Genomic DNA, 56,615 nt, shown 5'->3' on the forward strand with positions numbered 1-56,615 from the left:
AAAGTTAGTTTGTCTAGCATCTAAAAATAAAAATTGACGTTTCACGTTGTTTGTTTCGTTCAGTTTTCAAAGAACTACTTGGCCGCTCATTTGCGACTTCCTTATGTTAACATCTTCGTTTTTCGATGTCAACTAAGTTTTTCAATTTCTTTTTTGTCGTTTTCTGCGTTTCCGCATCAGCGACGTTTATTAATTTACCATATACAAACTATTAACGTCAACACTTTTTAATAAAAAGTTCTTTTTCTTACATAACGAATACATTCCTCTGCATTAGCAACTCTCCGAAATAAACAAAAAATGATTTTATATCTTTCTTCCATCGCCTTTTTTACAACTTCATGAATACGCTCATCTTCAAAATCAAATAAAAGTTCCTCTAACTCTCTCTTTAATATGTATTCCATCTCTTTTCTCTCTTCTTTTGTCAACATCAGCCCAAGCAAATGATCACCTCAATAATTCCTTACGTAACAATAAACGTTTCGCTCATTTTCACTTATTACAATCCTATCATTCATTATATCCATTACTTACGATATTAATCCTTTGTTCTCTTTTTTATATTTACAGCATATATGTAACTGAAAAGGATTGGACAAAGGGGCGTAATATTATGTTTTTCTTTTTTATTACGAGTAAGAGAACTTTTAAACACATTAGCTTAATAGTGATACTTTCCTTATTTACAGCATGGCTACTCTTTTTAAAAACATATTCACATGAATCTGCTTTTTCAACTGCTACAGGTCCTAAAGTAATTTACAAAGGAGATACCGCTAAAAAGCAAGTTGCATTTACGTTTGATATTAGTTGGGGAGACAAAAAAGCAATTCCAATCCTTGATACTCTTAAAGAAAGACAAATTAAGAATGCAACCTTCTTCCTTTCTGCTGCATGGGCCGAAAGACACCCCGATATTGTAGAGCGCATCATGAAAGATGGACACGAAATCGGTAGTATGGGTTACAATTACACATCCTATACTTCTCTAGAGACGAATGAAATAAGACGAGACCTTTTACGAGCACAAGATGTTTTTACAAAACTTGGGGTAAAACAAGTCAAGCTGTTACGTCCACCTAGTGGCGAATTTAACAAGGCAACCCTTAAAATTGCAGAATCACTTGGATACACCGTCGTGCATTGGAGTAATAATTCCAACGATTGGAAAAACCCAGGTGTAAATCACATCGTTTCCACCGTCTCTAATAATTTGAAAGGTGGAGATATTGTCTTATTACACGCATCCGATTCTGCCCTTCAAACAAATAGAGCTTTACCGCTGCTTCTGCAAAAATTAAAAAGTGATGGATATGAGCAAATATCCGTATCACAACTTATTTCCAACACAAGTACGAAAAGTGAAGATGTGAAATAGCTTCGTCCCTACTACTCTTCACGTATAAAAAGCTCTACTACCTTTCAAAAAGGTGGTAGAGCTTTTTTAATCACACCATTTCCAATAATATAACTGCTGATATATAAAACCTCTCTCTATTAAGCAGATTTACTCGTTTTTCCGATTAAACGATGTAATACAAGTAATTGATATGCATTACATAACAATAGCGGTATAACCATTAAATATAACCAATCTGTATCATTAATCCGAAGCGCCGGTACCCATTCAAGAATCGTTACAACAACCATAAAGAACAGAGCTGGCACAAATGCTTTTTTATTTGTTTCTTTACTTTTTACATAAGCAACAATTGCTCCAAACACAAATAAAATTCCAGCAACAAGTATGTTATTCCCCAATGAGATTTCCCCATTTGCAATAAGTACAGATCTTAAATACACAAAATCAAATAATACGAATGCAATAAAGAAGAGCTGGACTGCATTCCATAAAGACGATGAGCGAAACATCCCTAGTCCAAAACGATGGATTGTTAAATATGCAAAGAATCCCATTTGACTTATAACGCTAAAAATAAATCCTACACCCATCAACCAGAAAGATACCGCTAAAATCTCCTTAACGTCGAAATTTTGAAAAAATTTATCATACCTGTCCCACTCCAAAACAAAACCAATAATAACTGTGCTAATCCCACCAAGAAACAACGTCGTTAAAAATAGTCGTACCCACTTGCGGCTATTCACAACACATCCCCCATTATCCTTATATTTCTAATTAAATTGTATCAATGACAATTTCAAAAAGCTAGCCATGTTCATGTATAAATTCCTTAAAGATATTTATATTAAAAAGAGAGAACTGTGCTGAAAGGAGTTCCAACTTATGAAACGGATACTATTCATTTTCGTTTCTTCTTTTCTACTTATCGCACTTGTAGCATGCGCACAAGGAAAAGAAACGAAATCCGAACTAGATTACGATCAAACAAAGAAAATGATTGTTGATATTTTAAAAACAGATCAAGGTAAGAAAGCTATTCAAGATGTATTAACTGATGAAAAAATGAAACAAGCACTCATACTAGATGAAACAGTAGTAAAGAAAACGATTGAAGATGCCATGGTATCCGATAAAGGGCAACAATTCTGGGAAAAGCTCTTTAAAGATCCTGAGTTCTCATCAAAGTTTGCTAAAAGTATGGGGAAAGAACAAACCCAATTAATGAAAACCTTATTAAAAGACCCTGAATACCAAGCAGGCGTTATAGAAATTATGAAAAATCCTGAAGTAGAAAAAATGATGTTACAAACAATGAAGAGTAAAGAATACCGTCAATATCTACAACAAGTACTAACAGAAACTGCTGAAAGTCCACTCTTCCAAGCCAAGATGATTGATATCATTAGTAAAGGTGTACAAAAGGCTGAAAAAGGTGGATCTGATAAGAAAGAAGCAGGCGGTGATGGCGGTTCTCAAGGCGAGAAGAAGGAAGAACAGTGAAAATAATAACTATAATAACGAGTGGACAATGTATAAATTGTCCACTCGTTATTACTTTATCTTGCTATTAACAGACAAAATGGCCCTCTAGTTAAGCGAAAGGTTTACTAGTTGTTGCCAGTAACAGATGAACCCCACTGATTAAAGTTTCGCTTTATTTTTGTGTAACAGCTGTTTTATCAATTACTGTTTCAGCTATTTTACTATAAATAATGCCGGTTGTATGTGTATCCTCATATACTGAAGGAGCAAAGTCTTCTTTATTCCAATCGGGTTGTTGCAGTGGAATACGCCCAAGAACATTTGTTTGTAGTTCGGTAGCTAACTTATCTCCCCCGCCTCTTCCAAATACATATTCTTTCTCACCAGTTACCTTACTTTCAAAATATGCCATATTCTCAACAACACCGAGAATACTATGTTCAGTGCGTAATGCCATCGCTCCAGCACGCGCTGCTACAAACGCAGCTGTTGGATGCGGTGTCGTTACAATAATCTCTTTGCAAGATGGCAACATTGAGTGCACATCTAACGCAATATCACCTGTGCCTGGTGGCAAATCTAATACTAAATAATCTAAATCGCCCCATTCTACTTCTGTGAAGAAGTGGTTTAACATTTTCCCAAGCATAGGTCCTCTCCAAATAACTGGTGCATTATCCTCTACAAAGAAGCCCATTGAGATTACCTTTACACCTAAACGTTCTACCGGAATTATCTTATCACCTCTTACGATGGGACGTTTTTCTATCCCCATCATGTCTGGCACACTAAAACCGTAAATGTCCGCATCAATAATACCAACTTTTTTTCCTAAACGAGCTAAAGCAACTGCAAGGTTAACGGAAACGGTTGATTTTCCCACGCCACCTTTTCCACTCGCTACTGCTAAGAATGTCGTTTTTGAATTTGGTGACAATAAAGATTCACTTTGCTCTGCTTCTTGTTCTGGTGCAAACTGAGCTAATTCCTCTTCTGTAAATTCTGCAAAACGAAGTCCAACTGTTGCTGCTCCAAGCTCTTTTAATAACTTTACAATTCCAGACTGCAACTGCATTTGTTCCGCTGTACCAGTTTTTACGATTGCAATTTTGACACTCACATGTTCCTTCTCAGGCTTGACTGTTACCTCTTTAATTGCACTTGTTTCTTTTAATGTTTTATGTAAAAACGGATCTACCATCCCTTCTAACGCTTCAACCACTTGTTCTTTCGTTACCATAATTAGCCCAGCCCCCTGTATGAAAAATAACGTAATGTTAATTGAATTTATCTCTGCTTATTCTTGAAATAAATGCGTTTACATTTCCAGTATAACATATTTTCCGAAAACTTCGTTAACGAGAGAAACTCAAAAAAATCCTCCTTATTCTGGAGGATTTCCTTTTTCCGTGAAATAGCGTAATATACCCCGGTATATTGCAGCCGCTACCTTTTGCTGATATTTCTCCGAATTTAACATATACCTTTCGTTCACATTCGATAAAAAGCCGGCTTCAATTAAAGCACCTGGTGTTTTAGAATACTTTAATAAATACACATGCGAAATTGTCTTAGCAGAACGATTCGTGTTCTCTAAACTTGTTCTCAATTCAGCCTGTATAAATTTTGCAGCACGTTCATTTTCAATTGAAGAGCGGTAATAGAACGTTTGTGCGCCTTTCGATCCACTACTAGTTAAAGCATTTAAATGAATACTTGCAAAAAAGTCTACATCAGGTTTATTGATGATTTCTACACGTTTTTTTAAATCCTCTGCTTTACGTCTACTATATGACTTTGTATCTTTGTTAGCTAAATCATAATCTCCCTCACGCGTTAAAATAACTAGTGCACCTTGTTCTTGTAAATAGTCTTGTACCTTTTTTGTAATTTCAAGCGTAATATCCTTTTCTATAATATCCTTTCCTCCAACAGCCCCTCCATCTGGTCCACCATGACCAGCATCTAATACAATTACTTTCCCTGATAAGGGTAAATTCCAAGCTCGCCACGATTTTGTAATTTGAAATTCTTGTTTGACTAAAAAAAACAATACAACCGCAGCGAGTGCAAAAGAGATAATTCGAATTCTCTTCATACCTTTCCTCCTCCAGCTAGTCCCTCTAATTACTTATATGGGACAAGAGGAAAGTTTATGCTTGTCTTAATGAAGCTTTAATCGATATCTTCTTTCACCTTTTTCATACCCTTCTTGCCACCACAATCCTATAAACTGCTGACAAGATTCAAAAAGTAATTCCTCATCTTTCAACTTTATTTCTCGCATAGTCATACTCGTTAAAAATTGAAATAGCGTTTCAGTTAATTGTTGTTCTTCTTCTAAAGCTCTATATTTCACATCAAAAAACGATTCACCATAATAACCAAATTTACTATATCTCGCTCCTAATAAATAAGATTCTATCCCTAATTCAATACAGTAATCTTCATACTGACGATGAAGCTCTTGCATTTGAAAGGCATCACGAATATTTGAACGTAATGTTTTTAATGATAATTCCCGCAACATCTTCCGCTCGTATTTTAACTGCTTTTCTTTTTGTTTTTCTTGTAAGCTGACAATGACATTCATAGTACTTATAAACCTCCCTAATACGTATTAGTCTAAACTTCTAAAGAAGAAGCATACGCGCGGTGGTAGCACTAAAATATTCCAAGCTATAAAAATTACAAAAGAGGAATGAAACATAAAAAAACCCCAACCAAAATGGTTGGGGTTTGTAGTTCGCAAAAATTAACGTTTTGAGAACTGAGGTGCACGACGTGCGCCTTTAAGACCGTATTTTTTACGCTCTTTCATACGTGCGTCACGAGTTAATAGACCTGCACGTTTTAGTGTTAGACGGTATTCTGGATCAGCTTTTAATAAAGCGCGAGAAATACCGTGACGAATAGCACCAGCTTGACCAGTGTATCCACCACCATTTACGTTTACAAGTACATCGTAGTTACCTAAAGTTTCTGTTGCAACTAGAGGTTGTTTCACTACTTCACGTAATGCAGCAAATGGGATATAGTTTTCAAAATCACGACCGTTAATGATAACGCGTCCTTCGCCTGGAACTAGGCGTACGCGCGCTACTGAACTCTTACGACGTCCAGTGCCATAGTATTGAACCTGTGCCAAAGTAAGCCCTCCTTTAATTAATTATCCGCGAAGTTCGTAAACTTCTGGTTTTTGTGCTTGGTGTGGATGCTCTGCTCCAGCATACACGTTAAGTTTCTTAGAAACTTGACGGCCTAAGCGTCCTTTTGGAAGCATGCCTTTAATTGCAAGCTCTAACATTTGTACAGGGTAGTTTGTACGCATTTCAAGAGCTGTTCTTTGCTTAAGTCCACCTGGGTGGTTAGTGTGACGGTAGTAAATTTTATCGTTTAATTTATTACCTGTTAAATGAATTTTCTCAGCGTTAATAATAATTACATGATCACCCGTGTCAACGTGTGGTGTAAATGTAGGTTTGTTTTTACCACGTAAAATGGATGCTACTTCAGTAGATAGGCGACCTAAAGTTTGACCTTCAGCATCAACCACATACCATTTACGCTCAACTTCGTTAGCTTTTGCCATAAAAGTCGTACGCATGTGTTTCCCTCCTCGTTATCTTTTCCATAGAAAAAATCTATTGTTTATCTTAAACACGATTTCCTTCCGGGGCTAATCGTGGTTTTAGAAACAATACCATATGTTATGATATACTTTTGAGTTTCTAATGTCAAGCAAATGTTACACCAGGATTAGTTGTTATAGTTTACCTCCCATAGGTAAAGCCCATGACCTGGAGCCATCTTTCCAGCAAACTGACGATTTTGTTTCGCTAAAATCTCTGGAATGCTATCAGGATCAAGCTTTCCTTGCCCTACGTTAAGTAACGTACCAACAATAATTCTGACCATATTATATAAAAATCCATTACCTACAAAACGAAAAATTAATTCATCGTCTTGCTCAATTAACTCGATTTCATAAATTGTTCGCACTTTATCTTTTTTGTCAGTTTTTGCCGAACAAAAAGAAGTGAAATCATGCGTTCCAATAAAATACGGAATTGCTTTTCTTATTTTTTTGATTTCGAGCGGATATGGATATTGATATACGTAATTTCTACGGAATACATCCGCAGTCTTTGATAATAATACACGATAACGATATTCTTTTTTCTCAACACCGTAACGTGCATGAAACTCTTCTGTTTTTTTCTCTACTTGCCTAATAACAATATCATCTGGCAACATTGTATTTAAAGCGTTACTCCATTGCCACTCTTCAAGAGACAAAGGAGTATCAAAGTGTATGACTTGTCCTTTTGCATGAACCGTAGAATCTGTTCTACCAGATGCCTGAACACGAACAAGTTCTCCCTTATGCAATTTCTGTAATGCTTTTTCTATCTCCTGTTGAACAGTACGATGCTTCGGCTGAATTTGATAACCACAAAAATGCATGCCATCATATGCAACCGTACATTTTATTCTATCCATTTCTCTATTCTCCATTACGATCGCACCCATGCCAAAATACAAGCTAAACAAAATAAGCTTACAATCGTTACTGTATCGCTTGTTTTCCAGCGTAGTTGCCTAAATTTAGTACGTCCTTCACCACTTTGATATCCACGAGCTTCCATCGCAATAGCTAAGTCCTCTGCACGCTTAAAAGCACTGATAAACAGAGGAACAAGCAGTGAGATAATAGCTTTCATTCTATCTTTTATCGGTCCCCCAGCGAAATCAATACCACGTGATGCTTGTGCTTTCATTATTTTACTCGTTTCATCCATTAATGTCGGAATAAAACGAAGAGAAATTGACATCATTAATGCGATTTCATGAACAGGAACCTTTATACGCTTCAACGGCTTTAATAACGTCTCCAAACCATCTGTAATTTCAATAGGTGTCGTCGTTAACGTTAATAATGTCGTCATTAAAATAATAACGAAGAATCGTACAGAAATGTATATCCCTTGCTCTAATCCTTTTTCATGTATCGAAAACCAACCAAGCTGGAGTAGTACATCCCCCTCTTTATTTGTAAAAATATGCAGGAAAAATGTAAAAAGAAAAATCCATAAAATTGGTTTTAAGCCCGAAAGTACATAACGAATCGGCACTTTTGCAAAAAATAAAGCAATGAGTGCATATAAAAATAAAAATCCATATGAAATCGCATTATTTGCTAAGAAAACAACAAATACATATAAAAAGACAATCAGCAGCTTCGTACGTGGATCAAGTTGATGAATAAGTGAATTCCCTGGGATATATCTCCCAATAATCAACTGCTGCATGATTCATGACCACCTTTTCGTAACACCTGCACAACTTCATGAGTAAGATCCTCTAAAGATAAGGTAGCCTTTGGAATTGAAATACCAAACTTCTCTTCAATTGCACGTTTATACTTTAATGACATAGGAAGATCCACACCAATTTTCTCTAGTTCATCAGCATGTGAAAATACTTCCTCTGCACTTCCTTGCAAAAAGACCGTTCCTTTATGCATAACTACAATCTGCTCCGCATACTGAGCGGCATCCTCCATATTATGCGTTACAAGGATAACTGTAAGCCCCTTCTCCTTATGCAACTTATAAAACATCTGCATAAGTTCGTTCTGCCCTTTTGGATCTAGACCTGCTGTAGGTTCATCTAATACAAGCACTTCAGGTTCCATCGCCAATACACCCGCTATCGCAACACGCCTCATTTGCCCGCCACTTAACTCAAACGGTGAACGTGTTAACAGTTCTGGCTCTAACCCTACAAGTTCAATTGCCTCTCTTGCCTTTTGCTTCGCTTCTTCTACAGATACCCCAAAATTAGTAGGGCCGAAACAAATATCTTTCTCCACAGTCTCTTCAAACAACTGATGTTCTGGGAATTGAAAGACAACCCCTACTTTTTTACGTAGTGGCTTTAGCTTTTTTTCTTTCTTTCCTGCCGAAATCAAATGTTCACCAATTTGAACTGTACCATTTGTCGGCTGCAATAAACCATTTAAATGTTGAATCATCGTCGACTTACCTGAACCAGTATGACCGATAATGGCATAATAACCCCCACTTGGAAACGACACGTCTACATCATAAAGTGCGCGTCTTTCAAATGGAGTTTTATATTGATAACGATGTTCTACTTTTTGGAATGTAATCTCCAAAGTTCGTTCACCAAGCTTTCCATTGTAAGATGCGTATTTTGCAAAAGAATTTCATTTCTTTTTAATAATTCTGCTATTTTCACCGAAAACGGTACATCTAAGCCAATTTCTTGGAGCATATGAGAGGATTTGAAAATTTTTTCTGGAGTCCCTTCCTCTAATATTTCTCCCTTATTTAAAATAATGACACGATCTGACTGTGCCGCTTCTTCTAAATCGTGTGTAATTGATAGCACAGTAATACCTTTTTGATTAACAAGTTGTCTAACCGTTTCTACTACTTCACGTCTTCCTTGAGGATCTAACATTGACGTTGCTTCATCTAATATTAAAATAGATGGCTGAAGTGCTAAAACGCCTGCTATTGCCACTCGCTGCTTTTGCCCACCAGATAAGGAATGAGGCTCATCATTAAGAAAATCTTCCATACGGACAAGTCGTAAGGCCTGTTCTAATCTTTCAATCATTTGTTCTCTGGGCATTCCGATATTCTCTAAGCCAAATACAACATCATCTTGCACTGTTGTTCCAACAAATTGATTATCTGGATTTTGAAATACCATTCCAATTTGTTTTCGAACATCCCATACCGTTTCCTCTGATAAAACCATTGAATCATTTACTGTAATAGTCCCTGCTTCCGGCAAAAACAAACCATTCAATAATTTTGCAAGTGTAGACTTTCCTGAACCGTTTTGTCCAATAATAGATACCCATTCTCCCTCATATAAGGAAAATGAAACATCTTTTAATGCATACGTGGCTGCCCCAGGATATTGAAATGATATATTTCCTATCCGAAGTTTCTCTTTTTTCAATAGAAGGCACCCTTTCCTTCGCCAAGCTCGCCTATTTTTATATTTAAAAAAAAGGGCCATGACCAGTTTCTTGAAAAGAACTGTCCTGCCCTTTTAATTATCATTATACTAACTCGATAATTACCATTGGTGCTGCGTCTCCGCGACGTGGACCAATTTTTGCAATACGAGTGTATCCGCCTTGGCGCTCAGCATAGCGTGGAGCTACATCAGCGAATAATTTTTGAAGTGCATCTTGACCAGTCTCAGCGTTAGCTACTTCATTGCGAATGAAAGCTGCTGCTTGACGACGAGCATGAAGATCTCCGCGTTTACCTAAAGTGATCATTTTTTCCACTACAGAACGAAGTTCTTTTGCACGAGTTTCTGTCGTTTGGATGCGCTCGTTGATAATTAAATCAGTAGCTAAGTCACGTAACATAGCTTTACGTTGCGCACTTGTACGGCCTAATTTTCTGTATGCCATTCGTAGTTCCCTCCTTTGTTCATGGGTTTAAATCCTCAGTCGTCTTTACGTAAACCTAAACCTAATTCCTCAAGTTTATGTTTAACTTCTTCTAAGGATTTACGTCCTAAGTTACGAACTTTCATCATATCTTCTTCTGTTTTGTTCGCAAGCTCTTGTACAGTATTAATTCCTGCACGTTTTAGGCAATTATAAGAACGAACAGAAAGGTCTAGTTCTTCGATAGTCATCTCAAGAACTTTCTCTTTTTGATCTTCTTCCTTCTCGACCATAATCTCAGCATTTTGTGCTTCATCAGTTAAACCAACAAAGATATTTAAATGCTCAGTTAAGATTTTGGCACCTAAAGAGATAGCTTCTTTTGGCCCGATGCTTCCATCCGTCCATACATCAAGCGTAAGCTTATCATAATTAGCCACTTGTCCGACACGTGTCTTTTCCACTTGGTAAGTCACACGTGATACTGGAGTATAAATAGAATCAATAGGAATTACTCCTATTGGTTGATCTTCGCTTTTATTTGCATCAGCTGGCGTATACCCACGGCCACGCTTTGCAGTTAAACGCACGCGGAAATGCGCATCTTTTGCTAACGTTGCAATGTGTAAATCTGGATTTAAGATTTCTACATCACTATCGTGAGTAATATCAGCAGCTGTGACAATACCTTCGCCCTGCACATCAATTTCCAACGTCTTCTCTTCTTCAGAGTAGATTTTAAGAGCTAACTTTTTCAAGTTTAAGATGATCGTCGTAACGTCTTCTACTACGCCCTCAACTGTTGAAAATTCATGTAATACGCCATCGATTTGGATAGCAGTAACAGCGGCACCAGGGAGTGAGGATAAAAGAATACGACGTAAGGAGTTACCCAAAGTAGTACCATATCCACGCTCAAGCGGTTCAATTACGAATTTACCATATTTAGCATCTTCGTTAAGTTCAACCGTTTCGATTTTCGGCTTTTCGATTTCAATCATTAACTAAACCCTCCTTCAAAACGTCGAAACCCCGGTTAAACAAAGGTATAACCCCTGTCTAACCGAAAGTCCCCCTTAGGCAGTTCCCGATTGTGCACAACAAGCGATGTTTCTGTACGAAATTTCTCGATAATGCATCATATCCATTATAGACAAAAGGGAAAATTCTATACAGAAAAATTACACACGACGACGTTTTGGCGGACGACATCCATTATGAGGAACTGGAGTAACATCTCTAATTGCTGTTACTTCTAGACCTGCAGCTTGAAGAGCACGAATTGCAGCTTCACGACCAGCACCAGGACCTTTAACAGTAACCTCTAAAGTTTTTAAACCGTGCTCCATTGCAACTTTAGCAGCAGCTTCAGCAGCCATTTGCGCAGCGAATGGAGTAGATTTACGAGATCCACGGAAACCAAGTGCACCAGCACTAGACCAAGAAAGCGCGTTACCGTGAGTATCTGTAAGTGTTACGATTGTGTTGTTGAAAGTAGAACGAATATGAGCTATACCAGCTTCGATATTCTTTTTCACACGTTTTTTACGAGTGTTTGTTTTACGTGCCATTGTTAGTTCAACCTCCTTTACTTATTATTTCTTTTTATTTGCTACTGTACGACGTGGACCTTTACGTGTACGAGCATTGTTTTTAGAATTTTGACCACGAACTGGTAAACCACGACGGTGACGAAGACCACGGTAAGAACCGATCTCCATTAGACGTTTAATGTTAAGAGATACTTCACGACGAAGGTCTCCCTCAACTTTAATACGATCGATAACATCACGGATACGTCCTAATTCGTCTTCCGTTAAATCACGAACTCGTGTTTCTGAAGAAATACCAGCTTCAGTAAGAATTTTTTCAGCAGTTGTGCGACCAATGCCGAATACGTAAGTTAAAGAAATAACAACGCGTTTGTCTCGAGGAATATCTACACCTGCGATACGTGCCATTCTGAATGCACCTCCTTCTGATTAACCTTGTTTTTGTTTATGTTTAGGGTTTTCACAAATAACCATTACTTTTCCACGTCTACGAATAACTTTACATTTTTCGCAGATTGGTTTAACTGACGGTCTTACTTTCATGTCTCGAACCTCCTTAAAGATTACGGAGTGCTATATTATTTAAAACGGTACGTAATACGACCACGATTTAAATCGTACGGAGATAATTCTACCGTAACTTTGTCTCCTGGTAAAATACGAATGAAGTTCATACGGATTTTACCAGAAACGTGAGCCAATACGACATGCCCATTCTCTAATTCTACTTTGAACATAGCATTTGGCAACGTTTCAAGAACGGTACCTTCGACTTCAATTACATCATCTTTAGCCATTCAATAGTTCTCCCTTCTTCAAATCAGTAACATTTTACACTGCTCTGAAATCCCGGAGAGCCAGCTACTTATAAAGTGGTAAGGATTTCGTATCCTGCTTCTGTAAGAGCAATCGTGTGCTCAAAATGGGCACACCATTTACCATCTACCGTTACCACTGTCCAGTCATCAGATAGTGTTTTTACATATCGTCTTCCTTGATTCACCATCGGCTCAACACAGATGACCATTCCCGGCTTTAATCTAGGGCCTCTATTTGGTGGACCATAGTGCGGGATTTGAGGGTCCTCATGTAAGTCTTGCCCGATTCCGTGACCAACATACTCCCTAACGATCGAGAATCCATTCTCTTCAGCATGGGTTTGAACCGCATGTGAGATATTTGATAATCTCTCGCCTGGTTTTACTTGTTCTAGACCAAGATACAACGATTTTTCTGTGACATCAAGTAGCTTTTGAACAGATTCAGAAATGTTTCCAACTGGATACGTCCATGCAGAATCTCCATGGTACCCATTGTATTTCGCACCAATATCGATACTGATGATATCGCCCTCTTTGAGCTTGCGCTTTCCTGGAATTCCGTGTACAAGCTCTTCATTTACAGAAGCACATATGCTCCCCGGAAATCCGTTGTATCCTTTAAAAGATGGCGTAGCACCATATTTTTGAATCGTCTTTTCCGCTATTTGATCGAGCTCTTTCGTTGTAATTCCTGGAGTAATGTGCTGTTTCAACTCTTGATGAGTTAAAGCAACGATTCTGCCAGCTTCTCGCATGATTTCTATCTCGCGAGGAGTTTTGCAGATGATCATTACGCTAAGCCTCCGATGAGAACATCGATATCAGCAAATACTTTATTGATATCTTGCTCACCATTAATGCTTTTTAAGTAACCAAGCTCGTCGTAGAAATCAAGCAAAGGTTTTGTTTGCTTAATATTCACATCTAAACGATTTGCTACAGTTTCTTCATTGTCATCAGAGCGTTGGTATAATTCGCCACCACATTTATCGCACACATCAGCTGTTGCTGGTGGATTGAATTCTAAGTGGTAAGTCGCACCGCACTCTTTACAAATGCGACGGCCTGTAAGGCGTTTTAATAACAACCCTGAATCCACATTAATGTTTAAAACATAGTCGATTTTTTTGCCAAGATCTTTCATAATCTCTTCAAGAGCTGATGCTTGTGCAACAGTTCGTGGGAAACCGTCTAGTAAGAAACCTCTTACGCAGTCTTCTTGACTTAAACGTTCACGAACAATTCCGATTGTAACTTCATCTGGAACAAGTGCACCTTTATCAATAAAAGATTTTGCTTGTAGACCCATTTCAGTTTCAGCCTTCATAGCTGCACGGAACATATCTCCTGTTGAAATGTGAGGGATGTTATACTTGGCTACAATCTGTTCGGCTTGTGTACCTTTACCAGCACCAGGAAGCCCCATTAAAATTAAGTTCATCCTTGTTCCCCCTCAGTACATGAGCATGTAGGGAAGATGGTTCTTCCCACTTACTCACTGCTTGATAAACCCTTTGTAATGGCGTTTTACCAGTTGGCTTTCTAGCTGCTTCATTGTTTCTAAAGCAACGCCGACAACGATTAACATACTCGTTCCACCAATCTGTGCAGATGGAGGAAGATTTCCCAATTTCGTAAAGATAACTGGTAAGATTGCAATCGCTGCTAGGAAAATTGATCCTACAAAGGTCAAACGATACAAGATTTTTGTTAGATATTGTTCTGTATTCTTACCCGGACGAATACCTGGAACATATCCACCTTGCTTGTTTAGATTCTCTGACATTTGCTCTGGATTAACCTGAACAAACGCATAGAAATATGTGAAGGCTACAATGAGCGCAACATATATGATCATTCCCACTGGGTGAGAATAGTTAAAGTTTGCAATAATCCACTGCGATACATCATGTTTCGGGAAGAACTGTGCAATAGTTGGAGGCGTAATTAAGAATGAAACAGCAAAAATGACTGGAATAACACCCGCACTATTTACCTTAAGCGGTAAATGTGTGTTTTGTGCTCCAGCATGATTCCCATTCCCTCCTGTTACACGCTTCGCGTATTGAATTGGGATCTTTCTAACAGCTTGTTGAATGAAAATAACACCAACAATAACTGCTAGCACAGCTAGTAAAATCAATGCAACTTTAACGATACTCATGAACAATTGATCTCCGATATTTTGAAACTGTTGTTGATACACTTGAGATATAACACTTGGGATCGCTGCAGCAATACCGCCAAAGATAAGGATGGAAATACCATTACCCACACCTTTAGCTGTAATCTGTTCGCCTAACCACATTAAAAATGCAGTACCAGCAGTCAGTACCGTAGCAATGTATAAATAAGTGCTCCAACCAGGATTCAAAATTAATTGCCCACCTACCATACCGTTAAAACCGATTGACATACCAAACCCCTGAATAAACGCAAGAACAATTGTAAAGTAACGCGTGAATTGCGTTAGTTTACGACGGCCCATTTCACCTTGCTTCGACCATTCCGAAAATTTAGGAACAACATCCATCTGCAATAATTGCACGATGATGGATGCTGTAATATACGGCATGATTCCCATCGCAAAGATGGAGAAGTTTTTCAAGGCGCCACCGCCAAATGTATTTAGAATACCTAAAGCATTTAATTGGTCTTGTGCTTTCAGTACGTCTCCATTTGTAAATGGCACTGGGATAAACGTGCCAATCCTGAATACGATTAACATCGCTAAAGTGAATAATATTTTACGTCTTATCTCAGCAACGCGCATAAAGTTGGAGATTGTACGAAACATTAGATCACCTCAACTGATCCGCCAGCTGCTTCAATTGCTTCTTTAGCACTTGAAGAGAACTTGTGCGCTTTAACAGTTAGTTTTTTCTCTACTGCTCCGCTTGCAAGAATTTTAACACCGTCGTTTAACTTGCTGATAACGCCAGTTTCCAGCAATAATTCAGGTGTTACTTCTGTACCATCTTCAAAACGATTTAACGTTGATAAGTTTACAATAGTAAACTCTTTACGGTTAATGTTTGTGAAGCCGCGTTTTGGTAAACGACGGAATAATGGAGTTTGACCACCTTCGAAGCCAAGACGAACACCGCCACCAGAACGTGCGTTTTGTCCTTTATGACCTTTACCAGCAGTTTTACCGTTACCAGAACCGATACCACGACCGACACGGTTACGTACTTTACGAGAACCTTCTGCAGGTTTTAATTCATGAAGTTTCATTCCCAGGCACCTCCTTATATTAATGAGTTATCCTTAAGCTTCTTTTACAGTTAAAAGGTGAGAAACTTTGTTGATCATACCAAGAATAGCAGGAGTTTCTTCCTTAACTACAGTTGAATTCAACTTTTTAAGACCTAAAGCTTCTACCGTCGCACGTTGATCTTGTGGACGACCAATTACACTACGAGTGAGGGTAATTTCTAACTTTTTCGCCATTTGTTTTCCCTCCTTAACCTAGTAGCTCTTCTACAGATTTACCGCGTAATTTTGCAACATCTTCAGCGCGCTTAAGTTCGCTTAATCCGTTCACAGTAGCGCGAATCATGTTGATTGGTGTGTTAGAACCAAGAGATTTCGAAAGAATATCTTGTACACCAGCTAATTCAAGTACCGCACGAACAGGTCCACCAGCAATAACACCAGTACCTTCAGCAGCAGGTTTTAAGAATACTTCACCAGCTCCAAAGTGACCGTTGATTGTGTGTGGAATTGTTGTACCAACTAATGGTACAGCGATTAAGTTTTTCTTAGCGTCTTCGATAGCTTTGCGGATTGCGTCTGGTACCTCTTGTGCTTTACCAGTACCGAATCCAACATGACCGTTTTTATCGCCAACTACAACTAGTGCAGCAAAGCGGAAACGACGACCACCCTTAACAACTTTCGCGACACGATTTATCGTAACTACACGTTCTTCAAGTTCTAATTTACTTGGGTCAATGCGATGCATCAATTTTCCCTCCTTTGACCATTAAAATTGTAATCCAGCCTCACGAGCAGCTTCAGCTAGAGCTTTAACACGGCCATGGTATAAGTAACCACCGCGATCAAATACTACTTCTTTAACGCCTTTCTCTACAGCACGCTTAGCAACTGATTCTCCAACTTTCGTAGCAGCTTCAGTATTGCTAGTACCGTTAAGAGCAAGGTCTTTATCAAGAGTAGATGCACTTACTAACGTTACACCATTCACATCATCAATAACTTGAGCGTAAATATGTTGGTTAGAACGGAACACGTTTAAACGTGGACGCTCTGCAGTACCAGTAAGTTTAGCACGTACACGTGCATGTCTTTTCTTACGAGTCGCATTTTTATCAGCTTTAGTGATCATTTTCTTGTCACTCCTTTCTCTCACCTAACGGGTTTACTTAGCAGTTTTACCTTCTTTACGACGAACAACTTCGCCTTCGTAACGAATACCTTTACCTTTGTAAGGCTCAGGAGCACGTACAGCACGGATGTTAGCAGCAAATTCGCCAACACGTTGCTTGTCGATACCTTTAATTACGATTTTAGTTGGTGCAGGTACTTCAACTTCAAGACCTGCTTCCGGAGTCATTTCTACTGGATGAGAATAACCTACGCTTAAAACAAGTTTATCTCCTTGTTTTTGAGCACGGTAACCAACACCGACTAATTCAAGTCCGCGTGCGAAACCTGCAGTTACACCTTCAACCATGTTTCCGATTAAAGCACGAGTTGTACCGTGTAATGCACGGTGTTCCTTCTGTTCAGATGGACGCTCAACTGTTAGTGTATTTTCTTCAATTTTGATAGACATATCAGCATTGAATTTACGAGTTAATTCACCTTTAGGGCCTTTTACTGTTACAGTATTGTCTTCTGCAATTGTAATAGTAACACCTGCAGGGATTTCAAGAATCTTTTTACCAATACGAGACATGTGGTCACACCTCCGTTCGTTTTAAATATATATTACCAAACGTATGCTACTACTTCTCCACCAGTTTGTAATTGACGAGCGTCTTTGTCTGTCATTACTCCCTTAGATGTAGAAACAAGAGCGATACCTAATCCGTTAAGTACACGTGGTACTTCGTCAGCTTTAGCGTAAACGCGTAAGCCAGGTTTACTGATACGTTTTAATCCAGTGATTACACGTTCATTGTTTGCACCATATTTCAGGAAAATACGAAGGATACCTTGTTTGTTATCCTCGATGTATTCTACATCACGAATGAAACCTTCACGTTTTAAAAGTTCAGCGATCTCTTTTTTGATTTTAGAAGCAGGAACCTCTAATTTCTCATGACGTACCATGTTCGCATTACGGATGCGAGTAAGCATGTCTGCAATTGGATCTGTCATCACCATGTGTTTTACCTCCTTCCCATTTGTGGGTTTTACCAACTAGCTTTTTTAACACCAGGAATTTGACCTTTATATGCAAGTTCACGGAAACAAATACGGCAAAGTTTAAATTTGCGGTATACAGAATGCGGACGACCGCAGCGTTCGCAACGTGTATACTCTTGTACTTTAAACTTAGGAGTACGCTTTTGTTTCGCTATCATAGATTTTTTAGCCACGTTTTCGCCTCCTCTACTTAGCGTTGGCTTCCATTATTTTTGGAATGGCATACCGAATTGTGTTAAAAGTTCACGAGCTTCTTCATCAGTTTTCGCTGTAGTAACGATTACGATGTCCATACCGCGTACTTTGCTTACTTTATCATAATCAATCTCAGGGAAGATAAGTTGCTCTTTAACACCTAATGTGTAGTTCCCACGACCATCGAATGATTTCTTAGAAACACCACGGAAATCACGTACACGTGGTAAAGAAACCGATACTAATTTGTCGAAGAACTCATACATTTGCTCGCCGCGTAAAGTTACTTTCGCACCGATTGGCATACCTTCACGAAGACGGAAACCAGCGATTGATTTTTTAGCACGAGTTACAACAGGTTTTTGACCTGCGATTTGTGTTAATTCTTCTACTGCATTGTCTAAAGCTTTTGAGTTAGATACCGCGTCACCAACACCAGTGTTGATTACGATCTTTTCGATTTTCGGTACTTCCATCACAGATTTATAGTTAAACTTGCTCACTAGAGCAGGAGTAATTTCCTTTTGGAACTTCTCTTTAAGGCGATTCAATGAAGTGACCTCCTTTCTTAAGAAAATTATTTATCTAATAATTCACCAGATTTTTTTGCAATACGAACTTTTTTACCATCTTCTACTTTGAAGCCTACGCGAGTAGGTTCACCTGTTTTCGGATCTAAAATCATAACGTTAGAAACGTGAATAGGTGCTTCTTTAGTAATAATTCCACCTTGTGGATTTAATTGAGATGGCTTAGAGTGTTTTTTAACGATGTTAACACCCTCAACGATAACACGGTTTTGCTTTGGGAAAGCCACAAGGATAACGCCTTGTTTTCCTTTGTCTTTACCAGTGATTACCTGTACTTTATCACCTTTTTTTACATGCATCTTAATTCTGCACCTCCTTAGCAAGGCAATACCTTAAATTATAGAACTTCTGGAGCTAAAGAAACGATCTTCATGAAGTTGCTATCACGTAATTCACGAGCTACTGGTCCGAAGATACGAGTACCACGTGGGCTCTTATCGTCTTTAATGATAACCGCTGCGTTTTCATCAAATTTGATGTAAGAACCGTCCGGACGACGAGCTCCGCTCTTCGTACGTACTACTACTGCTTTAACAACGTCACCTTTTTTAACAACGCCACCTGGTGTTGCTTGTTTTACCGTAGCAACGATAATGTCACCAATGTTAGCATATTTACGACCAGAGCCGCCTAATACTTTAATTGTTAAAAGTTCACGTGCACCAGAGTTGTCAGCAACTTTCAAACGAGATTCTTGTTGGATCATGTTATGAAACCTCCCTTCGGACTAAAAATTCCGATTCGTCTATTTAGATAATAACCGCTTCTTCAACGATTTCAACTAAACGGAAACGCTTAGTAGCAGAAAGCGGGCGAGTTTCCATGATTTTAACGATATCGCCAAGTTTCGCTTGGTTTTGCTCATCATGGGCTTTGTACTTCTTAGAATACTTAACACGTTTTCCGTACAAGGAATGAGTTTTGTAAGTTTCAACTAAAACTGTAATCGTTTTGTCCATTTTGTCAGACACTACACGACCAGTATAAACTTTGCGTTGGTTACGTTCGCTCACTATGCAAACCTCCCCTCAATTTATCGATTAATTCCGATCTCTCTTTCACGAACTACAGTTTTCATACGAGCAATTGCTTTACGCACTTCACGAATGCGAGTTGGATTCTCTAATTGTCCTGTAGCAAGTTGGAAGCGAAGATTAAACAACTCTTCCTTTAAAGCTTTAACTTTTGTTTCGATTTCGGCAGTGGTTAATTCACGAATATCATTAGTTTTCATTAGATTCACCACCATTTTCTTCACGTTTTACGAATTTACATTTCACAGGTAACTTGTGAGCTGCAAGACGTAATGCTTCGCGTGCTACCTCTTCAGATACACCCGCGATTTCGAACATAATTTTCCCAGGTTTTACTACTGCTACCCAGCCTTCTGGTGCCCCTTTACCGGAACCCATACGTACTTCTAGAGGTTTTGCAGTGTAAGGTTTAGAAGGGAAAATTTTAATCCATACTTTACCGCCACGTTTCATGTAACGAGTCATTGCACGACGAGCAGCTTCGATTTGACGGTTTGTAATCCATGAAGCAGCTTGTGCTTGTAAACCGAATTCACCGAAAGCAACTTCAGTTCCACCTTTAGCACGACCACGCATTTTACCACGATGCTCTCTACGATATTTTACGCGTTTTGGCATTAACATATTATTTTCCTCCTTCCTCAGAAGCTTTCTTTTTTGTAGGAAGGACTTCTCCACGGTAGATCCATACTTTTACGCCTAATTTACCGTATGTTGTATCAGCTTCAACTGCTGCATAGTCAATATCAGCGCGAAGTGTATGAAGTGGAACAGTTCCTTCACTGTAAGATTCTGCACGAGCGATATCAGCTCCGCCAAGACGACCAGAAACCTGTGTTTTAATACCTTTAGCACCTGCACGCATAGCACGTTGAATAACTTGCTTTTGTGCACGACGGAATGATACACGGTTTTCTAATTGACGAGCGATGTTTTCGCCTACTAATTTAGCGTTAAGATCAGCTCTCTTAACTTCTAAAATGTTGATGTGTACACGCTTGCCTGTTAATTGGTTAAGAGCTTTACGAAGTGCTTCAACTTCAGTACCACCTTTACCAATTACCATACCAGGTTTTGCAGTGTGAATTGTAACATTTACACGATTTGCTGCACGTTCGATTTCTACTTTAGCAACAGCAGAATCTTTTAAGCGTACATTAATGTACTCACGGATTTTGATGTCTTCATGTAATAATGTAGCGTAATCTTTCTCAGCGAACCAACGAGATTCCCAGTCACGGATAACACCGACACGAAGACCAATTGGATTAACCTTTTGACCCATCGATTATCCCTCCTTCTTTTCTGATACCACAACTGTAATGTGGCTTGTGCGTTTGTTAATTTGGCTTGCACGACCCATTGCACGTGGACGGAAACGTTTCAACGTTGGACCTTCGTCAACGAAGACTTTTTCAACAACTAGGTTGTTAATGTCCATCTCATAATTGTGCTCTGCATTTGCGATTGCAGATTTTAAAACTTTTTCTACAACTGGAGAAGCAGTTTTTGGTGTGTGGTTAAGGATAGCAATCGCTTCACCCACTTGCTTACCTCGGATTAAGTCTACTACTAAACGAACTTTACGAGGAGCAATACGAACTGTTCTCGCTACTGCTTTAGCTTGCATTGAAGTGCCTCCTCTCATTATCTTCTAGTTTTCTTATCGTCAGCAAGGTGACCTTTATACGTACGAGTTGGTGCGAATTCACCTAACTTATGGCCAACCATATCCTCAGTGATGTACACAGGTACGTGTTTACGACCATCATATACAGCGATTGTGTGTCCGATGAACTGAGGGAAGATTGTTGAACGGCGAGACCAAGTTTTAACAACTTGTTTTTGCTCAGATGCAACTAATTTTTCCATTTTGCTCATTAAGTGATCATCGACAAATGGTCCTTTTTTTAAGCTACGAGCCATTTTGGTGCCTCCCTTCGTGATTGGCGTACGGTTCTAGAAATGAACCGTACTACAATCCCATTATTTTTTACGACGACGAACGATGAATTTGTCAGACGCTTTGTTTTTCTTACGAGTCTTGAATCCAAGAGTTGGTTTACCCCATGGAGACATTGGAGACTTACGTCCGATTGGAGAACGTCCTTCACCACCACCGTGTGGGTGATCAACCGGGTTCATTACAGAACCACGAACTGTTGGGCGTTTACCTAACCAGCGAGAGCGACCTGCTTTACCGATTTTGATAAGTTCGTGTTGTTCGTTACCTACTTGACCGATTGAAGCGCGACAAGCAGATAATACAAGACGTACTTCACCAGAAGTTAAACGTACAAGTACGTATTTACCTTCTTTACCAAGTACTTGAGCAGATGTACCAGCAGAACGAACTAATTGTCCGCCACGACCAGGCTTAAGCTCGATGTTATGAACAACAGTACCTACTGGAATGTTGATTAATGGTAATGCGTTACCGATTTTGATGTCAGCTTCTGGGCCAGACATAACTTCCATACCTACTTCTAAAGATTTAGGAGCAAGAATGTAACGTTTTTCACCGTCAACGTAGTTAATTAATGCGATATTCGCAGAGCGGTTTGGATCGTATTCGATCGTAGCAACGCGTCCTGGAATTCCATCTTTGTTACGCTTAAAGTCGATGATACGGTATTGACGCTTATGTCCGCCACCTTGATGACGTACAGTAATTTTACCTTGGTTATTACGACCAGCCTTCTTGCTTAAAGGAGCAAGTAATGACTTTTCGGGTCTGTCAGTCGTGATTTCAGCGAAATCATTCGTAGTCATATTACGACGACCGTTAGTAGTTGGATTATACTTTTTAATTCCCATCTCAATTTCCCTCCTTCTTTAGTAAGAATTAAACGCCTTGGAAGATTTCGATTTCTTTGCTGTCAGCAGTTAGCTTAACGATTGCTTTACGACGACGGCTAGTAAAACCAGCGTGACGACCAACGCGTTTTGCTTTCGGCTTGTAGTTCATGATGTTCACTTTTTCTACTTTAACACCAAAGATCGCTTCAAGAGCATCTTTAACTTCTGTTTTATTAGATTTAACGTCCACATCGAACGTGTATTTTTTTTCAGCCATCATTTCCATAGAACGTTCAGTGATAACTGGGCGCTTAATGATATCACGAGGATCTCTCATTATGCAAGCACCTCCTCTACTTTTTCCACTGCCGCTTTTGTCATGATTAGCTTATCATGATGAAGCACGTCTAAAACGTTTACGCCATCAGCAGTGATTACTGTTACTCCAGGGATATTGCGAGCAGATAACTCTACAGATTCGTTTGCATCAGCAGTTACGATAAGAGCTTTCTTCTCAACAGTTAATCCTTTAAGTACTGCTAGCATGTCTTTTGTTTTTGGTGCATTTAACACTAGGTCTTCAAGAACTACAATGTTGTTCTCAACTACTTTAGTAGCTAATGCAGATTTGATTGCTAAACGACGAACTTTCTTAGGAAGTTTGTACGCATAGCTTCTTGGTGTAGGTCCGAATACCGTACCACCACCACGCCATTGAGGAGAGCGGATAGACCCTTGACGAGCACGTCCAGTTCCTTTTTGACGCCATGGTTTACGACCACCACCGCGAACTTCAGAGCGAGTTTTTACTTTGTGTGTACCTTGACGTAAAGATGCACGTTGCATCATTACAGCTTCGAAAAGTACAGCTTCATTTGGTTCGATACCGAAAATAGCTTCAGCTAATTCGATTTCACCAACCTGTGAACCAGTTTGGTTATATACAGTAACTTTTGGCATTGGAATTCCTCCTTCCTATTGTGAATTATTTGCTAACCTTCACAGCGCCTTGAACAACTACAAGAGATTTCTTAGCACCTGGAACGTTACCTTTTACTAGTAATAAGTTGCGCTCAGTGTCAACTTGAACGATTTCTAAGTTTTGGATAGTAACTTGGTCTCCACCCATACGTCCAGCAAGTTTTTTGCCTTTGAATACACGGTTCGGAGCAACTGGGCCCATTGAACCTGGACGACGGTGATAGCGAGAACCATGAGACATAGGTCCGCGAGATTGTCCGTGGCGTTTGATAACACCTTGGAAACCTTTACCTTTAGAAATTCCTGTTACGTCAACGATTTCACCTGCAGCGAAAACTTCAACTTTTACCTCTTGACCAACCTCTAATCCGTCCACGTCTGCATCGCGGATTTCGCGAATGAAGCGCTTAGGAGTTGTAGATGCTTTAGCAGTGTGGCCTTGTTCAGGTTTGTTAGTTAACTTTTCACGTTTATCTTCAAATCCTAACTGGATTGCATTGTAGCCATCAGTTTCAGTTGTTTTCTTTTGAAGAACAACGTTTGGATTAGCAGCGATAACTGTTACTGGGATTAACTCACCGTTCTCAGCAAATACTTGAGTCATACCGATCTTTCTTCCTAAGATTCCTTTGGTCATGAGTTACACCTCCTACATTTTTAAGTTATATAATTTATAGTTTGATTTCGATATCTACACCAGACGGTAAGTCTAAACGCATTAATGAATCTACTGTTTGTGGAGTAGGACTCACGATATCGATTAAACGTTTGTGTGTGCGCATTTCGAATTGCTCACGAGAATCTTTGTACTTATGAACAGCACGAAGAATTGTGTAAATAGTCTTCTCAGTTGGTAATGGGATCGGACCAGAAACTGTTGCCCCAGAACGCTTAGCTGTTTCTACAATTTTCTCAGCTGATTGATCAAGAATACGGTGATCATAAGCTTTTAAACGGATACGAATTTTTTCTTTTGCCATTATTTTCCCTCCTTCGTTCGCCTATTTCTAAAATAGACCTTCTCCATGGAAATTTCCCCACACCATGCCATGGCAAAGCGGCCGGGTGTGTCAGCAACCTTCCACTTCATCGCAGTCAAAGACCAACATTGTCTATTATACAATGTTATTCGTCTAGATGCAAGCATCTTTTTGTTTGCATCTGCTTTTCTCTACTTTTGCTATTATACATGGCACTTTAAAGAATTTCAAGTTTTCATCTAACAGAATTCGTTTTACAGTTTCTGGATTATCTTTTGTTGTTTTTATATTACTATAGAAGAAACTCGTCAAAACAAAAAAACACACTCTTCTTCTTTATATAAACGCAAACAAAAAACCTAAGGGAAAATCCCTTAGGTTTTTTTATATCAGCTAAGATTACTCAACGATAGTAGCAACTACACCGTAACCTACTGTACGTCCACCTTCACGAATAGAGAATTTAGTTCCCTCTTCGATAGCGATTGGAGCGATAAGTTCGATAGTCATTTCGATGTTGTCACCAGGCATTACCATTTCAGTACCTTCTGGTAATTGGATGATACCAGTTACGTCAGTTGTACGGAAGTAGAACTGAGGACGGTAGTTAGCGAAGAATGGAGTGTGACGTCCACCTTCTTCTTTAGATAATACGAAAACTTCAGCTTTGAATTTAGCGTGTGCTTTTACAGAGCCAGTTTTAGCAAGAACTTGTCCACGTTGGATGTCTTCACGAGCAACCCCACGAAGAAGAGCACCGATGTTGTCTCCAGCTTGAGCTTGATCAAGAAGTTTACGGAACATTTCTACACCAGTTACAGTTGTAGAAGCATTCTCTTCAGCAAGACCGATGATTTCTACTACGTCACCAACTTTAACGATTCCGCGCTCTACACGACCAGTTGCAACTGTACCACGACCTGTGATAGAGAATACATCCTCGATAGGCATTAAGAATGGTTTGTCAGTTTCACGTTCTGGAGTTGGGATGTAAGCATCAACTTCAGTCATTAATTCAATGATTTTTGCTTCCCAATCAGCTTCTCCTTGAAGAGCTTTAAGAGCAGAACCTTTGATTACAGGAATGTCGTCGCCTGGGAATCCGTATTCAGATAATAGGTCACGAACTTCCATTTCTACTAATTCTAATAATTCTTCGTCGTCTACCATGTCGCATTTGTTTAAGAATACAACGATGTAAGGAACACCTACTTGACGAGAAAGAAGGATGTGCTCACGTGTTTGAGGCATTGGGCCATCAGCAGCAGATACTACTAAGATACCGCCGTCCATTTGAGCAGCACCAGTGATCATGTTTTTAACATAGTCAGCGTGACCTGGGCAGTCAACGTGTGCATAGTGACGAGTTTCAGTTTCGTACTCAACGTGTGCAGTTGAGATTGTGATTCCGCGCTCTCTTTCTTCTGGAGCAGCGTCGATTTGATCGTATCCGCGTGCTTCAGCACCACCAGCTTTTGCAAGAACTGTAGTGATCGCAGCAGTTAATGTAGTTTTACCATGGTCAACGTGGCCGATTGTACCGATGTTAACATGGGGTTTAGAACGTTCGAATTTAGCTTTAGCCATTCTAAATTCCTCCTTAGTTTATATAGGTTATTTTATATTTAGACTAGAAAGCGAAACTTACGTCCCACTTTCTAAGCTTACATAAGTAGTTATACTCGAACAATTGATAAAAATCAATTATTCGCCTTTATTTTTTTTAATAATTTCTTCTGAAACAGACTTCGGTACTTCTTCATAATGATCAAATGTCATTGAGAATGTTCCGCGTCCTTGAGTGTTAGAACGTAATGCTGTCGCATAACCGAACATTTCAGAAAGTGGAACCATAGCGCGAACAACTTGTGCGTTACCGCGAGCTTCCATACCTTCTACACGTCCACGACGAGATGTTACGTCACCCATGATGTCTCCCATGTACTCTTCAGGAATTACAACTTCAACTTTCATCATTGGCTCAAGAATTACTGGGTTACATTTAGAAACCGCAGCTTTAAGTGCCATAGATGCAGCGATTTTGAACGCCATCTCAGATGAATCGACATCATGGTAAGAACCGTCAACTAATGCTGCTTTAATGTCAACTAGTGGGTAACCAGCTAGTACACCATTTTTAAGTGAGTCTTCAAGACCCGCTCCAACAGCTGGGATGTATTCACGTGGAACTACACCGCCGACGATTTTGTTTTCGAATTCAAATCCTTTACCTTCTTCGTTAGGTGCAAACTCAATCCAAACGTGACCGAATTGTCCACGTCCACCAGATTGACGAGCAAACTTACCTTCAACTTTCGCAGCAGCGCGGAAAGTTTCACGGTATGCTACCTGAGGAGCACCAACGTTTGCTTCGACTTTGAATTCACGGCGCATACGGTCAACGATGATATCAAGGTGAAGTTCACCCATACCAGCGATGATAGTTTGGCCAGTTTCTTGGTCAGTGTGAGCACGGAATGTTGGATCTTCTTCAGAAAGCTTAGATAATGCTGTACCCATTTTATCTTGGTCAGCTTTAGATTTTGGTTCGATAGCTACAGAGATAACTGGCTCTGGGAATTCCATAGACTCAAGGATAACAAGGCTCTTCTCGTCACAAAGAGTATCACCAGTAGTAGTATCTTTTAAACCTACAGCAGCAGCGATATCACCAGCGTAAACTGTTGAAATCTCTTCACGGCTGTTAGCGTGCATTTGTAGGATACGTCCTACACGCTCACGCTTACCTTTAGTTGAGTTTTTCACGTATGATCCAGAGTTTAACACACCAGAGTACACACGGAAGAACGTTAACTTACCAACATAAGGGTCAGTCATGATTTTGAATGCTAAAGCTGCGAATGGTTCTTCATCGCTAGACTTACGTTCTACTTCTTCATCTGTATCCGGAAGAGTACCTTTAATAGCAGGTACATCTAATGGAGATGGTAGGTAGTCGATAACTGCGTCTAACAGAATTTGAACACCTTTGTTTTTGAATGCAGAACCACAGATTACTGGGAAGAATTCTACAGAAGTTGTAGCCTTACGGATACCAGCTTTAAGCTCTTCTACAGTGATTTCTTCACCTTCTAGGTACTTCATCATCATTTCTTCATCAAGCTCAGCTACCGCTTCAATAAGCTTTCCACGGTATTCTTCAGCTAGTTCTTTGTGCTCTTCAGGAATTTCGACACGCTCGATGTCTGTTCCTAAATCGTTACCGTACATGTAAGCACACTCTTCAACAAGGTCAATGATACCATTGAACTCATCTTCAGCACCGATTGGTAACTGAATTGGATGTGCGTTTGCTTGTAAACGATCGTGGATTGTTCCTACAGAGTATAAGAAATCTGCACCGATCTTATCCATTTTGTTAACGAATACGATACGAGGTACACCGTAAGTAGTAGCCTGACGCCAAACAGTTTCTGTTTGTGGTTCTACACCAGATTGTGCATCAAGTACTGCTACCGCACCATCAAGTACGCGTAAAGAACGTTCTACTTCTACTGTGAAGTCTACGTGTCCTGGAGTATCAATGATGTTTACACGGTGACCTTTCCATTGAGCTGTAGTTGCAGCAGAAGTAATTGTGATACCACGCTCTTGCTCTTGCTCCATCCAGTCCATCTGAGATGCACCTTCATGAGTTTCACCGATTTTATGAATACGTCCTGTGTAATACAGAATACGCTCAGTTGCTGTTGTTTTACCAGCATCGATGTGAGCCATGATACCAATATTACGAGTGTTTTCTAAAGAGAACTCTCTTGTCATTTGGTGTCTTGCTCCTTCCATATATGGATTGGATTTTTTATTTTAAGTAGCAAAAAAGCCACTTTATATTGTTACATATGCCAGTGTCCAGTACCCTCATTATGTAAAACGAGCGCCCAACGAAAGGGAGAGGCATTCTCCCTCTCCACACTTCCATAAGCGACAAATAAAGCGGTTTATGCATACATTTATTTTACGTTGAATCCTACCAACGGTAATGAGCAAATGCTTTGTTAGCTTCTGCCATTTTATGAGTGTCTTCACGTTTCTTAACAGATGCACCAGCGTTGTTAGCTGCATCTAAGATTTCGTAAGCTAGACGCTCTTCCATAGTTTTTTCACCACGAAGACGAGCATAGTTTACTAACCAGCGAAGACCTAAAGTTGTACGGCGTTCTGGACGAACCTCAACTGGAACTTGGTAGTTAGCACCACCAACACGACGAGCGCGTACTTCAAGAACAGGCATGATGTTCTTAAGAGCTTGCTCGAATACTTCCATTGGTTCTTTATCTGAACGTTCACGAACGATATCGAAAGCGTTATAAAGAATTGTTTGAGATTTACCTTTTTTACCGTCAACCATCATTTTGTTGATAAGGCGTGTTACTAGCTTAGAATTGTACATTGGATCTGGTAACACGTCACGTTTCGCAACAGGTCCTTTACGAGGCATATTGAGTTCCTCCTTTCATTATAAGTTTATTATTTTTTAGCAGGTTTTGGTCGCTTAGTACCATATTTAGAACGTCCTTGCATACGTTTGTCAACACCAGCTGTATCAAGCGCTCCACGAACGATGTGGTAACGTACCCCTGGTAAATCCTTTACTCGACCACCGCGAATTAATACTACGCTATGCTCTTGTAAGTTATGACCGATACCTGGGATGTAAGCTGTAACTTCAATACCGTTTGTTAAACGTACACGAGCGTATTTACGTAACGCTGAGTTAGGTTTCTTTGGAGTCATTGTACCAACACGAGTACATACACCACGTTTTTGAGGTGCAGAGATATCAGTTGATTTTTTCTTTAAAGAGTTAAATCCTTTGTTTAACGCAGGTGATTTAGATTTCCATACTTTATCAGTACGACCATTTCTCACTAATTGGTTAATAGTAGGCATTTGATTATCCTCCCTTCGCATGTTTGTATGACCACATATCCAGGTGGTTCATTATTAGTTGAAAACAAAGTTTTTGCAAGGAAGAGCAAATGCTCTCTCCTCACAAAAACAGTTTTAACTTATTATTCCTATTGCTGAAGCTCCCACTTGAATCCCCGAAACTTTTCCAAGCTTACGAACTGATTCAACCTTTGTTATGGGTATGTTATGTTGCAAAGCAGTGCGAATGATAACATGGGTTAACCGCACATCAGCATCTTCTGCAATAACAACTTCTTTAACTATACCATTTTTGATTGCTTCCAATGTGCGTTTATGACCAACGACTACATTTTCAGCATTTGACACTTTTTGATAAGACATATAAATATCCTCCAAAGCATCGTTCAGGAGCAACCTTGATTATAGTAACATTTTGACTCATACAATGTCAACTAGGATTAGATGTTTTTATACAAAATTTACGACGGAAAATTTTACTGTTCCACATAAATCTCATCGTTTTCTACATTCATGTTATCTTGTGTTGTTTTTACAAGATCCACTTTGCGATAACGATTCATACCTGTTCCAGCAGGAACAAGTTTACCGATAATAACGTTCTCTTTCAATCCTAGAAGCTCATCACGTTTACCTTTAATTGCTGCATCAGTTAAGACACGAGTTGTTTCTTGGAATGATGCTGCAGATAAGAATGAATCAGTTTCAAGTGAAGCTTTTGTAATACCAAGTAGAACAGGTCTAGCTGTCGCTGGTTGTTTACCTTTCAGTAACACCTTCGCATTCGCATCAGTAAACTGATGGATATCTAGTAATGTTCCTGGTAATACGTCTGTTTCACCTGCATCACTTACACGAACTTTACGTAGCATTTGACGTACCATTACCTCTACGTGTTTGTCACCAATTTCTACCCCTTGCATACGGTATACTTTTTGAACTTCACGTAATAAGTATTCTTGAACTGCTGTAATGTCCGTTACTTTTAGTAATTCTTTCGGATCAATAGAACCTTCTGTTAACTCTTTACCGTGGCTAATTGGCTGTCCTGGAGTTACTTTCAGACGAGCACCGTAAGGAATAGCATACGTACGAGCTTCAACTTCACCCTGTACAACTACTTCTTGGCGATCTTTAACATCGTTGATCGCTGCGATAACACCGTCGATTTCACTGATAACTGCCTGACCTTTCGGATTACGAGCTTCGAAGATCTCTTGGATACGAGGTAAACCTTGAGTGATATCATCTCCGGCAACCCCACCTGTATGGAATGTACGCATCGTTAACTGTGTACCTGGCTCACCGATAGATTGAGCTGCGATAATACCTACCGCTTCTCCTACTTCTACGTCTGTACCAGTTGCTAAGTTACGACCGTAACACTTCTTACATACACCATGGCGAGTGTTACACGTAAACGCTGAACGAATATTTACAGTTTCAACACCCGAATTTTCAACGATATGAGCGATATCTTCAGTAATTAATTGGTTTTCACTAACTAATACTTCACCTGTTTCAGGATGTTTTACAGTTTTTCTTGCAAAACGTCCAACAAGACGATCATATAATGACTCAATTACTTCATTACCCTCTTTAATCGCACCAATTAATAGACCACGATCTGTTCCACAATCATCTTCACGGACAATTACATCTTGTGCAACGTCTACAAGACGACGTGTTAAGTAACCAGAATCGGCAGTTTTAAGTGCTGTATCGGCAAGACCTTTACGCGCACCATGCGTAGAGATGAAGTACTCAAGTACTGTTAAACCTTCACGGAAACTCGATTTGATTGGAAGTTCGATGATACGACCAGATGGATTGGCCATCAGACCACGCATACCAGCAAGCTGAGTAAAGTTAGATGCGTTACCACGGGCACCTGAGTCACTCATCATGAAGATTGGATTGCGTTTATTCAAGGATTTCATCAGTTTTCCTTGGATAACATCTTTTGCATTACTCCAAATAGAGATAACGCGATCGTAACGTTCTTCTTCCGTGATTAAACCGCGACGGAATTGTTTAATTACATTATCTACTTTTGCTTGTGCTTCGTGGAGAATTTCATCTTTTTCGCCTAATACAAGAATGTCAGATACCCCAACTGTAATACCAGCTTTTGTAGAGTACTTGAACCCTAAGTTTTTCATACGGTCAAGCATGCGAGACGTTTCTGTAATTTGGAAACGTTTGAACACTTCCGCAATGATGTTACCAAGGATCTTCTTGCTAAATGGCGCCACTTCTTCGCGACTAGCAATAATTTCTTTAATGTTCGCACCTTTTTCAACGAAATATTCCGCTGGTGTTTCTTTTTCAAGGTTTGAGTTTGTCGGTTCATTAATATAAGGGAACGACTCTGGTAAGATTTCGTTAAATATTAATTTACCAACTGTTGTTAATAGAAGCTTACCTTTTTGCTCTTCAGTAAACGTTACGTTATTTACTGAACTTGCAGCAACTGCAACACGTGTGTGCAGATGTACATATCCATTTTGATATGCAAGTATTGCTTCGTTTGCATCTTTGAAGACCATACCTTCACCGATTGCGCCTTCACGCTCAAGTGTTAAGTAGTAGTTACCTAATACCATATCCTGAGATGGAGTAACAACTGGTTTTCCGTCTTTTGGATTCAAGATGTTTTGTGCCGCTAACATAAGAATACGAGCTTCTGCTTGTGCCTCTGATGATAACGGAACGTGAACCGCCATTTGGTCACCGTCAAAGTCCGCGTTGTATGCAGTACATACAAGTGGGTGAAGACGAATTGCGCGACCTTCTACTAATGTAGGTTCAAACGCCTGGATACCAAGACGGTGAAGTGTTGGTGCGCGGTTTAGAAGTACTGGATGTTCTTTAATCACAGATTCTAAAACGTCCCAAACTTCAGGGTGTACACGCTCAATTTTACGTTTCGCACTCTTAATGTTGTGTGCTAACCCTTTTCCAACTAATTCTTTCATAACAAAAGGTTTGAACAGTTCAAGCGCCATTTCTTTCGGTAATCCACATTGGTACATCTTTAAGTTCGGTCCTACAACGATTACAGAACGACCAGAGTAGTCAACACGTTTACCTAATAAGTTTTGACGGAAACGTCCTTGTTTACCTTTAAGCATGTGAGATAGTGATTTTAATGGACGGTTACCTGGTCCAGTTACTGGACGGCCACGACGACCATTATCAATTAATGCATCTACAGCTTCTTGTAACATACGTTTTTCGTTTTGAACGATAATGCTTGGAGCACCTAGGTCCAATAGACGTTTTAAACGGTTGTTACGGTTAATTACACGACGATATAAGTCGTTTAAGTCAGAAGTAGCAAAACGTCCACCATCTAACTGTACCATTGGGCGTAGTTCTGGTGGGATAACTGGTAGAACATCTAAGATCATCCAAGATGGTTCATTTCCAGAGTTACGGAATGCTTCTAATACTTCTAGACGTTTAATAGCACGAGTACGGCGTTGTCCTTGTGCTGTTTTTAATTCTTCTTTTAAGAAGTCTACTTCTTTATCTAAATCAATGTCTTGTAGTAGCTTTTTAATCGCTTCTGCACCCATAGCAGCTTGGAATGTGCTACCATATCGATCACGATATGCACGGTATTCTTTTTCAGAAAGTAATTGCTTCTTATCAAGTGGTGTATCTCCACTTTCTGTTACAACATAAGAAGCGAAATAAATTACTTCTTCAAGCGCGCGAGGGGACATGTCTAAGACAAGTCCCATGCGGCTCGGGATACCTTTGAAATACCAAATATGAGATACAGGAGCAGCTAATTCAATATGACCCATACGTTCACGACGTACTTTTGCACGCGTTACTTCAACGCCACATCGATCACAAACTACACCTTTATAACGTACACGTTTGTATTTTCCGCAATGACATTCCCAGTCCTTTTGTGGTCCGAAAATACGCTCACAGAACAAGCCATCTTTTTCAGGCTTTAACGTACGATAGTTAATAGTTTCTGGTTTCTTAACTTCACCGTATGACCAAGAACGAATCTTGTCAGGTGAAGCAAGTCCAATCTTCATATATTCAAAGTTATTTACATCTATCAAGGGGCCTACCTCCCTTTTAGTCTACAGGTTATCCCAATTATTCCTTAGTTGTCTCAACTTCGACATTCAATTTATCTGCTGATTGATGATCATCGTCATCTTCTGTATCACGCATTTCAATTTCTGTATCGTCGCTAGACATCATTTTAACGTCCATACCTAAACTTTGCAGCTCTTTAATCAATACTTTGAATGATTCAGGAACGCCTGGTTCTGGAACATTTTCGCCTTTAACAATTGCTTCATAAGTCTTAACACGTCCAACAACATCATCAGACTTCACTGTTAAGATTTCTTGAAGAGTATAAGCAGCACCGTAAGCTTCAAGTGCCCAAACCTCCATCTCACCGAAACGCTGTCCACCGAACTGAGCTTTACCTCCAAGAGGTTGCTGCGTTACAAGTGAGTATGGTCCAGTAGAACGAGCATGAAGTTTATCGTCAACCATGTGCGCAAGTTTGATCATATACATGACACCAACAGATACGCGGTTATCGAATGGTTCACCAGTACGTCCGTCATACAGGATTGTTTTCGCGTCATTTGCCATACCAGCTTCTTCAATTGTGCCCCAAACATCTTCCTCACGAGCACCATCGAATACTGGTGTTGCAATGTGAATGCCCAGGTATCTTGCTGCCATACCAAGATGAAGCTCTAATACCTGACCGATATTCATACGAGATGGTACCCCTAATGGGTTTAACATGATATCGATTGGCGTACCGTCTGGTAAGTAAGGCATATCTTCTTCTGGTAAAATACGAGAAATAACACCTTTGTTACCGTGACGTCCGGCCATCTTGTCACCTTCAGAAATTTTACGTTTTTGAACGATATATGCACGTACAAGTTGATTCACGCCTGGTGGCAATTCATCGCCATCTTCACGGTTGAATACTTTTACGTCTAAGATAATACCGCCACCACCGTGTGGTACACGTAGTGATGTATCACGTACTTCACGCGCTTTTTCTCCAAAGATAGCATGTAATAGACGTTCTTCAGCTGTTAATTCTGTTACACCTTTAGGTGTTACTTTACCAACAAGTAAATCTCCATCTTTTACTTCAGCACCAACGCGAATGATACCGCGCTCGTCAAGGTTACGTAATGCGTCTTCCCCAACATTTGGAATGTCACGTGTAATTTCTTCTGGTCCAAGCTTCGTATCACGAGCTTCTGATTCATATTCTTCAATATGAATAGAAGTGTACACATCATCTTTTACAAGGCGCTCACTCATGATGATCGCATCCTCGTAGTTATAACCGTCCCAAGTCATGAAGCCAACAAGCACGTTACGTCCAAGTGCTAGTTCACCTAATTCCATAGAAGGACCATCCGCAAGGATTTCACCTTTTACAACTTCATTTCCAACACTTACGATTGGACGTTGGTTGTAACAAGTTCCTTGGTTAGAACGAATGAATTTTTGCATTTTGTAGCGATCTAAGTCGCCTTTTACTGTTTGACCGTCAACTTCTACATAGCGACGTACCCAAACTTCACGTGCTTCTACGCGCTCAACAACACCAGGATGTTTACAGATTACTGCAGCACCTGAGTCTTTTGCTGATACGTACTCCATACCTGTACCTACAATCGGAGATTCCGGATTCATTAACGGAACCGCCTGACGTTGCATGTTCGCTCCCATAAGTGCGCGGTTAGAGTCATCGTTTTCTAAGAACGGAATACAAGCTGTCGCTGCCGACACTACTTGTTTTGGAGATACATCCATGTAGTCGATGCGTTCTCTATTTGTGACAATGTTTTCACCACGGAAACGAGCTACGATATCTTCACTTAGGAATTCACCTTCATCAGATAATTTCATATTCGCTTGGGCTACAACATAGTTATCTTCTTCATCTGCTGTTAAATAATCAACATGCCCTGTTACAAGACCAGTTTCTGGGTCAACACGACGATATGGTGTTTCAATGAAACCAAACTCATTTACTTTCGCGAACGAAGATAATGAGTTAATCAAACCGATGTTTGGTCCCTCTGGTGTTTCAATCGGACACATACGACCGTAGTGGGAGTAATGAACGTCACGTACTTCAAAGCCTGCGCGCTCACGCGTTAAACCACCAGGTCCTAATGCAGATAGTCTTCGTTTGTGAGTTAACTCTGCTAATGGATTTGTTTGGTCCATGAACTGAGATAACTGAGAACTTCCGAAGAACTCTTTAATAGATGCAATAACAGGACGAATATTAATTAGCGCCTGTGGTGTAATTGCATTTGTATCTTGGATCGACATTCTCTCACGAACAACACGTTCCATACGAGAAAGACCGATACGGAATTGATTTTGTAATAGTTCTCCAACAGAACGCAGACGACGGTTTCCTAAATGGTCAATATCATCTGTATCCCCTACTTTGTATAGTAGGTTGAAGAAGTAACTGATAGAAGCAAGGATATCACCTGGTGTGATGTGTTTCACATCACGAGTAATATTTGCATTACCAATTACATTAATTACACGTTCGCCTTCCGACTCAGGAGCATAAATCTTAATAGATTGCAGCTCAACATCGCCTTCTACCACTCCACCCATTGGTTTCGCTGTTTTGAATCCAATGTTTTTCTCTAAGTAAGGTAAAATGCGATCAAGTGTACGACGATCTAAGATTGTTCCTTCTGCCGCTAAAATTTCACCAGTTTCTGGATCCACTAATGTTTCAGCTAAACGTTGATTAAACAATCTGTTTTTAATGTGTAACTTCTTGTTGATCTTATAGCGACCTACATTTGCTAAATCGTAGCGCTTTGGATCGAAGAAACGAGACACAAGTAAGCTCTTAGCATTTTCTACTGTTGGTGGTTCACCAGGACGTAGACGCTCATAAATTTCAAGCAATGCTTTTTCTGTACTATCTGTGTTGTCTTTTTCTAATGTGTTGCTTAAGTATTCGTTATCACCTAAAAGCTCGGTGATTTCTTGATCAGAGCCAAACCCTAATGCGCGTAACAAAACAGTTACAGGAAGTTTACGCGTACGGTCAATACGCACATATACAACATCCTTAGCATCTGTCTCATACTCTAACCAAGCTCCGCGGTTTGGAATTACAGTAGCAGTAAAACCACGTTTTCCGTTTTTATCCACTTTGCCACTATAGTATACGCTTGGAGAGCGAACTAACTGGGAAACGATAACACGTTCTGCACCGTTAATTACGAATGTTCCAGTCTCTGTCATGAGTGGGAAATCTCCCATGAACACATCTTGTTCTTTTACTTCACCAGTTTCCTTGTTGATTAGACGCACTTTTACACGAAGTGGTGCTGCATACGTCACATCACGCTCTTTGCATTCGTCTACAGAGTATTTAGGTTCACCTAAGCTGTAGTCGATAAATTCAAGCGATAGATTTCCCGTAAAGTCTTCAATCGGAGAAATGTCTTGGAACATTTCTCGCAAACCCTCATCAAGAAACCACTGATAAGAAGAGGTTTGAATTTCGATAAGATTTGGTAACTCTAATACTTCACTAATACGGGCATAACTTCTTCGTTGGCGGTGGCGTCCGTATTGAACTAGTTGACCTGTCAACTGCTTCACCCCTCAAATCATGAGTATTATAAATGCACAAAAAAATTTGTGCAAAATCACAAATAAATACAACTACTGCTATTAGCGTAGTCTTTTTCTCTTAAAGATAAATACGTTGAGTCTTTCTACCTGCTCAAAAAAGAAAAATGGCTTCTATAAGAAAACCATCATTCTGTTTCATAATCTGCTGATTTTACTATCTTTTCCAAGAGAAACAAAAATATACATCTTTCTCAACGCAGAAAATCATATATTGGCATTGTATAATGTTAACATAGCCAAAAATAACCGTCAACGTTTTTTTGATTTTATGATATAATATCCTTTTTTCTTTTCTACAATCTCAACTTCAGAAAATACTTCTTCTAGTTTTTTCAGCGCAGATGGTGCACCTTGCTTCTTTTGAATAACAATCCAAAGTTCTCCACCTGGAACTAAATACTCCACAGCTTTTTCTAAAATCTCATGTACGATATCCTTACCCGCACGAATTGGAGGGTTAGATAGAATAGCAGCATACTCGCCATCTACATTTTCATAGACGCTACTTTGAAAAATACGTATATTCTCGATTCTGTTATTAGCGGCATTTTCTTTCGCAAGCCCAAGCGCCCTTTCATTCACATCCACCATGTGAACTTCACAACCTTGAAACTCTTTCGCTAACGACAAACCAATAGGACCGTATCCACAACCTACGTCTAATATATCACCTTTAATATCCGGCATTTGAAACGCTTCAATTAAAAGACGAGAACCAAAGTCCACCTCGTTTTTCGAAAACACCCCATGGTCAGATAAAAAAGTAAATTGAGATCCACGGAGTGGAAATTCCCATCGTTTACGATCACTTTTACTAGAAGGGTCGTTAGAAAAATAATGGTCTGCCATATGGCCACCTCTTTTCTTTACAGTTAAAAAAAAAGCTCGCATGAGAGCGAGCTTTTTTTAAAGCATCAAAAGTTAATTACTTAACTTCTACAGCAGCGCCAACTTCTTCAAGTTTAGCTTTCATTTCTTCAGCTTCCTCTTTAGAAACGCCTTCTTTGATTGCTTTTGGAGTGTTGTCAACTAATTCTTTAGCTTCTTTTAAGCCAAGACCAGTGATTTCACGTACAGCTTTGATAACTTTGATTTTTTGAGCGCCAGCACTTGCAAGTACTACATCAAACTCAGTTTTTTCAGCAGCAGCTTCACCAGCGCCACCAGCTACAGCTACAGGAGCAGCAGCAGTTACGCCGAATTCTTCCTCGATAGCTTTTACTAAGTCGTTAAGTTCTAATACAGTCATAGATTTAACTGCTTCAATGATTTGTTCTTTAGTCATTGTAAATATCCTCCCTTAAATAGGTTTGTATTGTTTTATAGATAACAAGTAATTATCTTTTAAAAAATTAAGCGCCTTGCTCTTCCTTTTGTTCTGCAACTGCTTTAGTAGCAAGTGCAAGGTTACGGATTGGAGCTTGAAGAACGCTAAGAAGCATAGAAAGTAAGCCTTCACGTGATGGAAGAGTAGCGATTGCTTTAACCTCATCAAGTGTTACAAGTTTACCTTCGATTACGCCCGCTTTAATTTCTAAAGCTTCATGTTTTGTAGCGAAGTCGTTTAATACTTTCGCAGGAGCAACTACATCCTCGTTACTGAACGCGATTGCGTTTGGTCCTGTTAAGAATTCGTTTAACTCAGCCATTTCAGCAGATTCTGCAGCACGACGAGTTAGAGAGTTTTTGTAAACTTTGAACTCAACGCCAGCTTCACGTAATTGCTTACGTAATTCTGTTGCTTCAGAAACTGTTAAACCACGGTAGTCAACAACAATTGTAGATTTACTAGCACGAAGTTTGTCCGCGATTTCAGTTACAACTTGTTGTTTAGTTTCGATTACTTTGCTCATGTTATTACACCTCCTGTAGATTATATAGAAGATGTACCGAAAGTGCACTAAAAACCTCCATGCCCAACTTGTAGACATGGAGGCATATAGTCACAGAAAAAAATTCCGTTTCGTATATTAACACCTAGGTAGGAAATTAAGTCTATTGACACCTACTGTCTACGGTACACTATTTAAATTCACAACATAAATGATTATATTAAATCTTCTTTATGAAGTCAACTTCCAATTTTTACGCTAATGTAGAAACGTCTACGCGTACGCCAGGTCCCATTGTAGAAGCAACTGTTACGTTCTTCATGTAAGTACCTTTTGCAGCAGATGGCTTAACTTTTAATAAAGTGTCAGCGATTGTTTTGAAGTTTTCTACTAATTTAGCATCTTCGAAAGATACTTTACCGATTGGAACATGGATGTTACCAGCTTTATCAACGCGGTATTCAACTTTACCAGCTTTGATTTCGTTAACAGCTTTAGTTACATCGAAAGTAACTGTTCCAGTTTTAGGGTTTGGCATTAAACCTTTAGGTCCTAATACGCGACCAAGTTTACCAACTTCACCCATCATGTCAGGAGTTGCTACTACTACATCGAAATCGAACCAACCTTGTTGGATTTTACCGATGTAATCAGTATCGCCTACGAAGTCAGCGCCAGCAGCTTCAGCTTCTTTAGCTTTTTCACCTTTAGCGAACACTAATACACGTTGTACTTTACCAGTACCGTGTGGAAGAACAACTGCACCACGGATTTGTTGGTCAGCTTTCTTAGGGTCAACACCTAAACGGAATGCAGCTTCTACAGTTGCATCAAATTTAGCTGTGTTTGTTTTCTTTACTAATTCTACTGCTTCTGTTGCAGAGTAAGCAGATGCACGATCAACAAGCTTTGCAGCTTCTACGTACTTTTTACCTCTTTTAGCCATTTTTATTTCCTCCTCGAATGTGGTTTTAGCGGAATAACCTCCCACGTTTACGCCTGTTTTCAGGTATAACCTGAGGATGAGCGCCATCCATTTATTTAAAAACAATAATCATTTACGATAATAAAGGTTGCGAATTGGAATTCCAGACCCGCAACCTTTTTTAAAAACAAATCGAATTAGTCTTCGATAACGATGCCCATACTGCGTGCAGTACCTTCAACCATACGCATTGCAGCTTCTACGCTAGCAGCGTTTAGGTCAGGCATTTTAGTTTCAGCGATTTCGCGTACTTTATCACGCTTAACAGTTGCCACTTTATTACGGTTTGGTTCACCAGAACCAGACTCAATACCAGCTACTTTCTTAAGAAGAACAGCAGCAGGAGGAGTTTTAGTAATGAAAGTGAATGAACGGTCCTCAAATACCGTAATTTCAACAGGGATGATAAGACCAGCTTGATCTGCTGTACGAGCGTTAAACTCTTTACAGAAGCCCATGATGTTAACACCTGCTTGTCCTAATGCTGGACCAACTGGTGGAGCTGGGTTAGCTTTACCTGCAGGAATTTGAAGCTTTACCATTTTAATTACCTTTTTAGCCACGAGACACACCTCCTTAAGTCCGTGATGTGGTCAATTGGACAGTGATTTGCCCTCCCACGTCATATTTTATCTGTAAGGATAAAATCTTTCAAAAAACGTCTCCGATAACGAAGACGTACTGACTTAAAAGATATTATCACTTTTTACAATTCATTTCAAGTTTCATTTTATAATTTTTCAATTTGATGGAAGTCAAGTTCAACTGGAGTCTCGCGACCAAACATGTCCACAAGTACGCTAACCTTTTTCTTCTCCACATCAATTTCTTCAATAGCACCTGTATAATCTGCGAATGGCCCCTCATTTACACGTACTGTCTCATGAAGTTCAAAGTCGAAATCAACCACTTCGTTGTCCATTCCCATATGTTTCATAATGGTAACAACTTCCTCTTCTAATAGAGGTGATGGTTTAGATCCAGAACCAGAAGAACCAACGAACCCAGTTACACCCGGCGTGTTACGTACAACATACCAAGAATCATCAGTCATGATTAATTCTACTAATACATAACCTGGGAACACTTTTCTTTTCATTAATTTTTCTTTTCCGTTTTTCATTTCTACTTCTACTTCTTCCGGGACAACAACACGGAAAATTTTATCTTGCATACCCATTGATTCTACACGCTTCTCTAGGTTTGCTTTTACTTTATTTTCATATCCAGAATAAGTATGGACAACATACCAACTTTTTTCCATTCATTTAGGACGAGCGTCCTTCCCTCCCTGACGTACATTTTTTTGCGCAAATGAAAAAACCCGTTCACCGGGCTTTTACACAGTTCTTATAAATAACATTATATCATGGATAAGTGCTTCTTATTCAAGAATTAACCAAGAATTAACCGAATTAAAGAAGAAATGCCCATATCAACTACTGCGAAGAAAATCGCAAAGAACACAACTGTAGCAACAACAGTCGCTGTTGAGCGGAGTAATTCATCTTTTTTAGGCCAACTTACTTTTTTCATTTCGCGACCTACATCGCCGAAAAAGTTCGTTAAACGCATCTGCGGGACCTCCAGTGTATTATTTCAATTATTTATTTTGTTTCCTTGTGAACTGTATGCTGATTGCATGTTTTACAAAACTTTTTTATTTCAAGTCGCTCTATTGAGCTCGTATCTTTCATAGTAGAGTAGTTTCGATTTTTACACTCTTCACATGAGAGTACAACTTTTTTCCTCATTAGTTACACCAACCTTGTAACATTATGTCCCTAAAAATGTATCATACAATAAAAGACAATGTCAATGACATGCATTTTGTACTGGCTACAAAAGAAAACAGGTGATTTATTTTACACCTGTTGCACTTGTTATTTGTTATGAATTTAAAGTTGTACTTTCTCGCATTTCCATATATCGTTCCAATTTCCTCTTCACCCGCTGTAAAGCGTTATCAATAGATTTCACATGTCTGTTTAACTGTTCTGAAATCTCTTGATAAGAACGCCCATCTAGATATAAAGAAAGTACTTTTCTTTCTAAATCGCTTAATAATTCTGATATTTTTGATTCTATGTCTGTATATTCTTCTTGGCTAATAATCATCTCTTCAGGATCAGTTACCTTCGCTTCAGAAATAACATCCAATAATGTTCGATCAGATTCCTCATCGTAAATCGGCTTATCTAAAGACACATACGAATTTAAGGGAATATGTTTTTGCCTTGTTGCCGTTTTAATAGCGGTAATAATTTGTCGAGTGATACACAGTTCAGCAAATGCTTTGAATGAAGACAGCTTGTCCTCTTTATAATCACGAATTGCTTTAAACAATCCTATCATACCTTCTTGAACAATATCTTCTCGATCGGCACCCACTAAAAAGTAAGATCTTGATTTCGCGCGAACAAAGTTCTTATATTTGTGAATTAAATATTCTAGAGCGTCAGTATTACCTTTTCGAACTAACTCAACGATTGCCTCATCCTCTAAATCACGAAATGTAACGTCGCCTACACTTACGAAGCCTGCTTCCACCTTGATCCCTCCGACCGCTATTTATTTAGCAATATTATACAGTAAAAAGACAAAGAGCGTCAATGCTTCAACGCTCTCCTCTTCTTAATTTTTCTAATTTTTCTGTAATATCTTTACTAAATATCTTTCGCATGGCGGGTTGCTGTTCTTTCGTGTCTTTTGTACGCCTTCTTACTTGTTCCTCCATTGCCTGTACTTCCAACTCTAATTCACGCGCAGATTTCCGAAGGGCACCTTGCGCAAATATAACCCATTGTTCCGTGTAATCAGAAGTCGCAACATATATTCGTGTATTTATATTTCTAAGCTCTATCGCAAGCTGCTCTATCTTTTCGTCTGCAGTTTGATTCTTTCGTGTGAATATTACTTCCACACGAGATTGTTTCATCTTTTTTTCAATACCATGTACTGTATAGGCATCAAAGACTATCATCACTTTTGTACCTGTATAACCTTGATAATCCGCCATCTTATCAATAAGTGCATCTCTTGATGATTGTAAATCTACATCCCGCAGTTTCTTCAAATCTCCCCAAGCTCCGATAATGTTGTAACCGTCAACGATTAAAATATCGTTCATCTTTTATTTACCAATTTCGTGACGTTTACGATATACCTCATACATTAACAAACTTGCGGCTACGGAAGCATTTAAGGATGTAACTTTACCAACCATCGGTAGAGTGATTAGGAAATCACACTTTTCACCAATAATACGACTCATACCTTTTCCTTCACTACCAATTACTAACCCAATTGGCATTTTACCATCTAAATTACGGTAATCCGTTCTCCCTTTGGCATCTGTACCAGCAATCCAAAGTCCACGTTCTTTTAATTCATCAATTGTACGGGATAAGTTCGTTACGCGCGCAACAGGAATGTATTCAATCGCTCCTGTTGATGCTTTCGCAACTGACGCTGTAAGCCCCACAGCCCTTCTCTTTGGAATAATAATTCCATGAGCTCCTGTCGCATCAGCAGTACGCATAATAGAACCTAGGTTATGCGGATCTTCAATCTCATCTAAAATTAAGAAGAATGGATCTTCATTACGTTTTTCTGCCACTTTGAATAACTCTTCTAACTCCGCATACTGATATGCAGCTACTTGAGCAATTACACCTTGATGATTACCCTCAACTAATTGATCTAACTTTTTCTTTGGTGCATGTTGTAAAATAACCTTATTTTCTTTCGCTAACGCTAGTACAATCTGTACTTGTCCTTTGGCAGCACCTTCTGCGATCCAAATTTTATTTATATCTCTCCCTGATCGTAACGCCTCAATTACAGGGTTACGTCCGATAATATATTCACTACTCATGATGATGTGCCCCCTTCCTTTTCTTCTAAAACTGCAATAGCCTTATATACAATTTCATCTAATCTTTCACGGTTATTTAATAAATGATGATAACCAATTAGCGCTTCAAAGGCTGTACTATGTCGATATGTTTGTACATCCGTATTTTTTGGAACTGTACCTGAATTTGCATTACGTCCTCTTCTTAATACCGCCTCTTCTTCCTCTGTCAAAAACGCCGTCTCTAATAAATGATAAACAACTTTCGCCTGTGCTTTTGCTGAAACAAAGCTTGTCCCTAATCGATGTAATTGATTAGGGCGAACTTTCCCTTTTTGAAGTAGGTGATAGCGGATATATTGTTCATATACCGCATCACCCATGTATGCTAACGCTAAGCTGTTTAATTGCTTTGCATCAATCATTCTTATCCTCTTTTCCATCTTGTACCTTGAGCGGTATCTTCTAAAATAATATTACGGTCTTTTAAGTCATCGCGAATTTGATCTGATAATGCAAAATCACGATTTTTACGAGCTTCAATGCGTTTTTGAATAAGTGCATCAATTTCTTCATCAAGCAACTCTTCTTGCGCTAATTCTAACCCTAAAATATCAAATAATGTTTCAAGTTGTTTTACGTATGCTTCAATTACCACTGTAGACGTATGTTCTTCCAGTAAATATTGATTCGCATGATTTGCCACATTATATAACTCAGTGATTGCATTAGCAGTGTTGAAGTCATCATTCATCGCTTCTTCAAATGCAGTCTGGAATTTTTCCAGTTCCGCCAACCATTTCTCATTATGGTCTGTTAAATCAGTACTACTTTCCATACGGTGTTTTAAGTTACCGTAAGCCGTCTTAATTCTTTCCAGTCCGTTATTTGTGCTTTGTAATAACTCTTCACTGAAATTAATTGGATGACGGTAATGTACCGATAGCATAAAGAATCTAATTAACTGCGGATTATATTGCTTAATGATATCGTGAACTAAAATAAAGTTCCCCAATGACTTAGACATCTTCTCATTATTAATATTAATATATCCATTGTGCATCCAGTAACGTGCAAATGTTTTTCCAGTTAACGCCTCAGACTGCGCAATTTCATTCTCATGATGAGGAAATGCTAAGTCTTGACCACCAGCATGAATATCGATTGTATCTCCTAAGTATTTACGTGCCATTGCCGAGCATTCAATATGCCAGCCTGGACGACCTTTCCCCCAAGGGCTTTCCCAGAAGATTTCTCCTTCTTTAGCATCTTTCCATAAAGCAAAATCAAGAGGGTCTTGTTTCTTTTCTCCTACTTCAATACGCGCACCGTGACGTAAGTCTGCGATTGGTTGATGCGATAATTTACCGTATCCTTCGAATTCCTTCGTTCTAAAGTACACATCACCTTCTGATTCATATGCATATCCTTTATTCACAAGTTCTTGAATAAATTCAATAATAATATCCATATTTTCCGTTACACGCGGATGAACTGTTGCGTGTTTGCAACCTAGTGCCGTTACATCCTCAAAGTACGCTTCAACGAAACGGTCAGCAATTGTCGGCACATCTTCACCTAATTCATTTGCTGCTTTAATTAATTTATCATCTACGTCAGTAAAGTTGGACACATACTGCACATCATACCCTTTATATTCTAAATAACGGCGTACCGTATCAAATACCATAGGTGGTCTTGCATTCCCAATGTGAATATAGTTATAAACTGTAGGTCCACACACATACATCTTTACCTTATTTTCTTCTAATGGAGTAAACTCTTCCTTTTGACGTGTTAACGTATTATAAATGTGAATAGTCATTTTTATCCTTCCTTTCTACCTTTACTTCAAGTTGTTTTTTCAATTTATCAAGTTCTACTTCCATGACCTTTAACTTATCAAAAATTGGGTCTGGAAGGTCAGAATGATTTAATTCTTGACCGATTTTTACTCCATTTTGAATAACGACTCGGCCAGGTATACCTACAACTGTAGAATGTGCAGGGACTTCTTTTAATACGACAGAACCTGCTCCAATTTTAGAATTCTCTCCAACTGTAATAGAACCTAGTACTTTAGCACCTGTTGCAATTAATACATTATCCTGAATTGTAGGGTGCCTCTTTCCCTTTTCTTTACCCGTACCACCTAATGTAACCCCTTGATAGATCGTTACATTATCACCAATTTCGCACGTTTCTCCAATTACAACCCCCATTCCATGGTCTATGAAAAAACGACGACCAATTGTTGCTCCTGGATGAATCTCAATGCCAGTAAAGAAACGACTAACTTGTGAGATCGAACGTGCAATAAAGAAGAAATTTTTTTTATAAAAAGCATGTGCAATTCGATGGGCCCAAACTGCATGTAATCCAGAGTAAGTCAAAATGACTTCGAAATAACTTCTTGCCGCTGGATCCTGTTCAAAAACGACTTCAATATCTTCCCGAAGCCTCTTAAACATCGACGTTCCCTCCCCTTTATGGGCTGCTTTTTCGAATGAACTAACTCCCTACTTATCTCCCTAAATCTTTATACACGTAGATAAAATTTATACTCATACCCAGTTTTACGGTATAAAAAAAGACGCCTCTGTCATATTGACAGAGACGCCTTATAAGCGCGGTTCCACTCTGTTTAGGCTAAAAAAGCCTCAAACTCATCTCTGATAACGGTGTACACCGCTTCTGCTTACTTTACGCCCTAAGACGTTTCGCAAAACAATTTACTGTTCAGCAGAAGACTCGAAGGGGCATTTCAAAAATCCGCTTATAAACCACTTCCAGCCTAAAGGTGGTTCTCTCTGTAAAAAGCCTGATTTTCTACTTCTCCTTCTCGTCGCTTTTCCTTATTAGGTTTTAAGTATACTTATTATATTTCTAAACCTAGAAAATGTTAACCAATTACTTTTTGAAGACGATTTAAAACTTTTTCTTTTCCAAGAAGTGCAATAGCATTCGGAAGCTCTGGACCATGTGTTTGACCAGTAGTTGCAACACGGATTGGCATAAATAAGTTTTTACCTTTATGACCTGTTTCCTTTTGAACTGCTTTAATAGCCGCCTTAATTGCTGCTGGTTCCATCGCTTCTAGTGCTTCTACTTGACCAGCAAATGCACGAAGTACTTCTGGTACTTGTTCACCTTTTAATACTTCTTGTCCTTCTTCTTCATAATCAACATGATCTTTGAAGAACATTTCAGAAAGCTCTACAATTTCAGCTCCAAAACTCATTTGTTCATGGTATAAAGCAATTACACCACGGATCCAATCTTGGTCTTGTTCACTTAAAGTTTCTCCCACACGTCCAGCTTTCACTAAATGCGGTAAACTTAACTCTACAACCGTATCTAAATCTTGCTTTTTCATATACTGGTTGTTCATCCATTTTAGTTTTTGAGAATCAAATAATGCAGGTGATTTTGATAAACGAGCTGCATCAAACATTTTGATAAACTCATCTTTAGAGAAGATTTCTTCTTCACCTACTGGTGACCAACCTAATAGCGCAATAAAGTTAAAGATTGCTTCTGGAAGATATCCAAGCTCTTTATATTGCTCAATAAATTGAATAATAGATTCATCACGCTTGCTTAATTTTTTACGACTTTCATTTACAATTAAAGTCATATGACCGAATTGTGGGATATCCCAACCGAAAGCTTCATAAATCATCATTTGTTTTGGCGTGTTTGAAATATGATCATCACCACGAAGTACATGTGTAATTTCCATTAAGTGATCATCTACTGCTACCGCAAAGTTATAAGTTGGGATTCCATCTTTTTTCACGATAACAAAATCACCAAAATCATTTGAATGGAATGCAACTTCGTCTTTTACGATGTCTTTGAATGTGTAATCACGATTAGCTGGTACACGGAAACGAATACTCGGAATACGTCCCTCAGCTTCAAATTCTTTCATTTGTTCTTCAGTTAAATCACGGTGGTTACCTGCATAACGAGGTGTTTCACCACGAGAAATTTGTCCTTCACGCTCTGCTTCTAGCTCTTCTTCTGTCATATAACATTTGTAAGCTAAACCACGCTCTAATAAATCTAGATATAATTTTTTATAAATATCTAAACGCTCTGTTTGACGATATGGTCCAAATTCACCGCCAACATCAACACCTTCATCCCAGTCCATACCGAGCCATTTTAAGTATTTTAATTGGCTTTCTTCTCCACCAGCCACGTTACGTTTTACATCAGTATCTTCAATACGAATAATAAACTTGCCATCTAAATGACGAGCAAATAAATAATTAAATAATGCCGTACGCGCATTTCCGATATGTAAGTGTCCTGTTGGACTTGGCGCATAGCGCACTCTCACTTGCTTTTCCATAATTGGTACACCTTCCATTCTTAATGTCTACACATTCTATAATTGTACAACAAAAAAATGTGATTATCCATCTTACGAATTAAAAACCATTATTTTTTCTGTAATAATACCACTGCTTGAGAAGCAATTCCTTCTTCCCTACCTGTAAATCCTAATTTTTCTGTTGTAGTTGCCTTTACATTAATGTTATCTATAGACGTTTCTAACAGTTCACTAATACGTTTACGCATACTTTCAATATGCGGTGCCATTTTTGGCTTTTGAGCAATAATTGTACAATCTAAATTCCCTAACTCGTAACCTTGTTCACGCACAAATTCCCAAACTTTTTGCAACAATACAGCTGAATCTGCATCTTTAAAAGCTGGGTCTGTATCAGGAAAATGCTTTCCGATATCTCCTGCTGCAATGGCACCTAAACATGCATCAGCAATCGTATGTAACAATACATCTGCATCTGAATGGCCGATTAATCCTTTCTCGTGTGGAATTGTAATTCCGCCAATAATTAACGGTCTACCTTCTGCAAATTCATGCACGTCAAAACCTTGTCCAATTCGAAACATTCTTTACATCCTCCTTGAGCTAAACCACTGAGCTTTATGACTCTATATTATATCGATATCCTTACAAAGAAAAGCCCGGCCATTGCCGAGCTTTCCTTTGTTATACACCATCACGGCTATTTTTTCAGAACATGAAGGAAACTTTCAGCAATTAGTAAATCCTCTGGAGTCGTCACTTTAATATTATAGTAACTCCCTTCTACTACACCTACTTGCTTTCCAATACGTTCCACGAGACTTGCATCATCTGTACCAAGAAAACAGCTCTGTTTTGCACTTCTATGAGCTTCTAGCAAAAGAGAAACAGAGAACCCTTGCGGTGTTTGTACAGCCTTAAGCTGAGATCGTTCTACCGTTTCGACAACAACACCTTGCTCTACCTTCTTAACTGTATCCTTTACTGGCACTGCACAAATGGAAGCTCCATATTTTTCTGCTGCTGTTAATACATCTTGAATCACTTTATTCGTTACGAATGGGCGCGCTCCGTCATGTACAAGAACGTATTCAACACCACTCGCATGCTGAATCGCGTTATATACACTATCTTGTCTTTCGGCTCCACCCTGAATAAATTGTACCTGTTTTTCAATCGGATACTTCTGCATTAATTCTTCAAAATACGGGCGTTCCTCTTCGTTAATTGCCATAACAATACTTTTGCACGCTTTATCTCTTTCAAAAGCACGTAATGTATGAACGATAATCGGTACTTCATTTATAAGTAAGAACAACTTATTTTTGCCAGCACCCATCCGCTTTCCTTGGCCGGCTGCCGGAATAATTAATGTATACATATTAATAATCCTCTACCTATAATGCTTTTTCTAATAATTTACGTTTTGCGAAAATCATACGACCAGCTGATGTTTGTAATACGCTAGTAACCAGTACATTAAGTTGCGAACCTACATACTCTCTACCATCTTCTACTACAATCATCGTACCATCATCTAAGTACGCAACACCTTGGTTTTGCTCTTTACCATCTTTCACAACATAAACATTTAATTCTTCGCCAGGGAGTACAACTGGTTTAATTGCATTAGCTAAATCATTAATGTTTAACACTGTTACTCCTTGTAATTCAGAAACTTTATTTAAGTTAAAATCATTCGTTACTACAGTTCCACCGGTGATTTTTGCTAACTTTACAAGTTTGCTATCCACCTCTTGGATATCCTCGAAATCGCCTTCATAAATTTCTACCGGAATCGGCATCTCTTTTTGAATACGATTTAAAATGTCTAGTCCTCTGCGACCACGATTACGCTTTAAAGCATCGGAAGAATCGGCAATATGCTGAAGCTCTTCTAATACGAATTGTGGAATCACAATTGTTCCTTCCAAAAACTTCGTTTGGCAAATGTCAGCAATACGTCCATCGATAATTACACTCGTATCGAGAATTTTCCAATGAGTCGTAGATTTTTCTGCTTCTGCCTCTTCGTTCTCGTTATTATTTTTCTTCTTACCTCCGCGTTGGGGTAATGTAAATAATCCTAGCAATTCATTCCTCTTTTTAAATCCTACTTGGAATCCTAAATATCCAAGTAAAAGAGTGAAGAACACTTGCAATACCGTACTAATAACCGGAATTGTAAATTCACGAATCGGTATTAAAATTAAATATGCAACAATAAGACCAGAGATCAATCCTAATGTACCAAATAAAACATCTGCTACAGGCGCCTTTACAAGAGCCTCTTCAATATGCTTAATAAGTTGAACAATATAATCTACAAGCCAAAATGTTGTTAAAAATAAAATAATTGCACCAATAATCGCACGAACATACGATCCTTCCAATAAAGGAACAGCACCGATGTCTAATACATTAATAACTTTTGGGATTAAGTAAATCCCTAACGCTCCCCCGATCACTAGAAAGAAGAGCTGTACGATCCGTTTTAACATCCAACCACCTCCTACTCATTATTAACCATTGTTTCGCTAATCAAAACGCCGAATGCAAAAGCGGACGTGTTTTTTTATAAATAGTTTTATTTACCAATATATCATATCATATACCAAAAATGTTCTAGTGTCGTTATATTATGGAATCAATGTAATATTCTTAATTGTGTCTACTCATATATAGATGCTCTTGAATTCTTTTTAGGCCTTCTCGTATTTTCTTCGCCCTTACTTCCCCAATTCCTTCCACATCATCCAATTCATGAATAGTCGCGCGACAAACTCCTTGCAACGTTTTGAATCGATTAATTAAATTTTCAATGATAAGTGGCGGAACACGAGAGATTTTGCTTGTAATTCGATATCCCCTTGGCGTCACACTTTCTTCTAAACTGGTTTGCCCTGGGTAACCAAGTAATTTAACTAAATCACTATCCTCTAAAAGTTGTGTATTTGCAAGGTCCTGTAACTTTTTCAAAATTTGATGATGGTCTTGTGTTTTCTCCTGATGGTAATCTTTAATTAACAATGCTGCCTCTGCTTCTAAATCAGCTAGTAATTCTGTAAGCTGTAAACGAATTAACCTACCTTCTGTTCCTAACTCATGAATATAGCTCAATATTTCATTTTTAATACGCAGTACCATTTCAACACTATGTAAAACGTGAACTACCTCAGACATTGTAACGACCTCTTCAAATTCTAGAATGCCCAAATTCGTAATACCATCATTCCATACAGCCTTATATTTTTCTAACGTTTGAATAGCTTGGTTTGCCTTTGTTAAAATAACCCCTATATCTTTTAGTGTATAACGTAAGTTCCCTTGATATAGCGTAATTACGTTACGTCTTTGTGAAATGGCCACAACAAGGCTGCCCGTCTGCTTCGCTACACGTTCTGCTGTTCGGTGACGCATACCGGTTTCAATAGAATCAATAGATGCCTCTGGAACTAACTGTGCATTCGCTATTAAAATTTTACTTCCCGTTTCATTTAAAATAAGTGCCCCGTCCATTTTTGCTAATTCATATAAACTAGCAGGAGAGAATGCACAATTAATGTGAAAACCACCATCCACAATACTTTTAATCTGCTCATTATATCCAAGAACAATTAGCCCCCCTGTTTGTGCGCGAAGTACATTATCTATCCCTTCACGCAGTGGTGTTCCTGGGGCCACGAGCTGTAAAATATTAATCATACTTTTGACACGTTGCTTATTTTCTTCCATAGCCTAGCCTCCTAATGTCAAACGAAGCGCTTCTCCTAAATTAGAAACACCTACAACCTCAATCCCATCCGGAATTGTCCATCCTCCTAAGTTTTTTCTAGGAATAATAACACGTTGAAATCCTAATTTAGCCGCTTCTTGTACACGTTGTTCGATTCTTGATACTCTTCTTATTTCTCCAGTTAATCCTACTTCTCCTATTACTGCATCAGTTGGTGCCGTAGATTTATCCCTAAAACTTGAGGCTATACTTAAAGCCACTGCTAAATCAATTGCCGGTTCGTCTAATTTCAAACCACCAGCTACTTTTAAATATGCATCTTGATTTTGCAATAGTAAACCTGTTCTTTTTTCTAATACTGCCATAATAAGCGAAACACGGTTATGATCAATTCCCGTCGCCATTCTTCGAGGATTTCCAAAACTAGTAGGGGAGATTAATGCTTGTATTTCTACTAAAACCGGTCTTGTTCCTTCCATTGAAGCAACTACTGTTGATCCTGCAACACCAACCGGCCTTTCCTCAAGGAAGATTTCAGAAGGATTTAAAACTTCCGCAAGACCAAGCTCTTTCATTTCAAAGATACCCATTTCATTCGTGGAACCAAAACGGTTCTTCACAGCCCGTAAAATACGATACGTATGGTGTCGATCTCCTTCAAAATAAAGAACTGCATCGACCATATGTTCTAACATACGAGGTCCTGCAATTGCTCCTTCTTTTGTCACATGCCCGACAATGAAAATAGGGATTCCTTTTGTTTTTGCAAGTTTCATTAATTCCGCTGTACATTCACGTACTTGTGCCACACTTCCTGGTGCTGACGTCACTTCAGGTAAATGTATCGTTTGAATAGAATCAATAACAACAAAAGCTGGATTCATCTCTTCAATATGTGCTGCAATACGCTGCAGGTCTGTCTCTGCTACAACAAATAGATTGCTACCCTTTACATGCAAACGATCTGCACGAAGTTTAATCTGTTTTGCCGACTCCTCACCAGATATGTATAATACATCATATGAAGAATCTGCTAATTGTGATGAAATCTGTAATAGTAATGTTGATTTTCCAATCCCAGGGTCTCCACCAATAAGCACTAAGGACCCATCTACAATTCCACCACCAAGCACACGATTAAACTCTTGAAATTCCGTTTCAATACGTGCCTCAGACTTTGTTTCTACTTCGGTAAGACGTCTTGGTTTTGTTACTTCCGTTTGAATTGCATTCGCGTAATTAAGGCGCCTAGATGATACAACTGGCTCCATTTCTTCAACAAGTGTATTCCATTGACCACATCCAGGACATTTACCCATATATTTTGGTGACTGATAACCACATTCTTGACATATAAATTTCGTTTTCTTTTTAGCCATACCTTTTTATAGTTCACTTCACTTTCGTCTATAAACGTTTATCCTTCTCGTACAAGAAAGAGGGCTATCGCGTAGCCCTCTTTGTTTGTCTATACTTATTTTACCTTTTCCGCACTATGAATGACAAATGATTCTCCTTCTACATCAAAGATAACTTTTTGTCCTTTCTCAATAGCACCTTTTAAAAGTTCTTCTGATAGTCTATCTTCTACATGTTTCTGAATTGCTCTGCGAAGTGGACGAGCGCCATACTCACGATCAAATCCTTTATCTGCAATAGCTGAAATTGCCCCTTCCGTTAAGTGCAATTCGATTTCTTGTTCTTTTAAGCGATTAACTAACTGATTTACCATAAGAGTTACAATCTCTTGAATATGTTTTTTCTCAAGCATATGGAATACGATAATTTCATCAATACGGTTTAAGAATTCTGGACGAAATGCCTTTTTCAGCTCATCCATTACTTTACCTTTCATATCCGAATAATCACGGCTTTCATCTTGTACATTAAATCCAAGATGTTTGTTACGTTTTAACGCCTCGGCACCAACGTTAGACGTCATAATAACAATCGTATTACGGAAATCAACTGTACGTCCTTTAGAATCTGTTAAACGACCATCTTCTAATACTTGTAGTAAAATATTAAACACATCTGGATGAGCTTTCTCTACCTCATCTAATAAGACAACTGAATATGGCTTGCGACGAACTTTCTCTGTTAATTGTCCACCTTCTTCATATCCAACATATCCTGGAGGAGAACCAACTAAACGGGAAGTAGAATGCTTCTCCATGTATTCTGACATATCGATGCGAATCATTGCATCTTCATCACCGAACATAGATTCTGCTAGTGCTCTTGCAAGTTCTGTTTTACCTACACCTGTTGGCCCTAAGAAAATAAATGAACCAATTGGGCGCTTCGGATCTTTTAATCCTGCTCTTGCACGACGAACAGCTTTTGCTACAGCTACTACTGCTTCATCTTGACCAATCAAACGATCATGGAGAATGGATTCTAAATTTAATAATTTATCAGTCTCTGTTTGTGCAAGTTTAGAAACTGGGATACGCGTCCATGTAGAAACGACATTTGCAATATCTTCTACCGTAACCTCTGAATTTTCTTTTCCTTGTTGCTCTTTCCATTGACGTTTTGTATCTTCTAACTTCTCACGTAAGCGTTGCTCCATATCACGTAAGGATGCAGCCTTTTCAAATTCTTGACTTTGTACAGCTGCATCTTTTTCTTTTCGAATCTCCTCAAGCTTCACTTCAAGCTCTTTTAAGTTTGGTGGTGTTGTATAAGAACGTAAGCGAACTTTTGAAGCAGCTTCATCAATTAAATCAATTGCTTTATCTGGTAAAAAGCGATCTGTAATATAACGATCTGAAAGTTTTACAGCTGCATCAATAGCGTCATCTGTAATAGATACACGGTGATGCGCCTCATAACGATCACGTAAACCTTTCAAGATTTGAATCGATTCTTCTAAACTTGGCTCATCAACATGAATTGGTTGAAAACGTCTTTCTAAAGCCGCGTCTTTTTCAATATATTTACGATACTCATCTAAAGTTGTTGCCCCAATACATTGTAACTCTCCTCGTGCTAAAGATGGTTTTAAAATATTCGATGCATCGATTGCACCTTCTGCTCCACCTGCACCAATTAATGTATGAAGCTCATCAATAAATAGAATAATATTGCCTGCTTGGCGAATTTCATCCATCACTTTCTTTAAACGATCTTCAAATTCACCGCGATATTTCGTTCCAGCTACCACTGTACCCATATCTAGTGTCATAACACGCTTATCTCTTAAAGTTTCAGGAACTTCATTATTTACAATTTGCTGTGCTAATCCTTCTGCAATTGCCGTTTTACCTACACCAGGCTCACCAATTAATACTGGGTTGTTTTTCGTTCTACGGCTTAATACCTCAATTACACGTTGAATTTCTTTACCACGTCCAATAACAGGGTCTAAGCGATTTTCACGCGCAACAACTGTTAAGTCCCTTGCTAAACTATCAAGTGTCGGTGTATTTGCATTTGATGCTGAACCACCTTGATGACCTGAACTAGCTTCATTACTTCCAAGAAGTTGTAAGACTTGTTGTCTTGCTTTATTTAGACTTACACCTAAATTATTTAAAACACGTGCGGCTACACCTTCACCTTCACGGATTAAACCGAGTAAAATGTGTTCTGTTCCAACGTAAGAATGGCCTAGCTTACGCGCTTCATCCATAGATAATTCAATAACCTTTTTAGCACGAGGTGTATAATGTACAGTTTGAGAAGCTTCTGTTCCACGCCCAATTAACGCCTCTACTTCTTTTTGAACTTTCTCTGGACTTAATCCAAGAGCAATTAATGCTTTTGCTGCAATTCCTTCACCTTCGCGTACAAGCCCAAGTAAAATATGTTCTGTTCCAATATTATTATGCCCAATACGAATTGCTTCCTCTTGAGATAAAGCTAATACTTTCTGTGCTCTTTCTGTAAATCTTCCAAACATCATAGAAATCGCCTCCTACTTGCGCTTAGTTTTTTTCAATACGTAATCGCTCACGGATTAAGGTTGCTCTTCGATAATCTCTTTCTTCTGGCCCTAAAGGTCCACCTGCGTATTGTTGTAAAATACCTGGTTGCGTAAGAACCATTAGCTCAGTCAAAATATTTCTCGATATACCTTTTATATATCCTAGATCAATACCAAGTCGTACATCCGATAAGCAATTGGCTGCTTCTGCAGATTGAATTAAACGACTGTTTGCTAGTATGCCGTAAGAACGATAAACCTTATCTTCAAGTTCAATACTTGAATTTTGTACAATTAATTCTCTAGCTATTTTTTCTTGCTGTATAATTTGTTGAATGACACTCTTTAAATCTGCAATAATATCTTCTTCAGACTTTCCTAGCGTCATTTGATTTGAAACTTGAAATATATTACCTAACGCTTCGCTACCTTCACCGTATATTCCTCTTACTACTAACCCTAATTTTTGAATTACTTGTATAATACGGCTAATTCTTTTTGTTAAAACCAGTCCCGGTAAATGAATCATCACAGAAGCTCTTAACCCTGTGCCAACATTAGTAGGACAACTTGTAATATATCCAAGTGACTCATCAAAAGCGTATTCAACTTCTTTCTCAATCCAATTATCTATTTGATTGGCGCTTTGAAGCGCCTCTGATAACTGTAATCCTGA

72 protein-coding genes and 2 other annotated features (1 of these 74 running past the window's edge) are annotated in these 56,615 nt (G+C 38.9%); of the genes, 2 read left to right on the top strand and 70 right to left on the bottom strand.

Annotated elements, in window-relative coordinates:
• Positions 1-227: 227 nt before the first annotated feature.
• Positions 228-446 carry a hypothetical protein gene (locus AC1Q51_RS26525; RefSeq protein WP_000901145.1) on the bottom strand — a complete coding sequence of 73 codons (219 nt, stop codon included), beginning with the start codon at positions 444-446 and terminating at the stop codon, positions 228-230.
• A gap of 170 nt (positions 447-616) precedes the next feature.
• Here AC1Q51_RS26525 and pdaB point away from each other — a divergent pair, with 170 nt between their 5' ends.
• Positions 617-1,381: a polysaccharide deacetylase family sporulation protein PdaB gene (gene pdaB, locus AC1Q51_RS26530; RefSeq protein WP_000464717.1), complete on the top strand. Its 765-nt coding sequence runs from the start codon at positions 617-619 to the stop codon at positions 1,379-1,381.
• 119 nt (positions 1,382-1,500) lie between these two features.
• Here pdaB and kbaA read toward each other — a convergent pair whose 3' ends face one another.
• Positions 1,501-2,112 (bottom strand): KinB signaling pathway activation protein KbaA, encoded by a 612-nt coding sequence (gene kbaA, locus AC1Q51_RS26535; protein WP_089170266.1) that lies wholly within the window; start codon positions 2,110-2,112, stop codon positions 1,501-1,503.
• Positions 2,113-2,251: 139 nt separating this feature from the next.
• Here kbaA and gerD point away from each other — a divergent pair, with 139 nt between their 5' ends.
• Positions 2,252-2,869 carry a spore germination lipoprotein GerD gene (gene gerD / locus AC1Q51_RS26540; protein ID WP_050842394.1) on the top strand — a complete coding sequence of 206 codons (618 nt, stop codon included), beginning with the start codon at positions 2,252-2,254 and terminating at the stop codon, positions 2,867-2,869.
• Positions 2,870-3,023: 154 nt separating this feature from the next.
• On the opposite strand, the gene AC1Q51_RS26545 is transcribed toward gerD, so the two are convergent.
• From AC1Q51_RS26545 to mcsB, 68 genes are all read right to left on the bottom strand, one after another.
• Entirely contained in the window at positions 3,024-4,091 is a 1,068-nt protein-coding gene (locus AC1Q51_RS26545) for an Mrp/NBP35 family ATP-binding protein (RefSeq protein ID WP_089170265.1), read from the bottom strand.
• Positions 4,092-4,235: 144 nt separating this feature from the next.
• Positions 4,236-4,949, bottom strand: a complete 714-nt coding sequence (gene cwlD / locus AC1Q51_RS26550; RefSeq protein ID WP_000822439.1) for an N-acetylmuramoyl-L-alanine amidase CwlD — start codon at positions 4,947-4,949, stop codon at positions 4,236-4,238.
• A gap of 66 nt (positions 4,950-5,015) precedes the next feature.
• Positions 5,016-5,444 (bottom strand): DUF2521 family protein, encoded by a 429-nt coding sequence (locus AC1Q51_RS26555; protein WP_001101005.1) that lies wholly within the window; start codon positions 5,442-5,444, stop codon positions 5,016-5,018.
• A 162-nt stretch (positions 5,445-5,606) separates the two neighbouring features.
• Entirely contained in the window at positions 5,607-5,999 is a 393-nt protein-coding gene (gene rpsI / locus AC1Q51_RS26560; RefSeq protein WP_000079986.1) for a 30S ribosomal protein S9, read from the bottom strand.
• A 21-nt stretch (positions 6,000-6,020) separates the two neighbouring features.
• Positions 6,021-6,458 carry a 50S ribosomal protein L13 gene (gene rplM / locus AC1Q51_RS26565; protein ID WP_001260795.1) on the bottom strand — a complete coding sequence of 146 codons (438 nt, stop codon included), beginning with the start codon at positions 6,456-6,458 and terminating at the stop codon, positions 6,021-6,023.
• 152 nt (positions 6,459-6,610) lie between these two features.
• A complete protein-coding gene (gene truA / locus AC1Q51_RS26570) occupies positions 6,611-7,354 on the bottom strand; it encodes a tRNA pseudouridine(38-40) synthase TruA (RefSeq protein WP_002094238.1) in 744 nt (247 codons plus the stop codon).
• Between the two features lie 14 nt (positions 7,355-7,368).
• Positions 7,369-8,163, bottom strand: coding sequence for an energy-coupling factor transporter transmembrane component T family protein (locus AC1Q51_RS26575; protein WP_001186530.1), 795 nt, complete (start codon positions 8,161-8,163; stop codon positions 7,369-7,371).
• Positions 8,151-9,032 carry an energy-coupling factor ABC transporter ATP-binding protein gene (locus AC1Q51_RS26580; RefSeq protein ID WP_000406539.1) on the bottom strand — a complete coding sequence of 294 codons (882 nt, stop codon included), beginning with the start codon at positions 9,030-9,032 and terminating at the stop codon, positions 8,151-8,153. The genes AC1Q51_RS26575 and AC1Q51_RS26580 overlap by 13 nt, the downstream gene beginning before the upstream one ends.
• Positions 9,008-9,850: an energy-coupling factor ABC transporter ATP-binding protein gene (locus AC1Q51_RS26585; protein ID WP_000711763.1), complete on the bottom strand. Its 843-nt coding sequence runs from the start codon at positions 9,848-9,850 to the stop codon at positions 9,008-9,010. The genes AC1Q51_RS26580 and AC1Q51_RS26585 overlap by 25 nt, the downstream gene beginning before the upstream one ends.
• A 103-nt stretch (positions 9,851-9,953) precedes the next feature.
• Positions 9,954-10,316, bottom strand: coding sequence for a 50S ribosomal protein L17 (gene rplQ, locus AC1Q51_RS26590; RefSeq protein WP_000331490.1), 363 nt, complete (start codon positions 10,314-10,316; stop codon positions 9,954-9,956).
• 35 nt (positions 10,317-10,351) lie between these two features.
• Complete coding sequence (locus AC1Q51_RS26595) at positions 10,352-11,296, bottom strand: DNA-directed RNA polymerase subunit alpha (protein WP_000569643.1); 945 nt, start codon at positions 11,294-11,296, stop codon at positions 10,352-10,354.
• Between the two features lie 180 nt (positions 11,297-11,476).
• Complete coding sequence (rpsK, locus tag AC1Q51_RS26600; RefSeq protein ID WP_000101797.1) at positions 11,477-11,866, bottom strand: 30S ribosomal protein S11; 390 nt, start codon at positions 11,864-11,866, stop codon at positions 11,477-11,479.
• A gap of 24 nt (positions 11,867-11,890) precedes the next feature.
• The gene (gene rpsM, locus AC1Q51_RS26605) at positions 11,891-12,256 is read right to left on the bottom strand and encodes a 30S ribosomal protein S13 (protein ID WP_000090792.1); all 366 of its coding nucleotides are present in this window, start codon (positions 12,254-12,256) and stop codon (positions 11,891-11,893) included.
• A 21-nt stretch (positions 12,257-12,277) separates the two neighbouring features.
• Positions 12,278-12,391 (bottom strand): 50S ribosomal protein L36, encoded by a 114-nt coding sequence (rpmJ, locus tag AC1Q51_RS26610; RefSeq protein ID WP_000868344.1) that lies wholly within the window; start codon positions 12,389-12,391, stop codon positions 12,278-12,280.
• Between the two features lie 35 nt (positions 12,392-12,426).
• The gene (infA, locus tag AC1Q51_RS26615; RefSeq protein WP_001029884.1) at positions 12,427-12,645 is read right to left on the bottom strand and encodes a translation initiation factor IF-1; all 219 of its coding nucleotides are present in this window, start codon (positions 12,643-12,645) and stop codon (positions 12,427-12,429) included.
• A 68-nt stretch (positions 12,646-12,713) separates the two neighbouring features.
• Complete coding sequence (gene map / locus AC1Q51_RS26620) at positions 12,714-13,460, bottom strand: type I methionyl aminopeptidase (protein WP_000582539.1); 747 nt, start codon at positions 13,458-13,460, stop codon at positions 12,714-12,716.
• Positions 13,460-14,110 carry an adenylate kinase gene (locus AC1Q51_RS26625; protein WP_001048997.1) on the bottom strand — a complete coding sequence of 217 codons (651 nt, stop codon included), beginning with the start codon at positions 14,108-14,110 and terminating at the stop codon, positions 13,460-13,462. The genes map and AC1Q51_RS26625 overlap by 1 nt, the downstream gene beginning before the upstream one ends.
• A gap of 54 nt (positions 14,111-14,164) precedes the next feature.
• Positions 14,165-15,466, bottom strand: coding sequence for a preprotein translocase subunit SecY (gene secY / locus AC1Q51_RS26630; protein ID WP_000490118.1), 1,302 nt, complete (start codon positions 15,464-15,466; stop codon positions 14,165-14,167).
• A complete protein-coding gene (gene rplO / locus AC1Q51_RS26635; protein WP_000766083.1) occupies positions 15,466-15,906 on the bottom strand; it encodes a 50S ribosomal protein L15 in 441 nt (146 codons plus the stop codon). The genes secY and rplO overlap by 1 nt, the downstream gene beginning before the upstream one ends.
• 33 nt (positions 15,907-15,939) lie before the next feature.
• A complete protein-coding gene (gene rpmD / locus AC1Q51_RS26640; protein ID WP_001085233.1) occupies positions 15,940-16,122 on the bottom strand; it encodes a 50S ribosomal protein L30 in 183 nt (60 codons plus the stop codon).
• A gap of 13 nt (positions 16,123-16,135) precedes the next feature.
• The gene (gene rpsE / locus AC1Q51_RS26645; protein ID WP_000554646.1) at positions 16,136-16,636 is read right to left on the bottom strand and encodes a 30S ribosomal protein S5; all 501 of its coding nucleotides are present in this window, start codon (positions 16,634-16,636) and stop codon (positions 16,136-16,138) included.
• A 21-nt stretch (positions 16,637-16,657) separates the two neighbouring features.
• Positions 16,658-17,020, bottom strand: coding sequence for a 50S ribosomal protein L18 (gene rplR, locus AC1Q51_RS26650; RefSeq protein ID WP_000628818.1), 363 nt, complete (start codon positions 17,018-17,020; stop codon positions 16,658-16,660).
• A 33-nt stretch (positions 17,021-17,053) separates the two neighbouring features.
• Complete coding sequence (rplF, locus tag AC1Q51_RS26655) at positions 17,054-17,593, bottom strand: 50S ribosomal protein L6 (protein ID WP_000086551.1); 540 nt, start codon at positions 17,591-17,593, stop codon at positions 17,054-17,056.
• Positions 17,594-17,625: 32 nt separating this feature from the next.
• Entirely contained in the window at positions 17,626-18,024 is a 399-nt protein-coding gene (gene rpsH, locus AC1Q51_RS26660; protein ID WP_000245511.1) for a 30S ribosomal protein S8, read from the bottom strand.
• Positions 18,025-18,053: 29 nt separating this feature from the next.
• Positions 18,054-18,239 carry a 30S ribosomal protein S14 gene (rpsN, locus tag AC1Q51_RS26665; protein WP_001085700.1) on the bottom strand — a complete coding sequence of 62 codons (186 nt, stop codon included), beginning with the start codon at positions 18,237-18,239 and terminating at the stop codon, positions 18,054-18,056.
• Between the two features lie 33 nt (positions 18,240-18,272).
• On the bottom strand, positions 18,273-18,812 hold the full coding sequence (gene rplE, locus AC1Q51_RS26670) for a 50S ribosomal protein L5 (RefSeq protein ID WP_001080829.1): 540 nt from the start codon (positions 18,810-18,812) through the stop codon (positions 18,273-18,275).
• Positions 18,813-18,838: 26 nt separating this feature from the next.
• A complete protein-coding gene (rplX, locus tag AC1Q51_RS26675) occupies positions 18,839-19,150 on the bottom strand; it encodes a 50S ribosomal protein L24 (RefSeq protein WP_000558200.1) in 312 nt (103 codons plus the stop codon).
• Between the two features lie 38 nt (positions 19,151-19,188).
• Positions 19,189-19,557: a 50S ribosomal protein L14 gene (rplN, locus tag AC1Q51_RS26680; protein ID WP_000615912.1), complete on the bottom strand. Its 369-nt coding sequence runs from the start codon at positions 19,555-19,557 to the stop codon at positions 19,189-19,191.
• 43 nt (positions 19,558-19,600) lie between these two features.
• The gene (rpsQ, locus tag AC1Q51_RS26685) at positions 19,601-19,864 is read right to left on the bottom strand and encodes a 30S ribosomal protein S17 (RefSeq protein WP_000004106.1); all 264 of its coding nucleotides are present in this window, start codon (positions 19,862-19,864) and stop codon (positions 19,601-19,603) included.
• 20 nt (positions 19,865-19,884) lie between these two features.
• Complete coding sequence (gene rpmC, locus AC1Q51_RS26690) at positions 19,885-20,085, bottom strand: 50S ribosomal protein L29 (protein WP_000855718.1); 201 nt, start codon at positions 20,083-20,085, stop codon at positions 19,885-19,887.
• Entirely contained in the window at positions 20,075-20,509 is a 435-nt protein-coding gene (gene rplP, locus AC1Q51_RS26695; protein ID WP_000928971.1) for a 50S ribosomal protein L16, read from the bottom strand. The genes rpmC and rplP overlap by 11 nt, the downstream gene beginning before the upstream one ends.
• A 1-nt stretch (position 20,510) precedes the next feature.
• Positions 20,511-21,170 carry a 30S ribosomal protein S3 gene (gene rpsC, locus AC1Q51_RS26700; protein ID WP_000529956.1) on the bottom strand — a complete coding sequence of 220 codons (660 nt, stop codon included), beginning with the start codon at positions 21,168-21,170 and terminating at the stop codon, positions 20,511-20,513.
• 3 nt (positions 21,171-21,173) lie between these two features.
• A complete protein-coding gene (gene rplV / locus AC1Q51_RS26705; RefSeq protein WP_001148024.1) occupies positions 21,174-21,515 on the bottom strand; it encodes a 50S ribosomal protein L22 in 342 nt (113 codons plus the stop codon).
• Between the two features lie 17 nt (positions 21,516-21,532).
• Entirely contained in the window at positions 21,533-21,811 is a 279-nt protein-coding gene (gene rpsS, locus AC1Q51_RS26710) for a 30S ribosomal protein S19 (protein WP_000124454.1), read from the bottom strand.
• A 60-nt stretch (positions 21,812-21,871) separates the two neighbouring features.
• Complete coding sequence (gene rplB / locus AC1Q51_RS26715; protein ID WP_000511583.1) at positions 21,872-22,702, bottom strand: 50S ribosomal protein L2; 831 nt, start codon at positions 22,700-22,702, stop codon at positions 21,872-21,874.
• Between the two features lie 28 nt (positions 22,703-22,730).
• Positions 22,731-23,021: a 50S ribosomal protein L23 gene (rplW, locus tag AC1Q51_RS26720; protein WP_001205558.1), complete on the bottom strand. Its 291-nt coding sequence runs from the start codon at positions 23,019-23,021 to the stop codon at positions 22,731-22,733.
• Entirely contained in the window at positions 23,021-23,644 is a 624-nt protein-coding gene (rplD, locus tag AC1Q51_RS26725) for a 50S ribosomal protein L4 (RefSeq protein ID WP_001127258.1), read from the bottom strand. Before rplD ends, rplW begins: the two co-directional genes overlap by 1 nt.
• A 25-nt stretch (positions 23,645-23,669) precedes the next feature.
• On the bottom strand, positions 23,670-24,302 hold the full coding sequence (gene rplC / locus AC1Q51_RS26730) for a 50S ribosomal protein L3 (protein WP_000160209.1): 633 nt from the start codon (positions 24,300-24,302) through the stop codon (positions 23,670-23,672).
• A gap of 34 nt (positions 24,303-24,336) precedes the next feature.
• Positions 24,337-24,645: a 30S ribosomal protein S10 gene (gene rpsJ, locus AC1Q51_RS26735; RefSeq protein WP_001040595.1), complete on the bottom strand. Its 309-nt coding sequence runs from the start codon at positions 24,643-24,645 to the stop codon at positions 24,337-24,339.
• A gap of 399 nt (positions 24,646-25,044) precedes the next feature.
• Entirely contained in the window at positions 25,045-26,232 is a 1,188-nt protein-coding gene (tuf, locus tag AC1Q51_RS26740) for an elongation factor Tu (protein ID WP_001029617.1), read from the bottom strand.
• Between the two features lie 117 nt (positions 26,233-26,349).
• The gene (fusA, locus tag AC1Q51_RS26745; RefSeq protein ID WP_000196384.1) at positions 26,350-28,428 is read right to left on the bottom strand and encodes an elongation factor G; all 2,079 of its coding nucleotides are present in this window, start codon (positions 28,426-28,428) and stop codon (positions 26,350-26,352) included.
• Between the two features lie 205 nt (positions 28,429-28,633).
• A complete protein-coding gene (rpsG, locus tag AC1Q51_RS26750; RefSeq protein ID WP_001137492.1) occupies positions 28,634-29,104 on the bottom strand; it encodes a 30S ribosomal protein S7 in 471 nt (156 codons plus the stop codon).
• A 29-nt stretch (positions 29,105-29,133) separates the two neighbouring features.
• On the bottom strand, positions 29,134-29,556 hold the full coding sequence (gene rpsL / locus AC1Q51_RS26755) for a 30S ribosomal protein S12 (protein WP_001142341.1): 423 nt from the start codon (positions 29,554-29,556) through the stop codon (positions 29,134-29,136).
• A 114-nt stretch (positions 29,557-29,670) separates the two neighbouring features.
• A complete protein-coding gene (locus AC1Q51_RS26760; RefSeq protein ID WP_000121833.1) occupies positions 29,671-29,919 on the bottom strand; it encodes a 50S ribosomal protein L7ae-like protein in 249 nt (82 codons plus the stop codon).
• A 113-nt stretch (positions 29,920-30,032) separates the two neighbouring features.
• Positions 30,033-33,644 carry a DNA-directed RNA polymerase subunit beta' gene (gene rpoC / locus AC1Q51_RS26765; protein WP_000567943.1) on the bottom strand — a complete coding sequence of 1,204 codons (3,612 nt, stop codon included), beginning with the start codon at positions 33,642-33,644 and terminating at the stop codon, positions 30,033-30,035.
• 37 nt (positions 33,645-33,681) lie between these two features.
• Positions 33,682-37,215 carry a DNA-directed RNA polymerase subunit beta gene (gene rpoB, locus AC1Q51_RS26770; RefSeq protein WP_000147553.1) on the bottom strand — a complete coding sequence of 1,178 codons (3,534 nt, stop codon included), beginning with the start codon at positions 37,213-37,215 and terminating at the stop codon, positions 33,682-33,684.
• 291 nt (positions 37,216-37,506) lie between these two features.
• Positions 37,507-38,106, bottom strand: a complete 600-nt coding sequence (locus AC1Q51_RS26775) for a class I SAM-dependent methyltransferase (protein WP_000763269.1) — start codon at positions 38,104-38,106, stop codon at positions 37,507-37,509.
• A gap of 76 nt (positions 38,107-38,182) precedes the next feature.
• Entirely contained in the window at positions 38,183-38,542 is a 360-nt protein-coding gene (gene rplL, locus AC1Q51_RS26780; protein ID WP_000159737.1) for a 50S ribosomal protein L7/L12, read from the bottom strand.
• Between the two features lie 67 nt (positions 38,543-38,609).
• Entirely contained in the window at positions 38,610-39,110 is a 501-nt protein-coding gene (gene rplJ / locus AC1Q51_RS26785) for a 50S ribosomal protein L10 (protein WP_000048718.1), read from the bottom strand.
• Between the two features lie 39 nt (positions 39,111-39,149).
• Positions 39,150-39,293 (bottom strand) — a sequence feature (ribosomal protein L10 leader region).
• A gap of 49 nt (positions 39,294-39,342) precedes the next feature.
• The gene (gene rplA / locus AC1Q51_RS26790) at positions 39,343-40,035 is read right to left on the bottom strand and encodes a 50S ribosomal protein L1 (RefSeq protein WP_002094239.1); all 693 of its coding nucleotides are present in this window, start codon (positions 40,033-40,035) and stop codon (positions 39,343-39,345) included.
• A gap of 176 nt (positions 40,036-40,211) precedes the next feature.
• Complete coding sequence (gene rplK, locus AC1Q51_RS26795; protein WP_001085872.1) at positions 40,212-40,637, bottom strand: 50S ribosomal protein L11; 426 nt, start codon at positions 40,635-40,637, stop codon at positions 40,212-40,214.
• Between the two features lie 167 nt (positions 40,638-40,804).
• Positions 40,805-41,338: a transcription termination/antitermination protein NusG gene (gene nusG / locus AC1Q51_RS26800; protein WP_000415794.1), complete on the bottom strand. Its 534-nt coding sequence runs from the start codon at positions 41,336-41,338 to the stop codon at positions 40,805-40,807.
• 131 nt (positions 41,339-41,469) lie between these two features.
• Positions 41,470-41,649: a preprotein translocase subunit SecE gene (secE, locus tag AC1Q51_RS26805; RefSeq protein WP_001241323.1), complete on the bottom strand. Its 180-nt coding sequence runs from the start codon at positions 41,647-41,649 to the stop codon at positions 41,470-41,472.
• Positions 41,650-41,681: 32 nt separating this feature from the next.
• Complete coding sequence (rpmG, locus tag AC1Q51_RS26810) at positions 41,682-41,828, bottom strand: 50S ribosomal protein L33 (protein WP_014481927.1); 147 nt, start codon at positions 41,826-41,828, stop codon at positions 41,682-41,684.
• A 136-nt stretch (positions 41,829-41,964) separates the two neighbouring features.
• Positions 41,965-42,624, bottom strand: coding sequence for an RNA polymerase factor sigma-70 (locus AC1Q51_RS26815; protein ID WP_000387198.1), 660 nt, complete (start codon positions 42,622-42,624; stop codon positions 41,965-41,967).
• A gap of 67 nt (positions 42,625-42,691) precedes the next feature.
• Positions 42,692-43,204, bottom strand: coding sequence for an NYN domain-containing protein (locus AC1Q51_RS26820; protein ID WP_492331806.1), 513 nt, complete (start codon positions 43,202-43,204; stop codon positions 42,692-42,694).
• A 3-nt stretch (positions 43,205-43,207) separates the two neighbouring features.
• Positions 43,208-43,951, bottom strand: a complete 744-nt coding sequence (gene rlmB, locus AC1Q51_RS26825) for a 23S rRNA (guanosine(2251)-2'-O)-methyltransferase RlmB (protein ID WP_492331807.1) — start codon at positions 43,949-43,951, stop codon at positions 43,208-43,210.
• Positions 43,948-44,355 (bottom strand): Mini-ribonuclease 3, encoded by a 408-nt coding sequence (locus tag AC1Q51_RS26830; protein ID WP_000564261.1) that lies wholly within the window; start codon positions 44,353-44,355, stop codon positions 43,948-43,950. The genes rlmB and AC1Q51_RS26830 overlap by 4 nt, the downstream gene beginning before the upstream one ends.
• 2 nt (positions 44,356-44,357) lie before the next feature.
• Positions 44,358-45,755, bottom strand: coding sequence for a cysteine--tRNA ligase (gene cysS, locus AC1Q51_RS26835; RefSeq protein WP_000152272.1), 1,398 nt, complete (start codon positions 45,753-45,755; stop codon positions 44,358-44,360).
• Positions 45,736-46,401: a serine O-acetyltransferase gene (cysE, locus tag AC1Q51_RS26840; RefSeq protein ID WP_090978618.1), complete on the bottom strand. Its 666-nt coding sequence runs from the start codon at positions 46,399-46,401 to the stop codon at positions 45,736-45,738. Before cysE ends, cysS begins: the two co-directional genes overlap by 20 nt.
• Before the next feature lie 138 nt (positions 46,402-46,539).
• Positions 46,540-46,785: a binding site (T-box leader), on the bottom strand.
• 47 nt (positions 46,786-46,832) lie between these two features.
• Entirely contained in the window at positions 46,833-48,290 is a 1,458-nt protein-coding gene (gltX, locus tag AC1Q51_RS26845) for a glutamate--tRNA ligase (protein ID WP_000415150.1), read from the bottom strand.
• Positions 48,291-48,379: 89 nt separating this feature from the next.
• A complete protein-coding gene (gene ispF, locus AC1Q51_RS26850; RefSeq protein WP_000488386.1) occupies positions 48,380-48,856 on the bottom strand; it encodes a 2-C-methyl-D-erythritol 2,4-cyclodiphosphate synthase in 477 nt (158 codons plus the stop codon).
• A gap of 116 nt (positions 48,857-48,972) precedes the next feature.
• Positions 48,973-49,653, bottom strand: a complete 681-nt coding sequence (gene ispD / locus AC1Q51_RS26855) for a 2-C-methyl-D-erythritol 4-phosphate cytidylyltransferase (protein ID WP_053565450.1) — start codon at positions 49,651-49,653, stop codon at positions 48,973-48,975.
• Positions 49,654-49,669: 16 nt separating this feature from the next.
• Positions 49,670-50,773: a PIN/TRAM domain-containing protein gene (locus AC1Q51_RS26860; RefSeq protein ID WP_000919679.1), complete on the bottom strand. Its 1,104-nt coding sequence runs from the start codon at positions 50,771-50,773 to the stop codon at positions 49,670-49,672.
• A 160-nt stretch (positions 50,774-50,933) separates the two neighbouring features.
• Positions 50,934-52,007, bottom strand: a complete 1,074-nt coding sequence (gene disA, locus AC1Q51_RS26865; protein WP_000392164.1) for a DNA integrity scanning diadenylate cyclase DisA — start codon at positions 52,005-52,007, stop codon at positions 50,934-50,936.
• A 3-nt stretch (positions 52,008-52,010) separates the two neighbouring features.
• Positions 52,011-53,387, bottom strand: a complete 1,377-nt coding sequence (radA, locus tag AC1Q51_RS26870; RefSeq protein WP_001085199.1) for a DNA repair protein RadA — start codon at positions 53,385-53,387, stop codon at positions 52,011-52,013.
• A gap of 95 nt (positions 53,388-53,482) precedes the next feature.
• Positions 53,483-55,918, bottom strand: a complete 2,436-nt coding sequence (gene clpC, locus AC1Q51_RS26875) for an ATP-dependent protease ATP-binding subunit ClpC (RefSeq protein WP_000971170.1) — start codon at positions 55,916-55,918, stop codon at positions 53,483-53,485.
• Between the two features lie 22 nt (positions 55,919-55,940).
• Positions 55,941-56,615: the 3' portion of a protein-arginine kinase McsB gene (gene mcsB / locus AC1Q51_RS26880; protein ID WP_000050836.1), read on the bottom strand. It continues 390 nt past the right edge of the window; only the last 675 of its 1,065 coding nucleotides appear in the window; its start codon lies beyond the right edge, outside the window; its stop codon occupies positions 55,941-55,943.

The sequence above is a fragment of the Bacillus sp. MT94 genome (assembly GCF_058792475.1).

Excerpts from the sequence above, each read along its gene's own strand:
- rplW (WP_001205558.1), bottom strand. The coding sequence starts at position 23,021 with ATGAGAGATCCTCGTGATATCATTAAGCGCCCAGTTATCACTGAACGT.
- AC1Q51_RS26595 (WP_000569643.1), bottom strand. The coding sequence starts at position 11,296 with ATGATTGAAATCGAAAAGCCGAAAATCGAAACGGTTGAACTTAACGAA.
- rplR (WP_000628818.1), bottom strand. The coding sequence starts at position 17,020 with ATGATCACTAAAGCTGATAAAAATGCGACTCGTAAGAAAAGACATGCA.
- infA (WP_001029884.1), bottom strand. The coding sequence starts at position 12,645 with ATGGCTAAAGATGATGTAATTGAAGTCGAAGGTACCGTTCTTGAAACG.
- ispD (WP_053565450.1), bottom strand. The coding sequence starts at position 49,653 with ATGTATACATTAATTATTCCGGCAGCCGGCCAAGGAAAGCGGATGGGT.
- AC1Q51_RS26545 (WP_089170265.1), bottom strand. The coding sequence starts at position 4,091 with ATGGTAACGAAAGAACAAGTGGTTGAAGCGTTAGAAGGGATGGTAGAT.
- AC1Q51_RS26760 (WP_000121833.1), bottom strand. The coding sequence starts at position 29,919 with ATGTCTTATCAAAAAGTGTCAAATGCTGAAAATGTAGTCGTTGGTCAT.
- rplF (WP_000086551.1), bottom strand. The coding sequence starts at position 17,593 with ATGTCTCGTATTGGTAAAAAGATTCTTGAAATCCCTGCAGGTGTTACT.
- rplM (WP_001260795.1), bottom strand. The coding sequence starts at position 6,458 with ATGCGTACGACTTTTATGGCAAAAGCTAACGAAGTTGAGCGTAAATGG.
- gltX (WP_000415150.1), bottom strand. The coding sequence starts at position 48,290 with ATGGAAAAGCAAGTGAGAGTGCGCTATGCGCCAAGTCCAACAGGACAC.
- map (WP_000582539.1), bottom strand. The coding sequence starts at position 13,460 with ATGATCATCTGCAAAACTCCTCGCGAGATAGAAATCATGCGAGAAGCT.
- cysE (WP_090978618.1), bottom strand. The coding sequence starts at position 46,401 with ATGTTTAAGAGGCTTCGGGAAGATATTGAAGTCGTTTTTGAACAGGAT.
- AC1Q51_RS26830 (WP_000564261.1), bottom strand. The coding sequence starts at position 44,355 with ATGATTGATGCAAAGCAATTAAACAGCTTAGCGTTAGCATACATGGGT.
- rplD (WP_001127258.1), bottom strand. The coding sequence starts at position 23,644 with ATGCCAAAAGTTACTGTATATAACCAAACTGGTTCACAGGTTGGTGAA.
- AC1Q51_RS26555 (WP_001101005.1), bottom strand. The coding sequence starts at position 5,444 with ATGAATGTCATTGTCAGCTTACAAGAAAAACAAAAAGAAAAGCAGTTA.
- rpsS (WP_000124454.1), bottom strand. The coding sequence starts at position 21,811 with ATGGCTCGTAGCTTAAAAAAAGGACCATTTGTCGATGATCACTTAATG.
- rplQ (WP_000331490.1), bottom strand. The coding sequence starts at position 10,316 with ATGGCATACAGAAAATTAGGCCGTACAAGTGCGCAACGTAAAGCTATG.
- rplV (WP_001148024.1), bottom strand. The coding sequence starts at position 21,515 with ATGCAAGCTAAAGCAGTAGCGAGAACAGTTCGTATTGCTCCTCGTAAA.
- rpsK (WP_000101797.1), bottom strand. The coding sequence starts at position 11,866 with ATGGCACGTAAAACAAACACTCGTAAAAAACGTGTGAAAAAGAATATC.
- AC1Q51_RS26860 (WP_000919679.1), bottom strand. The coding sequence starts at position 50,773 with ATGTTAAAACGGATCGTACAGCTCTTCTTTCTAGTGATCGGGGGAGCG.
- rpsC (WP_000529956.1), bottom strand. The coding sequence starts at position 21,170 with ATGGGTCAAAAGGTTAATCCAATTGGTCTTCGTGTCGGTGTTATCCGT.
- rpsE (WP_000554646.1), bottom strand. The coding sequence starts at position 16,636 with ATGCATCGCATTGACCCAAGTAAATTAGAACTTGAAGAACGTGTAGTT.
- rpmC (WP_000855718.1), bottom strand. The coding sequence starts at position 20,085 with ATGAAAACTAATGATATTCGTGAATTAACCACTGCCGAAATCGAAACA.
- cwlD (WP_000822439.1), bottom strand. The coding sequence starts at position 4,949 with ATGAAGAGAATTCGAATTATCTCTTTTGCACTCGCTGCGGTTGTATTG.
- rplC (WP_000160209.1), bottom strand. The coding sequence starts at position 24,302 with ATGACCAAAGGAATCTTAGGAAGAAAGATCGGTATGACTCAAGTATTT.
- rpmG (WP_014481927.1), bottom strand. The coding sequence starts at position 41,828 with ATGAGGAAAAAAGTTGTACTCTCATGTGAAGAGTGTAAAAATCGAAAC.
- disA (WP_000392164.1), bottom strand. The coding sequence starts at position 52,007 with ATGGAAGAAAATAAGCAACGTGTCAAAAGTATGATTAATATTTTACAG.
- rplA (WP_002094239.1), bottom strand. The coding sequence starts at position 40,035 with ATGGCTAAAAGAGGTAAAAAGTACGTAGAAGCTGCAAAGCTTGTTGAT.
- fusA (WP_000196384.1), bottom strand. The coding sequence starts at position 28,428 with ATGACAAGAGAGTTCTCTTTAGAAAACACTCGTAATATTGGTATCATG.
- rpmJ (WP_000868344.1), bottom strand. The coding sequence starts at position 12,391 with ATGAAAGTAAGACCGTCAGTTAAACCAATCTGCGAAAAATGTAAAGTT.
- rplJ (WP_000048718.1), bottom strand. The coding sequence starts at position 39,110 with ATGAGCAAAGTAATCGAAACTAAACAACAAGTTGTAACTGAAATCGCG.
- rpsM (WP_000090792.1), bottom strand. The coding sequence starts at position 12,256 with ATGGCACGTATCGCAGGTGTAGATATTCCTCGAGACAAACGCGTTGTT.
- nusG (WP_000415794.1), bottom strand. The coding sequence starts at position 41,338 with ATGGAAAAAAGTTGGTATGTTGTCCATACTTATTCTGGATATGAAAAT.
- AC1Q51_RS26775 (WP_000763269.1), bottom strand. The coding sequence starts at position 38,106 with ATGGCAGACCATTATTTTTCTAACGACCCTTCTAGTAAAAGTGATCGT.
- rpsG (WP_001137492.1), bottom strand. The coding sequence starts at position 29,104 with ATGCCTCGTAAAGGACCTGTTGCGAAACGTGACGTGTTACCAGATCCA.
- truA (WP_002094238.1), bottom strand. The coding sequence starts at position 7,354 with ATGGATAGAATAAAATGTACGGTTGCATATGATGGCATGCATTTTTGT.
- tuf (WP_001029617.1), bottom strand. The coding sequence starts at position 26,232 with ATGGCTAAAGCTAAATTCGAACGTTCTAAACCCCATGTTAACATCGGT.
- gerD (WP_050842394.1), top strand. The coding sequence starts at position 2,252 with ATGAAACGGATACTATTCATTTTCGTTTCTTCTTTTCTACTTATCGCA.
- rplN (WP_000615912.1), bottom strand. The coding sequence starts at position 19,557 with ATGATCCAACAAGAATCTCGTTTGAAAGTTGCTGACAACTCTGGTGCA.
- rplB (WP_000511583.1), bottom strand. The coding sequence starts at position 22,702 with ATGGGAATTAAAAAGTATAATCCAACTACTAACGGTCGTCGTAATATG.
- AC1Q51_RS26575 (WP_001186530.1), bottom strand. The coding sequence starts at position 8,163 with ATGCAGCAGTTGATTATTGGGAGATATATCCCAGGGAATTCACTTATT.
- ispF (WP_000488386.1), bottom strand. The coding sequence starts at position 48,856 with ATGTTTCGAATTGGACAAGGTTTTGACGTGCATGAATTTGCAGAAGGT.
- AC1Q51_RS26820 (WP_492331806.1), bottom strand. The coding sequence starts at position 43,204 with ATGAACGATATTTTAATCGTTGACGGTTACAACATTATCGGAGCTTGG.
- pdaB (WP_000464717.1), top strand. The coding sequence starts at position 617 with ATGTTTTTCTTTTTTATTACGAGTAAGAGAACTTTTAAACACATTAGC.
- rlmB (WP_492331807.1), bottom strand. The coding sequence starts at position 43,951 with ATGAGTAGTGAATATATTATCGGACGTAACCCTGTAATTGAGGCGTTA.
- AC1Q51_RS26625 (WP_001048997.1), bottom strand. The coding sequence starts at position 14,110 with ATGAACTTAATTTTAATGGGGCTTCCTGGTGCTGGTAAAGGTACACAA.
- rpsJ (WP_001040595.1), bottom strand. The coding sequence starts at position 24,645 with ATGGCAAAAGAAAAAATTCGTATCCGTTTAAAAGCTTATGATCACCGT.
- rpsH (WP_000245511.1), bottom strand. The coding sequence starts at position 18,024 with ATGGTGATGACAGATCCAATTGCAGACATGCTTACTCGCATCCGTAAT.
- clpC (WP_000971170.1), bottom strand. The coding sequence starts at position 55,918 with ATGATGTTTGGAAGATTTACAGAAAGAGCACAGAAAGTATTAGCTTTA.
- radA (WP_001085199.1), bottom strand. The coding sequence starts at position 53,387 with ATGGCTAAAAAGAAAACGAAATTTATATGTCAAGAATGTGGTTATCAG.
- rplP (WP_000928971.1), bottom strand. The coding sequence starts at position 20,509 with ATGTTAATGCCAAAACGCGTAAAATATCGTAGAGAGCATCGTGGTAAA.
- cysS (WP_000152272.1), bottom strand. The coding sequence starts at position 45,755 with ATGACTATTCACATTTATAATACGTTAACACGTCAAAAGGAAGAGTTT.
- rplX (WP_000558200.1), bottom strand. The coding sequence starts at position 19,150 with ATGCATGTAAAAAAAGGTGATAAAGTACAGGTAATCACTGGTAAAGAC.
- rpsL (WP_001142341.1), bottom strand. The coding sequence starts at position 29,556 with ATGCCTACTATTAACCAATTAGTGAGAAATGGTCGTACTGATAAAGTA.
- secY (WP_000490118.1), bottom strand. The coding sequence starts at position 15,466 with ATGTTTCGTACAATCTCCAACTTTATGCGCGTTGCTGAGATAAGACGT.
- rplL (WP_000159737.1), bottom strand. The coding sequence starts at position 38,542 with ATGACTAAAGAACAAATCATTGAAGCAGTTAAATCTATGACTGTATTA.
- secE (WP_001241323.1), bottom strand. The coding sequence starts at position 41,649 with ATGCGTTTAACGAACTTTTTCGGCGATGTAGGTCGCGAAATGAAAAAA.
- rpmD (WP_001085233.1), bottom strand. The coding sequence starts at position 16,122 with ATGGCGAAAAAGTTAGAAATTACCCTCACTCGTAGTGTAATTGGTCGT.
- rplO (WP_000766083.1), bottom strand. The coding sequence starts at position 15,906 with ATGAAACTTCATGAATTAAAACCTGCAGAAGGTTCTCGTAAAGTACGT.